57 protein-coding genes, 2 tRNA genes and 2 rRNA genes (1 of these 61 cut by a window edge) are annotated in these 54,508 nt (G+C 59.9%); 43 read left to right on the forward strand and 18 right to left on the reverse strand.

Translation table 11 applies throughout. The features are described 5' to 3' along the window. From ACJ8IP_RS09650 to dkgB, 4 genes are all read left to right on the forward strand, one after another. Positions 1-92: ribosomal RNA gene (locus tag ACJ8IP_RS09650) — 23S ribosomal RNA — on the forward strand; the annotation flags it as partial. Between the two features lie 175 nt (positions 93-267). Continuing rightward, positions 268-383, forward strand: a 5S ribosomal RNA gene (gene rrf / locus ACJ8IP_RS09655). Between the two features lie 94 nt (positions 384-477). Beyond that, a tRNA-Asp gene (locus ACJ8IP_RS09660) sits at positions 478-554 on the forward strand. A 213-nt stretch (positions 555-767) separates the two neighbouring features. Next, positions 768-1,571, forward strand: a complete 804-nt coding sequence (gene dkgB / locus ACJ8IP_RS09665; RefSeq protein WP_147880970.1) for a 2,5-didehydrogluconate reductase DkgB — start codon at positions 768-770, stop codon at positions 1,569-1,571. A 47-nt stretch (positions 1,572-1,618) separates the two neighbouring features. Here dkgB and yafC read toward each other — a convergent pair whose 3' ends face one another. Beyond that, positions 1,619-2,506: a DNA-binding transcriptional regulator YafC gene (yafC, locus tag ACJ8IP_RS09670; protein WP_147880969.1), complete on the reverse strand. Its 888-nt coding sequence runs from the start codon at positions 2,504-2,506 to the stop codon at positions 1,619-1,621. Positions 2,507-2,611: 105 nt separating this feature from the next. Between yafC and ACJ8IP_RS09675 the strand changes: the two genes are divergently transcribed. Both ACJ8IP_RS09675 and ACJ8IP_RS09680 read left to right on the forward strand, forming a co-directional pair. Next, on the forward strand, positions 2,612-3,787 hold the full coding sequence (locus ACJ8IP_RS09675; RefSeq protein WP_164107239.1) for an MFS transporter: 1,176 nt from the start codon (positions 2,612-2,614) through the stop codon (positions 3,785-3,787). Positions 3,788-4,028: 241 nt separating this feature from the next. Continuing rightward, complete coding sequence (locus ACJ8IP_RS09680; RefSeq protein WP_025160092.1) at positions 4,029-4,823, forward strand: endonuclease/exonuclease/phosphatase family protein; 795 nt, start codon at positions 4,029-4,031, stop codon at positions 4,821-4,823. Positions 4,824-4,875: 52 nt separating this feature from the next. On the opposite strand, the gene mltD is transcribed toward ACJ8IP_RS09680, so the two are convergent. Beyond that, entirely contained in the window at positions 4,876-6,258 is a 1,383-nt protein-coding gene (mltD, locus tag ACJ8IP_RS09685; protein ID WP_442524386.1) for a murein transglycosylase D, read from the reverse strand. 71 nt (positions 6,259-6,329) lie between these two features. Further along, a complete protein-coding gene (gene gloB / locus ACJ8IP_RS09690) occupies positions 6,330-7,085 on the reverse strand; it encodes a hydroxyacylglutathione hydrolase (RefSeq protein WP_164107238.1) in 756 nt (251 codons plus the stop codon). Positions 7,086-7,129: 44 nt separating this feature from the next. Between gloB and ACJ8IP_RS09695 the strand changes: the two genes are divergently transcribed. Continuing rightward, positions 7,130-7,849, forward strand: a complete 720-nt coding sequence (locus ACJ8IP_RS09695) for a class I SAM-dependent methyltransferase (protein ID WP_033641943.1) — start codon at positions 7,130-7,132, stop codon at positions 7,847-7,849. On the opposite strand, the gene rnhA is transcribed toward ACJ8IP_RS09695, so the two are convergent. Further along, positions 7,846-8,313: a ribonuclease HI gene (rnhA, locus tag ACJ8IP_RS09700; protein WP_033641944.1), complete on the reverse strand. Its 468-nt coding sequence runs from the start codon at positions 8,311-8,313 to the stop codon at positions 7,846-7,848. The two genes, ACJ8IP_RS09695 and rnhA, sit on opposite strands and share 4 nt — an antisense overlap. Positions 8,314-8,385: 72 nt before the next feature. Between rnhA and dnaQ the strand changes: the two genes are divergently transcribed. Next, positions 8,386-9,129, forward strand: coding sequence for a DNA polymerase III subunit epsilon (dnaQ, locus tag ACJ8IP_RS09705; RefSeq protein WP_033641945.1), 744 nt, complete (start codon positions 8,386-8,388; stop codon positions 9,127-9,129). A gap of 144 nt (positions 9,130-9,273) precedes the next feature. After that, positions 9,274-9,350, forward strand: a tRNA-Asp gene (locus tag ACJ8IP_RS09710). A 105-nt stretch (positions 9,351-9,455) separates the two neighbouring features. Here ACJ8IP_RS09710 and ACJ8IP_RS09715 read toward each other — a convergent pair. Then, positions 9,456-11,696 (reverse strand): TonB-dependent siderophore receptor, encoded by a 2,241-nt coding sequence (locus tag ACJ8IP_RS09715; RefSeq protein ID WP_164107237.1) that lies wholly within the window; start codon positions 11,694-11,696, stop codon positions 9,456-9,458. A 229-nt stretch (positions 11,697-11,925) separates the two neighbouring features. On the opposite strand from ACJ8IP_RS09715, the gene ACJ8IP_RS09720 reads away from it, so the two are divergent. Further along, a complete protein-coding gene (locus ACJ8IP_RS09720; protein WP_042783720.1) occupies positions 11,926-12,804 on the forward strand; it encodes a siderophore-interacting protein in 879 nt (292 codons plus the stop codon). A 51-nt stretch (positions 12,805-12,855) separates the two neighbouring features. Here ACJ8IP_RS09720 and hpxZ read toward each other — a convergent pair whose 3' ends face one another. The 4 genes from hpxZ to ACJ8IP_RS09740 are packed head-to-tail and all read right to left on the reverse strand — an operon-like array spanning position 12,856 to position 16,442. Continuing rightward, on the reverse strand, positions 12,856-13,245 hold the full coding sequence (gene hpxZ, locus ACJ8IP_RS09725) for an oxalurate catabolism protein HpxZ (protein WP_164107236.1): 390 nt from the start codon (positions 13,243-13,245) through the stop codon (positions 12,856-12,858). Between the two features lie 3 nt (positions 13,246-13,248). Continuing rightward, the gene (locus tag ACJ8IP_RS09730; protein WP_164107235.1) at positions 13,249-14,643 is read right to left on the reverse strand and encodes an AtzE family amidohydrolase; all 1,395 of its coding nucleotides are present in this window, start codon (positions 14,641-14,643) and stop codon (positions 13,249-13,251) included. After that, complete coding sequence (gene hpxX / locus ACJ8IP_RS09735; RefSeq protein WP_033651000.1) at positions 14,640-14,831, reverse strand: oxalurate catabolism protein HpxX; 192 nt, start codon at positions 14,829-14,831, stop codon at positions 14,640-14,642. The genes ACJ8IP_RS09730 and hpxX overlap by 4 nt, the downstream gene beginning before the upstream one ends. A 24-nt stretch (positions 14,832-14,855) precedes the next feature. Beyond that, the gene (locus ACJ8IP_RS09740) at positions 14,856-16,442 is read right to left on the reverse strand and encodes a gamma-glutamyltransferase family protein (RefSeq protein WP_089191206.1); all 1,587 of its coding nucleotides are present in this window, start codon (positions 16,440-16,442) and stop codon (positions 14,856-14,858) included. A 142-nt stretch (positions 16,443-16,584) separates the two neighbouring features. On the opposite strand from ACJ8IP_RS09740, the gene ACJ8IP_RS09745 reads away from it, so the two are divergent. The 7 genes from ACJ8IP_RS09745 (at position 16,585) to hpxK (ending at position 23,022) form a co-directional block, all read left to right on the forward strand. After that, complete coding sequence (locus ACJ8IP_RS09745) at positions 16,585-17,424, forward strand: MurR/RpiR family transcriptional regulator (RefSeq protein WP_089197666.1); 840 nt, start codon at positions 16,585-16,587, stop codon at positions 17,422-17,424. Between the two features lie 216 nt (positions 17,425-17,640). Beyond that, positions 17,641-18,432: a transporter substrate-binding domain-containing protein gene (locus ACJ8IP_RS09750; RefSeq protein ID WP_164107234.1), complete on the forward strand. Its 792-nt coding sequence runs from the start codon at positions 17,641-17,643 to the stop codon at positions 18,430-18,432. A gap of 12 nt (positions 18,433-18,444) precedes the next feature. Then, the gene (locus tag ACJ8IP_RS09755; RefSeq protein ID WP_033634112.1) at positions 18,445-19,110 is read left to right on the forward strand and encodes an amino acid ABC transporter permease; all 666 of its coding nucleotides are present in this window, start codon (positions 18,445-18,447) and stop codon (positions 19,108-19,110) included. Next, positions 19,110-19,766, forward strand: a complete 657-nt coding sequence (locus ACJ8IP_RS09760) for an amino acid ABC transporter permease (protein ID WP_164107233.1) — start codon at positions 19,110-19,112, stop codon at positions 19,764-19,766. Before ACJ8IP_RS09755 ends, ACJ8IP_RS09760 begins: the two co-directional genes overlap by 1 nt. After that, complete coding sequence (locus ACJ8IP_RS09765; RefSeq protein ID WP_164107232.1) at positions 19,747-20,490, forward strand: amino acid ABC transporter ATP-binding protein; 744 nt, start codon at positions 19,747-19,749, stop codon at positions 20,488-20,490. Before ACJ8IP_RS09760 ends, ACJ8IP_RS09765 begins: the two co-directional genes overlap by 20 nt. Positions 20,491-20,536: 46 nt before the next feature. After that, a complete protein-coding gene (locus ACJ8IP_RS09770) occupies positions 20,537-21,781 on the forward strand; it encodes a pyridoxal-phosphate-dependent aminotransferase family protein (RefSeq protein WP_033641955.1) in 1,245 nt (414 codons plus the stop codon). After that, positions 21,778-23,022 carry an allantoate amidohydrolase gene (gene hpxK / locus ACJ8IP_RS09775; protein WP_442524387.1) on the forward strand — a complete coding sequence of 415 codons (1,245 nt, stop codon included), beginning with the start codon at positions 21,778-21,780 and terminating at the stop codon, positions 23,020-23,022. The genes ACJ8IP_RS09770 and hpxK overlap by 4 nt, the downstream gene beginning before the upstream one ends. Positions 23,023-23,036: 14 nt before the next feature. On the opposite strand, the gene ACJ8IP_RS09780 is transcribed toward hpxK, so the two are convergent. From ACJ8IP_RS09780 to ACJ8IP_RS09790, 3 genes are read right to left on the reverse strand one after another with little or no spacing between them, the layout of a single operon-like run. Beyond that, a complete protein-coding gene (locus ACJ8IP_RS09780) occupies positions 23,037-23,672 on the reverse strand; it encodes a LysE family translocator (RefSeq protein WP_033651005.1) in 636 nt (211 codons plus the stop codon). 39 nt (positions 23,673-23,711) lie between these two features. After that, entirely contained in the window at positions 23,712-24,485 is a 774-nt protein-coding gene (locus ACJ8IP_RS09785) for an amidohydrolase (RefSeq protein ID WP_033641957.1), read from the reverse strand. Next, the gene (locus ACJ8IP_RS09790) at positions 24,473-25,633 is read right to left on the reverse strand and encodes a pyridoxal phosphate-dependent aminotransferase (RefSeq protein ID WP_033641958.1); all 1,161 of its coding nucleotides are present in this window, start codon (positions 25,631-25,633) and stop codon (positions 24,473-24,475) included. The genes ACJ8IP_RS09785 and ACJ8IP_RS09790 overlap by 13 nt, the downstream gene beginning before the upstream one ends. Positions 25,634-25,797: 164 nt before the next feature. Between ACJ8IP_RS09790 and ACJ8IP_RS09795 the strand changes: the two genes are divergently transcribed. The 3 genes from ACJ8IP_RS09795 to ACJ8IP_RS09805 are packed head-to-tail and all read left to right on the forward strand — an operon-like array spanning position 25,798 to position 27,637. Then, a complete protein-coding gene (locus ACJ8IP_RS09795) occupies positions 25,798-26,412 on the forward strand; it encodes a methylthioribulose 1-phosphate dehydratase (protein WP_033651006.1) in 615 nt (204 codons plus the stop codon). Then, positions 26,409-27,098: an acireductone synthase gene (gene mtnC / locus ACJ8IP_RS09800; protein WP_033651007.1), complete on the forward strand. Its 690-nt coding sequence runs from the start codon at positions 26,409-26,411 to the stop codon at positions 27,096-27,098. Before ACJ8IP_RS09795 ends, mtnC begins: the two co-directional genes overlap by 4 nt. Beyond that, on the forward strand, positions 27,095-27,637 hold the full coding sequence (locus tag ACJ8IP_RS09805; protein WP_033641961.1) for a 1,2-dihydroxy-3-keto-5-methylthiopentene dioxygenase: 543 nt from the start codon (positions 27,095-27,097) through the stop codon (positions 27,635-27,637). Before mtnC ends, ACJ8IP_RS09805 begins: the two co-directional genes overlap by 4 nt. Positions 27,638-27,654: 17 nt before the next feature. On the opposite strand, the gene mtnA is transcribed toward ACJ8IP_RS09805, so the two are convergent. Continuing rightward, a complete protein-coding gene (gene mtnA / locus ACJ8IP_RS09810; protein WP_033651008.1) occupies positions 27,655-28,683 on the reverse strand; it encodes an S-methyl-5-thioribose-1-phosphate isomerase in 1,029 nt (342 codons plus the stop codon). Between the two features lie 146 nt (positions 28,684-28,829). On the opposite strand from mtnA, the gene mtnK reads away from it, so the two are divergent. From mtnK to ACJ8IP_RS09860, 10 genes are all read left to right on the forward strand, one after another. Next, the gene (mtnK, locus tag ACJ8IP_RS09815; RefSeq protein ID WP_033651009.1) at positions 28,830-30,029 is read left to right on the forward strand and encodes an S-methyl-5-thioribose kinase; all 1,200 of its coding nucleotides are present in this window, start codon (positions 28,830-28,832) and stop codon (positions 30,027-30,029) included. Between the two features lie 511 nt (positions 30,030-30,540). Beyond that, positions 30,541-30,843, forward strand: coding sequence for an urease subunit gamma (locus ACJ8IP_RS09820; RefSeq protein WP_025160087.1), 303 nt, complete (start codon positions 30,541-30,543; stop codon positions 30,841-30,843). Positions 30,844-30,898: 55 nt separating this feature from the next. Continuing rightward, positions 30,899-31,345: an urease subunit beta gene (locus ACJ8IP_RS09825; RefSeq protein WP_033641965.1), complete on the forward strand. Its 447-nt coding sequence runs from the start codon at positions 30,899-30,901 to the stop codon at positions 31,343-31,345. A 3-nt stretch (positions 31,346-31,348) separates the two neighbouring features. Further along, positions 31,349-33,064 (forward strand): urease subunit alpha, encoded by a 1,716-nt coding sequence (locus ACJ8IP_RS09830; protein WP_164107230.1) that lies wholly within the window; start codon positions 31,349-31,351, stop codon positions 33,062-33,064. A 12-nt stretch (positions 33,065-33,076) separates the two neighbouring features. Continuing rightward, positions 33,077-33,673: an urease accessory protein UreE gene (ureE, locus tag ACJ8IP_RS09835; protein ID WP_164107229.1), complete on the forward strand. Its 597-nt coding sequence runs from the start codon at positions 33,077-33,079 to the stop codon at positions 33,671-33,673. Beyond that, on the forward strand, positions 33,670-34,356 hold the full coding sequence (locus ACJ8IP_RS09840) for an urease accessory protein UreF (protein ID WP_042783734.1): 687 nt from the start codon (positions 33,670-33,672) through the stop codon (positions 34,354-34,356). The genes ureE and ACJ8IP_RS09840 overlap by 4 nt, the downstream gene beginning before the upstream one ends. A gap of 19 nt (positions 34,357-34,375) precedes the next feature. After that, positions 34,376-35,011, forward strand: a complete 636-nt coding sequence (gene ureG / locus ACJ8IP_RS09845; RefSeq protein ID WP_033641969.1) for an urease accessory protein UreG — start codon at positions 34,376-34,378, stop codon at positions 35,009-35,011. Further along, the gene (locus ACJ8IP_RS09850) at positions 35,008-35,955 is read left to right on the forward strand and encodes an urease accessory protein UreD (protein ID WP_164107228.1); all 948 of its coding nucleotides are present in this window, start codon (positions 35,008-35,010) and stop codon (positions 35,953-35,955) included. Before ureG ends, ACJ8IP_RS09850 begins: the two co-directional genes overlap by 4 nt. Positions 35,956-35,974: 19 nt before the next feature. Further along, positions 35,975-36,952: an urea transporter gene (gene yut, locus ACJ8IP_RS09855; RefSeq protein ID WP_033651015.1), complete on the forward strand. Its 978-nt coding sequence runs from the start codon at positions 35,975-35,977 to the stop codon at positions 36,950-36,952. A gap of 40 nt (positions 36,953-36,992) precedes the next feature. Beyond that, positions 36,993-38,036, forward strand: a complete 1,044-nt coding sequence (locus ACJ8IP_RS09860; protein ID WP_147839030.1) for a HoxN/HupN/NixA family nickel/cobalt transporter — start codon at positions 36,993-36,995, stop codon at positions 38,034-38,036. Positions 38,037-38,109: 73 nt separating this feature from the next. Here the strand turns inward: ACJ8IP_RS09860 and ACJ8IP_RS09865 are convergent, their stop codons facing one another. Continuing rightward, positions 38,110-38,262: a Hok/Gef family protein gene (locus ACJ8IP_RS09865; protein ID WP_004930217.1), complete on the reverse strand. Its 153-nt coding sequence runs from the start codon at positions 38,260-38,262 to the stop codon at positions 38,110-38,112. A gap of 289 nt (positions 38,263-38,551) precedes the next feature. Next, entirely contained in the window at positions 38,552-41,008 is a 2,457-nt protein-coding gene (fadE, locus tag ACJ8IP_RS09870; RefSeq protein ID WP_060659917.1) for an acyl-CoA dehydrogenase FadE, read from the reverse strand. 246 nt (positions 41,009-41,254) lie between these two features. Here fadE and lpcA point away from each other — a divergent pair, with 246 nt between their 5' ends. Both lpcA and ACJ8IP_RS09880 read left to right on the forward strand, forming a co-directional pair. Further along, a complete protein-coding gene (gene lpcA, locus ACJ8IP_RS09875; RefSeq protein WP_004930220.1) occupies positions 41,255-41,836 on the forward strand; it encodes a D-sedoheptulose 7-phosphate isomerase in 582 nt (193 codons plus the stop codon). Between the two features lie 102 nt (positions 41,837-41,938). Continuing rightward, positions 41,939-42,742 carry a class II glutamine amidotransferase gene (locus ACJ8IP_RS09880; protein ID WP_019454310.1) on the forward strand — a complete coding sequence of 268 codons (804 nt, stop codon included), beginning with the start codon at positions 41,939-41,941 and terminating at the stop codon, positions 42,740-42,742. Here ACJ8IP_RS09880 and dpaA read toward each other — a convergent pair. After that, positions 42,677-43,444 carry a peptidoglycan meso-diaminopimelic acid protein amidase gene (gene dpaA / locus ACJ8IP_RS09885; RefSeq protein WP_033641973.1) on the reverse strand — a complete coding sequence of 256 codons (768 nt, stop codon included), beginning with the start codon at positions 43,442-43,444 and terminating at the stop codon, positions 42,677-42,679. The two genes, ACJ8IP_RS09880 and dpaA, sit on opposite strands and share 66 nt — an antisense overlap. Before the next feature lie 552 nt (positions 43,445-43,996). On the opposite strand from dpaA, the gene ACJ8IP_RS09890 reads away from it, so the two are divergent. The 8 genes from ACJ8IP_RS09890 to nqrM are packed head-to-tail and all read left to right on the forward strand — an operon-like array spanning position 43,997 to position 51,106. Further along, positions 43,997-45,346 (forward strand): Na(+)-translocating NADH-quinone reductase subunit A, encoded by a 1,350-nt coding sequence (locus tag ACJ8IP_RS09890; protein WP_147839028.1) that lies wholly within the window; start codon positions 43,997-43,999, stop codon positions 45,344-45,346. 3 nt (positions 45,347-45,349) lie between these two features. Further along, positions 45,350-46,591, forward strand: coding sequence for an NADH:ubiquinone reductase (Na(+)-transporting) subunit B (locus tag ACJ8IP_RS09895; RefSeq protein ID WP_016928991.1), 1,242 nt, complete (start codon positions 45,350-45,352; stop codon positions 46,589-46,591). Further along, positions 46,581-47,375 carry a Na(+)-translocating NADH-quinone reductase subunit C gene (locus ACJ8IP_RS09900; RefSeq protein ID WP_147839027.1) on the forward strand — a complete coding sequence of 265 codons (795 nt, stop codon included), beginning with the start codon at positions 46,581-46,583 and terminating at the stop codon, positions 47,373-47,375. Before ACJ8IP_RS09895 ends, ACJ8IP_RS09900 begins: the two co-directional genes overlap by 11 nt. Next, entirely contained in the window at positions 47,368-47,997 is a 630-nt protein-coding gene (locus ACJ8IP_RS09905) for an NADH:ubiquinone reductase (Na(+)-transporting) subunit D (protein WP_004930232.1), read from the forward strand. The genes ACJ8IP_RS09900 and ACJ8IP_RS09905 overlap by 8 nt, the downstream gene beginning before the upstream one ends. A gap of 6 nt (positions 47,998-48,003) precedes the next feature. Beyond that, positions 48,004-48,600 (forward strand): NADH:ubiquinone reductase (Na(+)-transporting) subunit E, encoded by a 597-nt coding sequence (gene nqrE / locus ACJ8IP_RS09910; RefSeq protein ID WP_004930235.1) that lies wholly within the window; start codon positions 48,004-48,006, stop codon positions 48,598-48,600. 15 nt (positions 48,601-48,615) lie between these two features. Continuing rightward, positions 48,616-49,839 carry an NADH:ubiquinone reductase (Na(+)-transporting) subunit F gene (gene nqrF / locus ACJ8IP_RS09915; RefSeq protein WP_033634097.1) on the forward strand — a complete coding sequence of 408 codons (1,224 nt, stop codon included), beginning with the start codon at positions 48,616-48,618 and terminating at the stop codon, positions 49,837-49,839. Beyond that, positions 49,840-50,871: an FAD:protein FMN transferase gene (locus ACJ8IP_RS09920; RefSeq protein ID WP_033651019.1), complete on the forward strand. Its 1,032-nt coding sequence runs from the start codon at positions 49,840-49,842 to the stop codon at positions 50,869-50,871. It abuts the gene before it with no gap. A 7-nt stretch (positions 50,872-50,878) separates the two neighbouring features. Further along, positions 50,879-51,106, forward strand: coding sequence for a (Na+)-NQR maturation NqrM (gene nqrM / locus ACJ8IP_RS09925; RefSeq protein ID WP_016928987.1), 228 nt, complete (start codon positions 50,879-50,881; stop codon positions 51,104-51,106). Between the two features lie 32 nt (positions 51,107-51,138). Here the strand turns inward: nqrM and ACJ8IP_RS09930 are convergent, their stop codons facing one another. Then, positions 51,139-51,360, reverse strand: a complete 222-nt coding sequence (locus ACJ8IP_RS09930) for a hypothetical protein (RefSeq protein ID WP_046688287.1) — start codon at positions 51,358-51,360, stop codon at positions 51,139-51,141. A gap of 221 nt (positions 51,361-51,581) precedes the next feature. Between ACJ8IP_RS09930 and ACJ8IP_RS09935 the strand changes: the two genes are divergently transcribed. Both ACJ8IP_RS09935 and ACJ8IP_RS09940 read left to right on the forward strand, forming a co-directional pair. Next, positions 51,582-52,115: a type IV secretion protein Rhs gene (locus tag ACJ8IP_RS09935; RefSeq protein ID WP_164107227.1), complete on the forward strand. Its 534-nt coding sequence runs from the start codon at positions 51,582-51,584 to the stop codon at positions 52,113-52,115. A gap of 4 nt (positions 52,116-52,119) precedes the next feature. Continuing rightward, complete coding sequence (locus tag ACJ8IP_RS09940; RefSeq protein WP_164107226.1) at positions 52,120-52,539, forward strand: putative T6SS immunity periplasmic lipoprotein; 420 nt, start codon at positions 52,120-52,122, stop codon at positions 52,537-52,539. Positions 52,540-52,604: 65 nt separating this feature from the next. Here the strand turns inward: ACJ8IP_RS09940 and ACJ8IP_RS09945 are convergent, their stop codons facing one another. Then, positions 52,605-53,501: a glycerophosphodiester phosphodiesterase family protein gene (locus ACJ8IP_RS09945; RefSeq protein WP_164107225.1), complete on the reverse strand. Its 897-nt coding sequence runs from the start codon at positions 53,499-53,501 to the stop codon at positions 52,605-52,607. A gap of 183 nt (positions 53,502-53,684) precedes the next feature. On the opposite strand from ACJ8IP_RS09945, the gene dinB reads away from it, so the two are divergent. Further along, positions 53,685-54,508: the 5' portion of a DNA polymerase IV gene (gene dinB / locus ACJ8IP_RS09950; protein WP_033641978.1), read on the forward strand. 238 nt of this gene lie beyond the right edge of the window; 824 of the gene's 1,062 nt are visible here — the first part of the coding sequence; its start codon is at positions 53,685-53,687; the stop codon falls past the right edge of the window.

A 54,508-nucleotide genomic window follows, 5' to 3' on the forward strand; every position in this document is an offset into this window, starting at 1 on the left:
AACGTTTAAGACTAAGACGTTGATAGGCTGGGTGTGTAAGTGCAGCGATGCATTGAGCTAACCAGTACTAATGATCCGTGAGGCTTAACCTTACAACACCGAAGGTGTTTTTAGAGAGACAAAATCGTCAGGAACGATTTTGAACAACGCGGAGCGTTGGCCCCGAAGGGGTGAGTATCAGGATGATACGAATAATTTTCAGCGACGTTCCAAGATTGGTTCTGATGGCTTCATGGAAGTGAAGCGGTTGGAATGAAACAGAATTTGCCTGGCGGCAATAGCGCGGTGGTCCCACCTGACCCCATGCCGAACTCAGAAGTGAAACGCCGTAGCGCCGATGGTAGTGTGGGGTCTCCCCATGCGAGAGTAGGACACTGCCAGGCATCAAATAAACGTTATCAGTGTGACGACTGGTAATGCGCAAGTCGCAAAGCGCGATATTGCCGGTATCGAAAGATACAACGTAAAAGAATCGGTGGAGCGGTAGTTCAGTTGGTTAGAATACCTGCCTGTCACGCAGGGGGTCGCGGGTTCGAGCCCCGTCCGTTCCGCCACTTAATTGATAAGCCCTGAGTCTCTGACTCAGGGCTTTTTCATATCTATATTTTGCGCTTTCAAGGCCGGAATTGTCCTTCTTTACAGCCTTATCTCCCGATATTGTTGCCTTTAGATCAAAAGTCTTATGCCGAACCAGGCGTTTTTGATCAATAAAAAAGTTGCCATAATCTTCCTCATACCACATTTACCCGTTAATGAGAGAAAACATTATGAGCATCCCTGCATTTGGTTTAGGTACTTTCCGCCTTCAGGATCAGGTTGTTATCGATTCTGTCAGCACCGCACTTGAGCTGGGCTACCGTACTATCGATACCGCACAGATCTATGAAAACGAAGCGGCTGTTGGCCAGGCTATCGCTGCCAGCGGCGTGAAACGTGAAGATCTGTTCATCACCACCAAGATTTGGATCGCGAACCTGGCGAAAGGCGCGCTGATCCCAAGCCTGCAAGAAAGCCTGAAAAAACTGCAAACGTCCTACGTTGATCTGACGCTGATCCACTGGCCGTCACCCCACGACGAAGTGCCGGTTGCCGAATTTATGGCTGAGCTGCTGGAAGCGAAAAAGCTGGGGCTGACCCGTCAAATTGGCGTATCTAACTTCACCATCGATTTGATGCAGCAAGCGATTGGCGCGATTGGCGCCGATGAAATCGCCACCAACCAAATCGAGCTGTCACCGTTCTTGCAGAACCGCAAGGTGGTCGAATTTGCACAGCAGCACGGCATCGCCATCACCTCTTACATGACGTTGGCCTACGGCAAAGCGCTGCAGGATGAAACGATCAAAAGCATCGCTGCTCGTCACAATGCGACCCCAGCACAGGTGGTTCTGGCTTGGGCATTGAAGCTGGGTTATGCGGTGATCCCTTCCTCGACCAAGCGTGAAAATCTGGCGAGCAACCTATTGGCGCAGCAACTGACGCTGACCGACGAAGATATGGCGCAGATCGCCGCACTGGAGTGCAACGGCCGTCTGGTTAGTCCGGAAGGCCTGGCGCCAAACTGGGATTAATCATTCCTCGCCGTAGTCAGCATAAGGCGTCCATCGGGGCGCCTTTTTTATCGTTTCAGGTATTCACTCACAAAATCAATAAAGCTGCGCAGACGGTTGCTGACGGCGCTGTCGCTGTAGTAAACCGCGTTGATCGGCATGGCGACCGGCAGTGTCGCTTCCACCAGAATCGGGACCAAATCTCCACGTTTGATATCTTCGTCGCTCATAAAGTCCGACAGGCAGGCGATACCGTTGCCATGCAGACAGAGATGGCGCTGGGTTTCTCCACTATTGGTGGTCAAACCGGGGGTGATTTCCAACTGGCGGCCATCTGAACAAGCCAGTGGCCAGCGGTTCAAGCTGGGCAGGTCGTTAAAACCGATACAGCAGTGATGTGCAAGATCTTCTACCGTTAGCGGCGTGCCGTGCTGAGCCAGATAAGCGGGGGAGGCGAGCACATGTCGGTAACTGGTCATCAGTTTGCGTGCTTTCAGCGTAGAATCGGTCAGCTCGCCTACGCGGATCGCGATATCCACTTTTCGCTCGATCAGATTGATAAAGTTTTCCGAAGACACCAGCGATAACGACATTTCTGGATAACGTTCGCGGAACTCGGCCACTAAAGGCGTCAGCATATGCAGCACCACCGGCGTTGCCGCGTCGACGCGCAGCAGGCCTTGCGGGCGCTGGCGGCTTTCCATCAGCGCATTTTCCGCCGCGGCCATGTCGTTCAGTACCTTCTGCACCTGGCGAAAGTAATTCTCTCCTTCCTGGGTCAGGCTGATTTGGCGCGTGGTGCGGTTGAGCAACGTTACGCCCAGTTTGCTTTCCAGTTTTTTCACCGTTCGGCTGACTACGGAGTTCGCTTGTTCCAGGCGTTCGGCCGCCCGGCTGAAGCTGCCGCTTTCTACGACGGTGACAAAGGTGATCAGCTCGTCAGAGTTTGCTTTCATTTTTGCTCCGATAGCAAAGTTAATTTGAAATTTTGAGCATTTTTATCATTTAAGCATAGGCCGATAATAGCCGTCATCAACTTGAATGCTATTTCGGAGTAAAAAATGCCACTCGCATTACTTGCCTTAACCATCAGCGCTTTTGCTATCGGCACGACCGAGTTCGTGATTGTCGGGTTGATCCCGACTATCGCGGAGCAGCTTGGGGTGACCGTACCGTCCGCTGGATTGCTGGTGACTATCTATGCCCTCGGCGTGGCCATTGGCGCGCCGGTGCTGACGGCCCTGACCAGTCGCATACCGCGCAAACTGCTGCTGGTTGGCCTGATGGTGCTGTTCACTCTCGGCAACCTGCTGGCCTGGCAGTCACCCAGCTATGAATCGCTGGTAGTGGCTCGGTTGTTGACCGGCCTGGCGCACGGCGTGTTCTTCTCTATCGGCTCCACTATCGCCACTAGCCTGGTGGCGAAAGAGAAGGCGGCCTCCGCCATCGCCATCATGTTTGGTGGCCTGACGGTGGCGTTGGTGACCGGCGTACCGCTGGGGACGTTCATCGGCCAGCAGTTTGGCTGGCGTGAGACCTTCCTGGCCGTTTCTCTGATTGGCGCTGTCGCCACGCTGGCCAGCGTTATTCTGGTACCAAGCAATATCAAGAACCAGGGCAGCGCCGGCGTGCGGGAACAGCTGAAAGTGCTGACTCATCCTCGTCTGCTGCTGATTTACGCGATTACCGCATTGGGGTACGGCGGGGTCTTCACGACCTTTACCTTCCTTGCGCCGATGATGCAGGAACTGGCCGGCTTCTCTGCTCCGACCGTGAGCTGGATACTGTTGGCTTATGGCATCGCGGTGGCGGTGGGTAACATCTGGGGAGGCAAGCTGGCCGACCGTCATGGGGCCGTGCGTGCGCTGAGCTTTATCTTTGCCGCGCTGGCCGTTTTGTTGCTGGTGTTCCAGCTTACCGCCAGCCACAGTATTGCCGCTTTGCTGACGGTGATTGTGATGGGCGTGTTCGCTTTCGGCAACGTGCCGGGGCTACAGGTGTATGTGGTGCAGAAAGCCGCGCAATACACGCCAAATGCGGTGGATGTGGCGTCCGGTCTCAACATCGCGGCGTTCAACATCGGCATTGCGCTCGGCTCGGTGATTGGCGGCCAGACCGTTGCCTCACTGGGGCTGGCGCAGACCCCCTGGATTGGCGCGTTGATCGTGGTGGTTGCATTGTTGCTGGTTAGCTTCAGTGGTCGCCTGGATAAAAAGTCTCAGCTGCAAACGGCTTAATACGTAAAACCCTTGCTGCCTGGCCCGCATTTTGCGGGCCTTTTCGCATTTTTCACCTATTACCCCTCACCTTTACACAGCTATACCGTCAGAAGATTGAAATCGCTGCAGGCGGCCCCTATAACTGAAAAGGTGATGCCCGCAAAAGCCATGCCCTCTATGCAGGGTAGGCGTATAATCAATTCATCGTTGGCGAGTGTTCATCGCCAGTTTTCATGTTAATGGGTAATAGGCGAATCGCGTGCCGAAACGAACTTATGCAATGAGGTATGTTGCAGGTCAGCCAGTTGAGCGAATCTTTCCTGGTGCCGTTAACCAGCCGTTGCCGCCAGGGGCGGCGCTGCCGACGACCGGCGCCCTGCGCGTCATGGTATGGAATATTTTCAAACAGCAGCGAGCCGACTGGCTTTCGGTGCTGAAAAACCATGGTAAAGACGCGCAGCTGGTATTATTGCAAGAGGCGCAAACCACGCCAGAGTTGGTGAGCTACGCTACCGCCAACTATCTGGCGGCCGATCAGGTGCCGGCCTTTGTGCTGCCGCAGCACCCTTCCGGCGTGATGACGCTGGCTGCCGCTCATCCTGTTTACTGTTGCCCGCTGCGCGAGCGGGAGCCGCTGCTGCGGCTTTCCAAGTCGGCCCTGATCACCGTTTATCCGCTATACAACGGCGAGCTGTTGATGGTGGTGAACATCCATGCGGTGAACTTTAGCCTGGGCGTCGACGTCTACAGCAAGCAGTTGGGGCCGATAGGCGAACAGATCGCCAGTCACCGGGGGCCGGTGATTATGGCGGGGGATTTCAACGCCTGGAGCCGCAAGCGCATCAATGCGCTGTATGACTTTGCCGGAGAGATGGCGCTGCGCGAGGTGAGTTTCACCGACGACCATCGCCGCAAGGCCTTCGGGCGTCCACTGGATTTCGTATTTTACCGCAATCTGGGAGTGGTGGAGGCGTCGGTGCTGGTGACCAGCGCGTCGGATCACAACCCGCTGTTGGTGGAGTTTCATCCGGAGAAAGACTCGCCGGTATGGTGAATCGCAGCTAATAAAAAAGCACCCCGAAGGGTGCTTTTTTTGTGCCGAACATTTAAGTATCCGGCGTCATCTTGTTGCCGACAAACAGGGTTAGCTTCAGACCTGGCTGCAGGTTGCCTTTGGCGAGCGTTGAATTCCAACGCATCACGTCGTTAATATCGACGCCGTGACGACGTGCGATACTGGCGAGCGAATCACCTTTACGAACCTGGTAGGTGATACTGCTGTTACTGCCAGTATTGTTGGCCACTTGCAGGGTTTGCCCAACTTTTAAGGCGCTCTTGGCGCGTAAGTTGTTCCAACTCTGCAAATCGCTGGTCTTAACGTTCAGCCGCTTGGCTATGGCCGATAAGGTGTCGCCGGAGCGCACTTTATACGAACTGCCACCGGACAAACCGCTGTTCTTCGCCAACTGCGTCGTTGGCTGAGTCACGGCGATCTGGCCATCGGCCAGCGAGTCTTTCAGCTGATCGGCATGCCCTTTGGGAACCATGATGTAATGGGGCCCGTTGGGTGCCGTAACGCCTTTTTTGTAGCCTGGGTTATACGCTTTCATCTTGGTGACTGAAAGCCCAGCCATCTCAGCCGCCTGAGTCAGCTGGATCTGCTGCCCGACATCGATACGAGCCAGCGCACGGGTTTCATCCGTTTTCGGGAGTTTCACGCCGTACTTCTTGCTGTTCTTGATGATGTCGCTCAGCGCCAGCATTTTCGGGACATAGATTGACGTTTCACGCGGAAGCGACAATGCCCAGAAATTGGTTGGCTTACCCTGGCGTTTGTTTGCCTTCACCGCTTGCATCACGCGGCCTTCACCACTGTTATAGGCGGCTACGGTCAGTAACCAGTCGCCGTTAAACATGCGGTTCAAGCGCTGCATCATGTTAAGCGCAGCGGTTGTCGAGGCGACGACATCGCGTCGACCGTCATACCACTGATTGTTTTTCAAACCATAATTGCGACCCGTTTGCGGCACGATTTGCCATAGCCCTGCGGCGTTGGCACTTGACGTGGCGTGTGGGTCAAAAGCGCTCTCCACTATGGGTAGCAGTACCAGTTCCATCGGCATATTACGTTTCTTAATCTGCCCGACTATCCAGTACATGTACGGCTCTGCCCGTAATGTTACATCGTGGAGATAGCTCTTACTTTTTAAGTACTTTCTTTTCTGATCACGGATCCGGGAATTTTCCGGAACCTCCATCTTCAGCTCGTCGCTAATGAAGTTCCACAGGTCCTGTTGCGCGGCGGGACTGTTGTTATCCAACCACCGCGCCGAGCTCGCTCGGCCATTACCTGTGTACTCTCCTGCTTCACCATCTTGACCAGCCGAAGACAAACTCTGTGCATGCTGTTCTGGCGCCGGTGCGTCCTGCCTGGACGACTGGCAACCCACTAGCAAGACCGAGGCGAGAAATATCGCTTTAGCCTTCATGTGTGTGTCAATGTAGTTGCTTAAAAGACGAGCAATAATACTTTGCTTCGCCAAATAACACAACTAAAAGCTTAGAAGTTATCTTTCCGCAGGCGTAATTCGGAAAAAACTGAATGAAGGCTTTCCGGTGGTGAATTAAAGCCTAATTTCTTTTGTAAATCAGCGTCATGGCAACGTAAAAACAGGTTAATTTTGCGCTCTAATTGCAACGTGGTCGGCACGCTAGCTTGGCCTTTTGCCCTTAACGCTTCAACATGTTGTTGATATGTTTCAATCTCTCGATCTTCCGGCAAAATAGCCCGCGCAAACTTAAGATTTGAAAGAGTATATTCATGCGCGCAGCAAATTAAGGTGTTATCGGGAAGTTGCGCGAGTTGTTGAAATGAGTCGTACATTTGTTTTGCGGTGCCTTCAAACAGCCTGCCGCAGCCGGCGGAGAAAATGGTGTCGCCGCAGAACAGATAAGGGGCACTATAGAATGCCACATGGCCCAGCGTATGGCCGGGAACGGCGATAGTCCTGTACTGGCGGCCATCGATATCAAAGGTATCGCCGTCATGGACGATGTGGTTGGCGCCTTTGCCAGCGGTTTCCTGCGGCCCGTAGACCGCCAGGCCCGGGTATTGCGCGACAATCTGCGCCACGCCACCGACGTGATCGTGGTGGTGGTGGGTCAGCAGGATCGCCGACGGCGCCAGCTGCAGGCGCTGCAGCGCCTCGATCACCGGCCGCGCTTCACCCGGATCGACGATAATGCAGCGCCCCTGCCGGTCATCCAATAACCAAATGTAATTGTCCTGGAAGGCGGGAATGCTGATAAGATTCATGGTGTACCTCTCGTTGGCAACGGCTTGAAAGAAGATAATAAATCATGAAACCAGCCCATACTCTACAAAAGCTCACCGGCCCGCAGTCCTGGGCTGAGCTGCCGTGGGGGGAGTACTATCGTGAAGCGCTCGAGCGGCAGTTGCAACCCTGGTGGCCCAAGCTGTTCGGCTTCCATCTGCTGAAGATGGGCATGCTCAGCGCCGAGTTGGCCACGGATAAATGCGCAATCTCCCACCAGGTCAACGTAGGGCTGGAGGGGGAAGGGCTGCAGGTGATCGCCGACGCCTATCAACTGCCGTTCGCCGCCAAATCGGTGGATGCCTGCCTGTTGGCGCATACGCTGTCCTACGCGGACGATCCGCATCGCATGCTGCGTGAGGTGGATAGGGTGTTGATCGACGACGGCTGGCTGGTTGTCAGCAGCTTCAATCCGTTCAGCCTGCTGGGATTGGGCAAGCTGGTGCCCGGATTGCGTCATCGTCAGCCCTATGTCAGCCGCATGTTTACCCAGATGCGGTTGTTGGATTGGCTCAGCCTGCTGAATTACGAGGTGTTGCACCAGGCGCGTTTTCACGTGCTGCCGTGGCACCGCAAGGGCGGCAAGTTTTTATGCACCCATTTGCCGGCGCTGGGCTGCATGAGCGTGATTGTGGCGCGCAAGCGCACCTTGCCGCTGACGCCCACGCCGATGAAACTAGGGGCGAGAAAGCCGTCTCTCAGCCGCGCGGTGGGCGCGACCAAGAGTTATCGCAAGCTGCCTTAGGCTTCCGGTTGGTAGCCGACGTCATCCTGCGTCGGTTTACCCGCCGCCTCGCGCGCCAGCTCGTCGCAGCGTTCGTTCTCCGGGTGGCCGGCGTGGCCCTTGACCCACTCCCATTTTACGGTGTGGCGCTGAATGGCCTGATCCAGCCGCTGCCACAGATCGACATTCTTGACCGGTTTTTTGTCGGCGGTTTTCCAACCGCGTTTCTTCCAGTTATGGATCCAGCTGGTAATGCCCTGGCGCACGTACTGGCTGTCGGTGCTGAGCGTCACGGCGCAAGGCACCGTCAGCGCTTCCAGCGCCACGATCGCCGCCATCATTTCCATGCGGTTATTGGTGGTCAGACGAAATCCTTCGCTGAAGGTTTTTTCCGTCTGCTTATAGCGCAGTATCGCGCCGTAGCCACCGGGGCCAGGGTTGCCAAGGCAGGAGCCGTCGGTGAAAATTTCTACCTGTTTGAGCATCTCTGGTAGACTCTTCCTATCAGTTTTATAAAAGCCAAGTCTGACATAAACGAGCGCTGTGAGCACTGCAATATGATCTCTACAACCACCAGACAGATTGTCCTCGATACCGAAACCACCGGTATGAACAAGCTTGGGGTGCACTACGAAGGGCACCGCATCATCGAAATCGGTGCGGTGGAAGTGATTAACCGCCGCCTGACCGGGCGCAACTTCCACGTATACATCAAGCCGGATCGGCTGGTGGATCCGGAAGCGTACGGCGTACACGGCATCAGCGACGACTTCCTGGCCGACAAACCGACCTTCGATCAGGTTGCCGACGAATTCCTCGACTTTATCCGCGGCGGCGAGCTGGTGATCCATAACGCGGCGTTCGATATCGGCTTTATGGATCACGAATTCCGCATGCTGCAGCAGGGGATCCCGAAGACCGAGACCTTCTGCACCATCACCGACAGCCTGATGATGGCGCGTCGCCTGTTCCCGGGCAAGCGCAACAACCTCGATGCCTTGTGCAGCCGCTATGAGATAGACAACAGCAAGCGTACGCTGCACGGCGCATTGCTCGATGCCGAGATCCTGGCGGAAGTCTATCTGGCGATGACCGGCGGTCAGACTTCGATAGCGTTCCAAATGGAAGGCGACACCCAGCAAAACGATGCCGCGCAAGAAATACAGCGTATCGTCCGCCCGGCTACGGCGATGAAAGTGGTCTACGCCAGCGACGAAGAAATAAAGGCGCACGAGGCGCGTCTGGATCTGGTGGCGAAGAAGGGCGGCAGCTGCCTGTGGCGTGGGGCGCCGGCGGAATAACGGCGTTTTTGCACGAAAAAAACGCACCGGGCGACCCTTCGTTGAAAAACTGTGCAAACGGTTCATTTGCGGAGAAAAAGGCGTTGACGGAACCGAGAGGCGTCCGTAATATGCGCCTCGTTCCCCCGCAAGAGGGAATGGCGCGGAGCGGTAGTTCAGTTGGTTAGAATACCTGCCTGTCACGCAGGGGGTCGCGGGTTCGAGCCCCGTCCGTTCCGCCACTATTCAGAAGCCCTGAGTTAGCGATAACTCAGGGCTTCGTCGTTTCCGCTCTCGGCAAAACGGTGCGGCCCAGGGAACGGGGCCGGCAGACCGGCCCCTTATCCTCAGAACAACACCGAGTAATTCAAACCGAAGGTGCGTCCGCGGCCTTTATAGCTGTACAGCTCAGGCGAGCCGTAGGTCGGGCTGTACAGGATCGGCGCGCGTTGGCCCCAAACGGTGGTGTACTCCTTGTCCAACAGGTTTTCCACGCTGAAGCTGACTTTCCCCACCGGCAGGGCATAGCTGCCGAGGAAGTCGAGGGTGTTGTAGCCATCTATTTTGCGGCCTTGGGTGGAGTTGGCCTTGGTGTAATCGCCGTCGTCCGACACGTCGAAGGTTTGCTGCGACTGCAAGCGCAGATTCCAGTCGCCCGGCGCCCAGCCGACGTAAGCGGTGACTTTCGATGGGCTGGCGGTATCGACCACCAGCTTCTTCCATTCGCCGTTGACCTTGGTTTCAGAACGGATGAAGTTGAAGTTGGTGCCGGCGCTCCAGTCGCTGTCTTCGAAGAAGTAGTCCACCGCACCTTCCAGCCCATAGATGCGCCGCTTGTCCGCATTGACGTTAATGGTCATGTCGGTTTTGTTGATGGCGATGCTCTTGTCGGACAACGAGTAGTAGGCGGCGATTTGCGTGCGCAGGTTATCGCCGGTATAGCGCCAGCCCAGCTCGTAGGCGTTGACCTTGATGCCTTCCAGCTTGGAATCGCCGACGTTGACGCTCTTCAGCAACTGGTAATGACCGCCGTTCAACGCGTAGGTGCCGTTGCCGTAATACTTGCCCGGATCCGGGATCTCGAAGCCCTGAGAGAAGTTGAACCAGGTTTGCTGACGCTCGGTCAAGTGCGCCAACAGACCGGCGTTGAACAGCGCATTGTTGTAGTCGGTTTTCCCTCCCGGGATGGCGTCGGCGGAGGCGGCGGCGCCGGTGGCGATCGCCTGCTGCTGGTTATAGCCGACGAAGTCGTCGATCTTGTTTTCGGTGTACTGGTAACGCACGCCGCCGCTCAGGGTGAAGATGGGATTGATGTCGTAACTGGCCTGCAGGAACGACGCCAGGTTGCTGGTGGTATAGCTCGGGTAGCGGCCGGTGCCGTAAGCGTTCTCCAGCGTCATGCCGCCGGACTGTTGGGCCTTCGCCAGGTTGAAGAACTGCTGGTTGGCGTTGAAGCTTTCATGCTCGGCGTCGATGCCGTAAGTCAGCGTCAGCGCGTCGACAGGTTTGCTGTTTAACGTCAGTTTGCCGCCGTAAAAATCGGTTTTTTGCTGCGAAGCGCCAATGCTGCTGACGTAATAGTTCGGCGCTTTGCCCGCCAGCGTTGGGAAGGGGTAGAAGGTCAACGTTTCGTCGCGATAGTAGACCTGCGCCACCAGATCCTGGCCGAGGAAATCGGTGTTGGAATATTGCAGGTTGATCAGGTGGCGCTCGGTGCCGGGGATGCGATCGGAGTTTAAGTTACCGCTGTTGTACGCCTTGGCGTTGCCGGTCACCGCCGCGAAGTTTTCCCCCAGAAACAGGCCGTGATCGCCGTCGGACTGGCTTTTGTAGTATTGGGTGGTCAGCTGCAGCTGTTGATGATCGTCGATGTTGAGGGTGCCGGAGCCCATCACATCGAGGCGATTGGAATACTGCAGGCCGGTTTGAGTATTGTCGATCAGCACCTCGTTGCCTTTGCCGTCGTACCAGCCGCCGTAACGCTGGTAAGAAACGGACAGCCGCCCCGAGGCGTTGTCGTTGCCGCCGCTGACCGCCGCCGCTACGTTCTCGTCGTGATCGTTATGGCCGCCGAAACCGGTTTTGCCGCCGACCTGCAATTCGACCTGCTGCTCTTTCTGTCCTTTCTTGGTCACGATATTGATCAGGCCGCCGGTGCTGCCGCCGCCGTACAGTGCGGTCGCGCCGGAAATCACCTCAATATGGTCGATATTGAACGGGTCGATCGAATCCAACTGGCGGCTGTCGCTGCGCGACGAGTTCAGGCGTACGCCGTCGATCATCACCATCATCGAACGGCCGCGCATATTCATGCCATAGTTGGTGCGGCCCTGGCCGCTGACGTCCATGCCGGGGATCAGCTGCGCCAACATGTCCTTGATCTCTTTGCCGCCCTGGACCTGCTGTTCGATCTCCTGACTTTCGATCACCCATGTCGTCTGCGCCATTTCCGCCGCGCTGCGGTGCGAACGGCTGGCGGAGACGACCACCTGCTCTTCGCTGCCGTTTTTCTGATCTTCTGCCCAGGCCGCCGGCGCAAGCAACGCCAGCAGACATGGGTTTAATACCCAAAGAGGTTTGCGTTTCATCGTTATTTCCCAGGTGATATTGTCGTTACGTTGTTTTTTGAGAATGCTTCTTTTATCAATAACGTTTCTTGTTATCAATAAAATCATGATATGATTTTTTGCGATGCATTAACGTAATTAATTAGTTTTATTAACATTTATCCGCTGCGCGATCGCGCGGCCACGCCGCCAACACGGCAGCCGCTCGGTCATACGTAAAAGCGACAGCCGTTGCCGGAGAGTCGAGAACATGTCCGCCAGCTACAGAATTTTTGATATCACCCTGAAAAGCAAAACGCTGATTTCGCCCTCGCTGCTGCGCTGCGTGTTTGAAGGTGCGGATGTTCATCGCATGAAGCTGGAAGCGCCTGACCAGCGCATCAAACTGCTGTTCCCGGCGGCGGACGGCAAGATCACGCCGTTGGCCAACGGCCCGGACTGGTACGGCGATTACATGGCGCTCCCCAAAGAACAGCGTCCGGTAATGCGCACCTATACGCTGCGTGCGCTGCGCCGCGAGCAGAATCAGATGGACGTCGAGTTCGTGCTGCATGGCGTGAACGGCCCGGCTTCAGCCTGGGCGACCCATGCCGAACCCGGAGACACGATTCAAACGGTCGCCCCCAACGGTGACTTCGACGGCGACAGCGGCGGTTACGAATGGGCGCCGCCGGCGCAGTTGCAACAGGCGTTGCTGATCGCCGATGAGACGGCGGTGCCGGCGGCGATGGCGATTCTGGAACAGCTGGCGCAGCAGGCCAATCCGCCGCGGGTGCAGGCGTTTTTCGAGGTGCCGGTGGCGGCGGATTGCCTGGATTTGGCGCATTTCCCGTTCGCTGACGTTTATTGGCTGCCGCGCGACGTCGGCCGCCAGCTGGCGCACGGCACGCTGCTGGTGGAAGCGGTGCGCCAGCGGGTGGATATCCCCGCATCGGCCTGTGCGCAAGCGCAGTCCCTGGCGGAAAGCAGCCTGAGCGATGAGGTGTTGTGGGAGCGGGCGGCCGGCAGCAACGCTTTCTATGCCTGGGTGGCGGCCGAGTCTTCCGCGGTGAAAACGCTGCGGCGTTACCTGATTGGCGAACGCGATCTGGATCGCTCCACCGTCAACTTCATGGCCTATTGGTGCTGAGTCGGCCGCTGTCGCCGCGCGCCTTCATCATGGGCTCTACCGCCTGGAGGCCTAAGGCGCGTCGAGCAGGCTGACGTGCGCCGCTACGATGCGCCAGCCACAGGGCAGCTTGACCCAGGTTTGCATTTGCCGCCCCTTGCGGTTGCTGCCCGGCCGATGAAATTCCGTGCTTGCCACCGCCATATCCTCACCAAAAGTCGTGATTTGGGTGTTTTCCAACAGCCGCTCCAGTCCGTTGGCCGGGCGCCGTTGACGAAAATCGCGGATCTCGTCGATACCGTAGAGGCTTTCGGTGGCGCCATAGCGCACCGTGCGCGCGTCGTGCCAGAACAACTCGTCCAGCACATCGATGTCATTGCTGATTAACGCCTGCTCATAGCGGTAAAAGGCGGCGTTGACCTCCGCCAGCACCGCCGGCCGATCGATATGTTCACTGTTCATTGATTACTCCTGTTTGCAGACGCAAGTGGCGATGCCGGCGCATTCCAGCGCATAGGCGGCGCGCAGCGCCAAATCTTCGCGCCACGGCGGGGCGATCAGTTGCAGGCCGATCGGCAGACCGGATGCGCTTTTCAAAGGAACCGTCACGACCGGCAGGCCAAGGAAGGAAATCGGCTGCGTCAGCATGCCCATACTGGCGCGGATCGGCAGATCGACGCCGTTGATGCGCATCGTTTCCTGGCCGATCGGCGTGGCGCTGCACGGCGTCGCCGGGGCGATCAAAATGTCCCAGTGCTTGAACAGCGGCGCGGCTTGCCGGCGAAACGCGTGACGAAAGCGCTGTGCCTGCAAATACCAGGTGGCGGGGAGCATGGCGCCGGCCAGCAGTCGTTCTCGCGACAGTGGCTCGAAGCGTTCGGGTTGGCTGCGCAACTGCGGCAGATAGCGATGGCCGCCCTCTGAGGCGCTGAGGATAAAGGCCGCCGATCGGGCCAGCTCGGCCTGCGGCAGCTCGACTTCGGCGCTGGCTGCCAGCGCTTGCGCCACCTGGTTGACTGCGGCTTTGGCGTCATCATTGCACCATTGCAGGAAATAGCCGCCTAACACGGCGCAGCGCAGGTTCTGGCTGCCCTGTGCCAGCAACGCTTCAGTGCGGGAAATCGGCCGATCGCTCTGGAACGGATCCTCGGCGTCGATGCCCTGCATCGCGTCATACACCGTCGCGAGATCGTGCACCCGGCGGGCGAACGGGCCAATGTGATCCAGGCTGTCGACAAACGGCTGGCTGCCGCTGCGCGAAAGACGGCCGAAGGTCGGTTTCAGACCATAAATGCCGCACAGTGAGGCGGGCACGCGTATTGAGCCATTGGTGTCGCTGCCGAGCGAAAAGGTCACCAGGCCGGCCGCCACCGCTGCGGCCGAGCCGCCCGAAGAGCCGCCGGCGATGCGCCCGAGGTCATGCGGGTTTCGGGTGGCGCCGTAATGGCTGTTCTCGGTGGTGAAACCGTAGGCGTAGGCGTCCATGTTTAACATGCCGCAAAGCAACGCGCCTTGTTCCGCCAGCCGGGAGACGCCCCAGGCGTCGCGGCCGGCCGGTGGCCGATCGCTGAACAGGCGGGCGCCGGCCAGCGTGTTTTCACCGGCGACGTCGAACAGATTTTTTACCGCATAGGGAATGCCGGCCAAAGCGGGCAGCGTTTGCCCAAGCGCGCGCGAACGGTCGAGGCGATCGGCTTCTTTTTGCATGCGTTCCCGGGTGAGGTGCGTAAAGGCGTTCAGCGCGGGATTCTGACGGTCGATGTGATCGAGCGTATGCCGGACGATCTCGCGCGCCGAGAGCGCGCCGCGTTCAAGGGCCGTACGGATCTCGGCGAGCGACAGGGCGCTTAAGGGATTCATGGGCGATATACCCCCGCGATTTCCTGGCGCGGATCCAGCGGGAAGGCCATCAGCGGTTCGGCCAGCGCGGCGATGCGTTCGATCTGTTTCAACAGTTCCCGGCGGCGGACATCGTCCAGTTCCACGGCCAGCACGGTTTCCATCTGGTGGATATAGGCCGCCCAATCGGCGGCGTGTTGATTGTTCATAAACGATCCCGATAAATAAGAGAGTCAGAAGCCGGCGGCGCTGCCGTTGCTTCGCGGATCGAAAGCGCCTTCGAACATGCCGTTGGTGTGGCGTACGACGGCGCCGGCATGGCCGACCGTTTCGCTGAACGCCGGCAGCAGTTCAACGGCGTGGCCGCGCTGTCGCAGATAGTCGAGGGTCGCCGCGTTAAAGCGCCCCTCAAGCTTCAACGAGTCCGAACTTTCGCCCCAGGTTCTCCCCAGCAGCCAGCGCGGCGCGCTGATCGCCTGCTGCAGCGGCAGCCCTTGCACCACGTGCCGCACGAACAACGCCGCTTGAGTCTGCGGCTGGCCGTCACCGCCCATCGAGCCGTAGATCAGCGTGCGTCCGTCATACAGCCGGGCGGCGGCCGGGTTCAGCGTATGGAACGGCTGCTTGCCCGGCGCCAGCGCCAGCAGATGATCGGCGTCCAGGCTGAAAGAGGCGCCGCGGTTTTGCCACAGGACGCCGCTGTTCGGCAGTACCACGCCGCTGCCGAATTCGTGGTAGATGCTCTGAATGAAGGAGACCGCCAGCCCGCTGCTGTCCATCACCCCCATCCAGACCGTATCGCCGGGTCCTTTGCCCTGGCCCCAGTCGGCCGCTTTTTGGCCGTCGATGCGCCCGGCCAGCCTATCCAAATGGTCGGCCGCCAGCAGCGCCTGCGGATCCTGCGTCATGTGGCGCGGATCGGTGATGAAACGGTCGCGCAGATCGAACGCCAGCTTGGTGGCCTCGACCACGGCGTGCACCACGGCGCCTTCGCTCTGTCCGACCAGCGGCAGACGGTCGGTTAGCCCGAGGATGGCAAGCGACACCAGCCCTTGGGTCGGAGGAGCCAGATTGAATATTTCACCTTTTTGGTGTTCCAGGCGCAACGGAGGACGGCGGCATGGCCGATAACTCGCCAGATCCTGAGCGGTAAGCGGCATGCCCAACATCGCCATGTCCGCCGCCATGCTTTCAGCCAGCGGGCCGCGATAAAAACTGTCGAGCCCGTCCTCACTCAGTGCGATCAGCGTATCGGCCAGCTGCGGTTGGCAGAATCGTTGGCCGGCAAGCGGGATCTTTCCCTGCGGCAGGTAAATGCGGGCGAAGGGGGCGAACTCCTCCAGCTCGTGGCGTTTGCTGCGCGTCGCCGCCTCTTGGGAGGCGGTGACCGGAATGCCGTCGGCGGCGTAGCGTATGGCGTCGGCGAGCAACCGCGACAGCGGCAGCGGCGTTTCGCCAAGTTCGGCCGAATAGGCCAACGCCTCTTGCCAGCCGCCGACGGTGCCGGCCACGGTCAACGCCGCTTTTGGGCCGCGCTGCGGGATGCGGCTTTCTCCGGCGTACAGCGCCGGCGTCGCCAGCGAGCCGGCGGCGCCGCTGGCGTCGATGGTCAGCGGCTCGCCCTGCGGCGGCACGATCAGCCAGAAACCGTCCCCGCCGATGCCGTTCATGTGCGGATAGACCACGGCGATGGTCGCGGCGGCGGCCACCATCGCCTCAATGGCGTTGCCGCCTTCGCGCAGCACCGCCAGCGCGCTTTCGCTGGCGAGATGGTGTGGCGTGACCGCCATGCCCTGTGGCGCGGTATTGCTGTTAATCATGTTTCTGCCCTTGTCTGAGGTGAGCGTTCGGGTAACAGAAGCAAGAGGCGTTCCACTTTTAATCAGGACGATTAATTGCTTGTCAGAGAGGGGCCGGGGCGTGCTATGTTCCGGTGAAACAAAAGTTACAGCGAGAGTGATGATGCAGCCCTTCGATGAACGCCTGCGCAACGAATATCCGCAATTGGCGCCGCAGGAACAGCGCGTCGCCGACTTTATCCTCGATCATTTCGATGACCTGATCAGTTACAACAGCGCCGAGTTGGCGCGCTTGAGCGGGGTTTCTAAAGCCACGGTCAGCAGGCTGTTCAAGCGGTTGGGGTATCGCAGCTACAAGGACATGCGCGCTGAGCTGCGCACCCTGCGCCAGAGCGGCATGCCGGTGACCGACGAGAGGCATGCGGTGCAGGGCAATACGCTGCTGGCGCGGCATTACAAGCAGGAAATGGCTAACCTCTCGCACTGGGTGAGCCATCTCGATGTGGAGCAATTCGGCGCGGTGATCGCCGCGCTGGCGCGGGCGCGGCGGGTCGCGCTGCTGGGGTTTCGCAACAGCTATCCGATAGCCATGCATCTGCGTCAGCAGCTGATGCAGGTGCGGGAGCGGGTGCTGCTGATGCCGCAGCCCGGCCAGACGCTGGCGGAGGAGTTGGTCGATCTCGCGCCGCAGGATATGGCGGTGGTGGTCGCGTTTCGGCGCCGGCCGCGTCAGCTCAAGGCGATACTGACGCAGCTGCAAACTCGCCGGGTGCCGACGCTGTTGATCTGCGAACCGCAGGCGCAGTCGCTGATCCCGCTGGCGGACTGGCATTTGGCCGCCTCGCTGGACAGCGTCTCCGCCTTCGACAGCTATTCAGCCGCCATGAGCTTATGTAACCTGCTCAGTAACGCCCTGCTGCATGAGATGTTGGAGCAGGGGCGATCGCGTATTCATCACATTGCCGGTCTGTATCGGGATTTGGACGAACTGGAACCGCGCTAACCGGCGCTTTTTTGGTGCTGATGCACATTTTTGGTGCATATTTGGCCTGCCTGCTTTCCCTTTCTCCGTCGCCGGCCCGCTGAGGCTGGTAGGTTTTTTCTCGTTAATCAGCGCCAGGTAAGGCATGGGTTCGACGTATTTTCGATTGGCACATTAGTTGCAGAGCCTGTGGTGTAAGAATCTTTTGTTTCATCTTTTCACCATCGGGGATACGCTATGAACATCAAAAAAACGCTGTGGACGGTTTTCACTGGGATCGCCTTGCTGGCGCAGGCCGCGCCGACCATGGCGGATCAATTGCAAGAGATCCGGCAGCGCGGCGTCCTGCGCGTGGCGGTGCCGCAGGATTTCCCGCCATTCGGCTCGGTGGGCACCGATCTGCAGCCCCAGGGTTATGACATCGATATGGCGCGTTATCTGGCCGATAAGATGAAACTTAAGTTGCAGTTGGTGCCGGTCACCAGCGCCAACCGGGTGCCTTATCTGCAGACCAATAAAGTGGATCTGGTGATCTCCAGCCTGGGCAAAAATCCGGAGCGTGAAAAGACCATCGCTTTCAGCCGCGCCTATGCGCCGTTCTTCCTGGGGGTCTTTGGTCCTAAAGACGGCGCGTTGGCGGACATGGCGCAGCTCGATGGCAAGACCGTCGGCGTCACGCGCGGCGCGGTGGAGGATATGGTTCTGAGCGACGGCGCGCCTCAAGGGGCGCAGATCAAGCGTTATGAGGATAACAACACGACGCTGTCGGCCTATCTCTCCGGGCAGGTGCAGTACATCGCCACCGGTAACATGGTGGTGAGCGCCCTGGCGCGCCAGAATCCGGGCAAGGCGCCGGCCGCCAAGTTCATGTTGAAAGATTCGCCGTGCTTCGTGGGGTTGCGCCAGGGAGAACCGGCCTTGAAAGCGGCGGTGGATGCGCTGATTGGACAGGCGCTGGCGGACAAGACGCTGAATGGCCTGTCGGAGAAATGGTTGAAGGCGCCGCTGCCCGATGGTTTTGGCGCATAACGGGAGCGGCGGATGACCTATCAGCTGAATTTCTCCGCGCTCTGGCCCTACATGCCTGAGCTGTTGGCGGGGTTACTGACGACGATGGCGCTGACGGCGCTGGCGACGTTGATGGGGGTTGCGCTGGGCATTTGCGGCGCGGCGATCCGCAGCGGCCGGGCCGGCGCGCTGAGCCGCCTTTGGGGCGTTTACGTCGAAGTGGTGCGCAACACGCCGTTCGTCGTGCAGTTGTTCTTCATTGTGTTCGGCCTGCCGAGCCTGGGCTGGAAACTGACGGCCGGGCAGGCGGCGCTGCTGGCGATGGTGATCAACCTTGGCGCCTACAGCACCGAAATTATTCGCGCCGGCATTCAGGTCACGCCGAAGGGGCAGTGGGAAGCGGGACGCGTGTTGGGGCTCAGCCGCAGCCAGACCTTTTTACGCATCGTACTGCCGCCGTCGCTGCAGCGTATTTATCCGGCGTTGGTGAGCCAGTGCATCATCGTGATGCTGGGATCCTCGGTGGTGTCGCAGGTCTCGTTCGAAGAGCTGACCTTCGCCGCCAACCTGATCCAGTCGCGCACCTTCCTCAGCTTTGAAGTCTATCTGGTGACGGCGCTGCTTTATCTGTTGTTGTCGCTGTTGATGCGTCAACTGTTGCTGGCCGCCGGGCGGCGTTTTTTAGGGAGCCGGAACTGATGCTGACGTTTACCGATTGGGACATCGTGCGCAATCTGCTGTTGGCGGCTCGCTGGACGCTGCTGCTGTCGTTGACGGCATTTTTCGGCGGCACGCTGGTGGCGCTGCCGCTGGTGTTGATGCGCCTGAGCAAGCGCCGCTGGGCAATGCGTTTTGTCCGCGTTTACGCTGAACTGTTTCAGGGCACGCCGCTGCTGATGCAGCTGTTTTTGGCGTTTTTCGGTCTGGCGCTGTTCGGCGTCGACGTCAGCCCATGGACCGCGGCCGCGCTGGCGCTGACGCTATTCACCAGCGCTTTTCTGGTGGATATCTGGTCCGGCAGCATCGCCGCCTTGCCGAAAGGTCAGTGGGAGGCAGCCCGTTGTCTCGGGCTGAGTTTCACGCAGACACTGATGCGCGTCATCACGCCGCAGGCGGTGCGTATCGCCATTGCGCCGACCGTCGGTTTCTCGGTTCAGGTGATCAAGGGCACCTCCTTGGCGTCGATCATTGGCTTCGTCGAGCTGACCAAGGCCGGCACCATGCTGAACAATGTGACTTATCAGCCCTTCAAGGTGTTTGGTCTGGTCGCATTGGGCTATTTCCTGATGTGCTATCCCTTGTCGCGTTACAGCCATTATCTGGAGAAGAAATGCCATGCCGATCATCACCATTAATCAGGTTCAAAAATATTACGGTCAGAATCATGTGTTGAAGGGCGTGGATCTGGATATCGACATGGGGCAGGTGGTGTCGATCATCGGCCGCAGCGGGTCTGGTAAAAGCACGCTATTGCGCTGCATCAACGGGCTGGAAGGGTATCAGGAAGGGAGCATCAAACTGGGCGGCATGACCATCACCGATCGCGATTCGCAGGCGCGTGAAATCAGCCGCTCGATTGGCATGGTGTTTCAGAACTTCAACCTGTTCCCGCATATGACGGCGCTGGAAAACGTGATGCTGGCGCCGCGCCGGGTGCTGAAAAAAAGCGCTGCCGAGTGCCGCGAGTTGGCCGAACAGATGCTGAACAAGGTGGGGTTGGGTGAGCGCATGCATTACGCGCCGGCCAACCTTTCCGGCGGGCAACAGCAGCGGGTGGCGATCGCCCGGGCGCTGGCGATGAAACCGAAGGTGTTGCTGTGCGATGAGATCACCTCGGCGCTGGATCCCGAGCTGGTGGGTGAAGTCCTGAAGGTGCTGGAACAGTTGGCGCGAGAGGGCATGACGCTGATTCTGGTCACTCATGAAATGAGCTTCGCCCGCGAGGTGGGCGACCAGGTGGTATTCATGCACCAGGGCAAGGTGTGGGAACAGGGAAATAGCCGCACGCTGTTCGCCAATCCGCAAACCCAGGAATTGAAACAGTTTATCGCTTCTGTGCGCGGGTTGTCAGAAGCCTGATTTCGGCAAATAAAATGACAAGTTATTAAGCTGGTAAGGAAATAACATGCTAACTACTCCGCAGTTCGAACAGATTAACCCGCCGGCGCGCCTGTTGATGGGGCCGGGGCCGATCAACGCCGATCCGCGCGTGCTGCGCGCCATGTCGAGCCAACTGATCGGCCAGTACGATCCGGCAATGACCGGTTACATGAATCAGGTCATGGCGCTGTATCGCGCGCTGTTCCGCACCGAAAACCGCTGGACGATGCTGGTGGACGGCACCTCGCGCGCCGGCATCGAGGCGCTGCTGGTTTCTGCCATTCGTCCGGGCGATAAGGTGCTGGTGCCGGTATTCGGCCGCTTCGGACATCTGCTGTGCGAAATTGCCCGCCGTTGTCGCGCCGAGGTACACACGATCGACGCGCCGTGGGGCGAGGTGTTCAGCGCCGATCGCATCGAAGACGCGATTAAGCGGGTGCGCCCGCGCCTGCTGCTGACGGTGCAGGGCGATACGTCCACCACCATGCTGCAGCCGCTGCATGAGCTGGGCGATATCTGCCGCCGCCACGGCGTGCTGTTCTATACCGATGCGACGGCGTCTTTTGGCGGGAACCCGCTGGAGACCGACGCCTGGGGGCTGGATGCGGTCTCCGCCGGGCTGCAGAAGTGCCTGGGCGGCCCTTCCGGCAGTTCGCCGGTCACCCTCAGCCCGCAGTTTGAAGAGATCGTGCGCCGTCGCAAATGCGTGGAGGAGGGGATCCGCACCGCCGAACATGCCGACGGCGACGACGAGATGATCTACTCCAACTATTTCGACCTCGGCATGATCATGGATTATTGGGGGCCGGAACGCCTGAATCACCATACCGAAGCCACCAGCATGTTGTTCGCGGCGCGAGAATGCGCGCGGGTGATCCTCGAGGAAGGGCTGGATCAGGCCATTGCCCGCCACCGGCTGCACGGCGCGGCGATGCTGGCGGGCATCCAAGGCATGGGGCTGGCGGTGTTCGGCGATCTCGAGCACCGCATGAATAACGTGCTCGGCGTGATGATCCCGCCGCAGGTGCACGGCGAGCAGGTGCGGCAGATGATGCTGAACGATTTCGCTATCGAAATCGGCACCTCGTTCGGCCCGCTGCAGGGCAAGATCTGGCGCATCGGCACCATGGGCTACAACGCGCGCAAAGATTGCGTGCTGCAAACGCTGGCGGCGCTGGAGGCGGTGTTGAACCGGTTGGGCTTCGCCACGCAACAGGGGGAGGCCCTCCAGGCGGCCTGGAACCTGTACGATGCAGGACGGCCAGAATGACGCCGCAGGAGGCGCAGCAGGCCGCCGCGCGGGTGATGGCGCGCTGTGACGAGCTGGCGGCGATCAGCGCGGAGCCCGGTAAACTGACGCGTCTTTATCTGTCTGTGGAACATCGGCGCGCCAACGTTCTGGTGGGCGAATGGATGCGCGAGAGCGGCATGCGGGTGTGGCAAGACAGCGTCGGCAATATCTGTGGCCGTTATGAAGGGCTAACGCCCGGCGCCCCCGCGCTGCTGCTCGGTTCGCATCTGGACACGGTGCGCAACGCCGGGCGTTATGACGGCATGCTCGGCGTGCTCACGGCGCTGGAAACGGTGGCGCAATACCATCGCCAGGGGCGCCGTTTGCCGCTGGCGCTGGAGGTGATCGGCTTTGCCGACGAAGAGGGCGCTCGCTTCGGCGTGACGTTGCTGGGCAGCCGCGGCTTGACCGGCCAATGGCCGCAGGAATGGCTGGCGCAGACTGACGCGGACGGGGTGAGCATCGCGCAGGCCATGCGCGACTTTGGGCTGGAGCCGACGGCGATCGCGCAGGCGCGCCGCGCGCCGCAGGAAATCCGCGCTTATCTGGAATTGCATATCGAACAAGGCCCATGTCTGGAGGCGGCCGACCTGGCGCTGGGGGTGGTGACGGCGATCAACGGCGCGCGTCGGCTTAACTGCGTCTTTAGCGGGGAGGCGGGCCATGCCGGTACGGTGCCGATGGGGCAGCGCAAAGACGCGCTGGCGGCCGCGGCGGAATGGATAACGGCGGTTGAAACGTTGACCCGCGCCGCCGATCCGCATCTGGTGGCCACCGTCGGCTGCATCGAGAGCCTGCCGGGCGCGGCCAACGTGATCCCGGGCGAAGTGCGATTGACGCTCGACGTGCGCGGCCCGCAGGATGCGCCACTGGCGGCGCTGTTGGCGACGTTGCTGGCGCAGGCGCAGACGATCTGCGCACGCCGTGGAGCGCGCTTCGCCAGCGAGGAGTTTTACCGCATTGACGCCACCGCCTGCGATAGCGATCTGCAGCGCCGCTGGAAGGCAGCCGTCGAGCAGGTACAGGGGCAGAGTCTGGCGCTGCCGAGCGGCGCCGGTCATGACGCCATCGCCGTGGCGGCGCAATGGCCGGTCGGCATGCTGTTCGTGCGTTGCGCCGGCGGCGTCAGCCATCATCCGGCTGAAGCGGTGCGGCAGGCTGACGTAGCGCTGGCGATCCAGGCCTATTGCCTGACGATCGCCGGCTGGGAGCTAAGATGAGGGTATGAGACTTCCTAAGATGACGCGTTACGACGATAGAAGCTCAGGGCGATGGCCAATCCGGCCAGCAGTCCGGCGCAGGTGCGGTTTAGCCAGCGCAGAGCGCGGCCGGAAAATATACGCATAGCATGGTGGCCGCCAAGCGCGTAGAGACTCATCAGAGCGATATCGATCAGGGCGGTCACCAAAGCGAGAATCACGTATTGCAGCGCTACGTCGCCCGCTGGCTGGATGAACTGCGGCAGAAAGGCGGAAAAGAACAGCAGTCCTTTGGGATTGGAGAGTGCGACCAGCAGCGAGCGCATAAACGCGGCGCGGCCGTTGCGGGCGCCGGGCATCGCGTTCTGTGCTGCCTGCGGGGTGCCAAGCGGCGCGCGCCACAGTTGGCAGGCTAGATAGAACAAATAAGCGGCGCCGGCCCATTTGACCAGCGTGAAAAGCAGTTCGGAAGCTTGCAATATTGCCCCTAAGCCGCAGCCGACGGCACCGATCAACAGCAGGTCGGACAGCGCCGCACCGGCAATGCCGCAGGCGGCGACGCGTTTGCCTTTGGTGGCGCCGTTATTGAGCGCCAACAGCATGGTTGGGCCCGGCGTAATGGTGACCGCCGCGACGGCCACGATATAGAGCAAGAGTGTCGTCATATCCATATCACTTCTCCTTGCGTTATCGGCTAAGGTGCCGGGAATTCAGTCAAGACGCAGAAAGCTGTCGGCATCGCGCCAGGCCGGGAAGGCGCTGCGGTAACTCTGCAGGGTTTCCAGCGACAGCTCGGCGTCCAGCCGCGCGGCTGCGCCGGGCTCGGCATCCGCCAGGATCTCGCCCTGCGGGCTGATGATCAGGCTGTCTCCGCTGTAGTTCAGGCCGTTCGGATCGTCGCCCACCCGGTTGCAGCCCGCCACATACACCTGATTTTCAATCGCCCGCGCCGCCAGCAGCGTTTGCCAATGGCGGCTGCGCGGCGCCGGCCAGTTGGCGACGTACAGCGCAAGATCGTAATCCTGCTGATAGCGCGCCCAGACCGGGAAACGCAGGTCGTAGCAGATCTGCGGCAGGATGCGCCAGCCGCGCCACTCGACGATTTCGCGCCGGTTGCCGGCCTGATAGTGCAGGTGTTCGCCGGCCATGCGGAACAGATGGCGTTTATCATAGGCATGCACCTGGCCGCCCGGCTCCACCAGCAGGAAGCGATTGACCGCGCCTTCGGCGGTTTTCAGCGCCACGCTGCCGCCGATCAACGCGTGGCTTTTCACCGCCCAACCGTGCAGCCAGTCGATCACCTGCTGTTCGGGCAGGGCGCTCTCGCCGGCATCCATGGCAAAACCGGTGGTGAACATTTCCGGCAAGACGATGAGATCGCGCCCGACGATCGGCGCCAGCAACGCGTCGAAGGCGGCCAGGTTAGCGAGGCCGTCGCGCCAGACCAGAGGTTGCTGCAACAGGGTAATTTTTAAAGTCGACATAACCGCTCCGCAGCTGCATCCAGCGTGGCGTCCTGTTTAGCGAAGCACAGCCGGATCAATTTATGGGGGAAAGGATCGGCACAGAAGACCGACAGCGGAATGGCCGCCACGCCCACGTGCTCGGTTAACCAATGGCAGAACGCCACATCGTCCAGATCGGAGATGGCGCTGTAGTCCGCCAGCAAGAAGTATGTACCGGCGCAGGGTAAAATTTCCAGTCGGCTGCTCGCCAGCGCTTGCACGAAGCGGTCGCGCTTGGCGCGGTAGAATGCCGGCAGCTGTCGCCAGTGCTCCGGCTCGGCGCGCAGGCTATCCGCCAGCGCCAGCTGCGCCGGGGTGTTGACCGAGAAGGTCAGGTATTGATGCACCTTGCGCACCTCGGCGCTCAGCGCGGCGGGCGCCACGCAGTAACCCACTTTCCAGCCGGTCATGTGGAAGGTTTTACCGAAGGAGGACACCGCGATCGCCCGTTGGCGCAACTGCGGGTGGGCCAATACGCTGGCGTGCCCGCCTTTGGCGAAGCAGATGTGTTCGTAGACCTCGTCGCTGAGCACGTAGATCTCGCGTTCGGCGATGGCGTGCCACAGCTGCTGCATGTCTTCCGCCTGCCAGGCGGTGGCGGACGGGTTGTGCGGCGTATTGACGATCACCAGACGGGTGCGCGGAGACAGCGCGGCGGCGAACCGTTGCCAATCCACGGCAAATGCGGGCGGCTGCAGGGCGAGGCGTTTGAGTACGCCGCCGGCCAGCGTCACCGCCGGCGCGTAGCTGTCGTAGCTCGGATCGAAACAGACCACCTCATCGCCGGGGCGCACCAGCGCGGTGATGGCGGCGAACAGCGCTTCGGTGGCACCGGCGGTGACGGTCACTTCGCTGCCGGCATCCGGCTGCCAGCCATACAGCTCGGCGGTTTTGTCGGCGATGGCTTCGCGCAGCGCCGCCACGCCGGTCATTGGCGCATATTGGTTGGCGCCCTGGGCGACGTGCCAGGCCAGGCGTGCTTTCAGGTAGTCCGGCCCGTCAAAATCAGGGAAGCCCTGCGACAGGTTGATCGCCTGATGCTGCTGCGCCAGCGCGCTCATTTGGGTGAAGATGGTGGTGCCCAGGGCAGGCAGTTTACTGTCGGGAATCAATGCGGAAGTGCTCATAGCAGGTGAATACTCCAGGCGCTTATATTGCCGTCAATATAACACGATGCTAGTATTTGGCAATCAAGACGCTTAGATGGCTAAATGCGAAAAAGTGCTTAGCCTGTCGCGCAGCCGGCTAAGCCTCACCTGCTGACCGCTATACCGAACGGGAAACGATAACAATGACGGAGAATCCGCAACTTAACGCATTACTGGCGGCCTGCCACTGGATTGGTGACAAAGGCTGGTGTCCGGCGACCGGCGGCAACATGTCGCTGCGCCTCGACGAACGCCAGTGCCTGGTCACCGAGTCCGGCAAAGACAAAGGGAGTCTGAGCGCCGCCGATTTTCTGCGGGTGGATATCGCTGACAATCACGTGCCGAGCGGCCGTACGCCGTCGGCGGAAACCGGGCTGCATACGCTGCTCTATCGTTTGTACCCGCATCTTGGCGCGGTGTTGCATACCCATTCCGTCAACGCCACCGTGTTGTCGCGGGTGGAACGCGGCGATGCGTTGGTGCTGCAGGGGTACGAAATGCAAAAGTCGCTCGCCGGTCAGCGCAGCCACCTGGACAGCGTGGCGATCCCTATTTTCGATAACGATCAGGACATTCCCCGGCTGGCGTCGCGCGTCGCGGCCTATGCCGAGGTCACGCCGCTGCAGTACGGTTTTCTGGTGCGCGGCCACGGTCTCTATTGCTGGGGAAGTCAGGTGGCGGAAGCCCGCCGCCATCTCGAAGGGCTGGAATTCCTGTTCCAGTGTGAACTGCAACGTCGCTTGCTGGAGGCGAAATGATCCGCGCTATCGTGACCGATATTGAAGGCACCACCAGCGATATTCGTTTCGTGCATCAGGTGCTGTTTCCCTATGCCCGCGAGCGGCTGGCGGATTTTGTACGCCGTCACGCCACGGAGAGCGAAGTCGCCGCGCCGTTGGCGGCGCTGCGCGCTGAAATTGACCAGCCGCAGGCGGATCTCGATGCGCTGATCGCCGCGCTGTATCGCTTTATGGATGAAGATCGCAAATCCACCGCGCTCAAGGCGCTGCAGGGCATCATCTGGCGCAGCGGCTATCGTGAGGGCGACTTCTGCGGACATCTTTATCCGGAGGTCGCCGGGCAGTTGGCCGCCTGGCAGCGCCAGGGGCTGAAGCTTTACGTTTATTCCTCCGGTTCGGTGGAGGCGCAAAAGCTGCTGTTCGGCCACAGCGACGCCGGCGATCTGCAGCCGCTGTTCAGCGGCTATTTCGACACCCGCGTCGGCGCCAAGCGTGAAACCGCGTCGTACCGCAACATCGCGCAGGCTATCGGCATCGCGCCCGACGAACTGCTGTTCCTGTCCGATATTCACCAGGAGCTGGACGCCGCGCAGGCCGCCGGCTGGCATACCTGCCAGCTGATCCGCGATGAGGCGGACGCACAGAGCCGGCATCCGCAGGTCAGCCGTTTTGATCACATCGATTTAGGGGAGTTTGTCTCATGAGTGGATTGACCATTTTCAGTGATACAGCACCGCAGCAGCCGCTGTGGCAGAGCCGCGACGCGCAGGAAATCCAGCGCCAGCTGGCGCAGATCGGCGTGCGCTTTGAGCGTTGGCAGGCGGATCGCGAGTTGGGCGACAACCCGCAGCCGGAGGCGGTGATCGCCGCCTACCAGCATGAGATCGACCGGCTGGTGGCGGAAAAGGGCTACCAGAGTTGGGACGTGATCAGCATGCGGCCGGACCACGAGCAGCGTCAGGCGCTGCGCGAAAAATTCCTGTCCGAACACACGCACGGTGAGGATGAAGTGCGCTTTTTCGTTGAAGGGGCGGGGCTGTTTTGCCTGCATCTGGACGGCAAGATCTTCCAGATCCTGTGCGAAAAGAACGATCTGATCTCGGTGCCGGCCAACACTCGCCACTGGTTCGATATGGGCTCGGCGCCGCACTTTACCGCGATCCGGGTATTTGACAACCCGGAAGGCTGGGTGGCGCATTTCACCGGCGACACGATCGCCGATGCCTATCCGCGCCTGGACTGATCGTCAACCGGCGGGCGTTAACCCAGCGCCCGCTGGAAAATCCCCGCTTCAACCTGCTGCGGCGTGATCACGCCGCTGTCGAACACCCATCCGCTGATAAGCTTGGCCGGCGTGACGTCGAACGCCGGATTGCAGACCGGCGCATCGGCTGGCGCCCACTGGCAGGCGCCGAAGCTGCCTGAAACGCCGGTGACTTCGGCCGCCGCGCGTTGCTCGATCGGGATGGCGGCGCCGTCCGGACAGTGCGGATCGTGGGTGGTATGCGGGGCAGCCACATAGAATGGAATGCCATGGTAGTGCGCCAGCACCGCCAGGCTGTAGGTGCCAATCTTGTTGGCGACGTCGCCGTTGGCGGCGATGCGATCCGCGCCGACCCACACCGCATCGACCTGGCCCTGCGCCATCAGGCTGGCGGCCATCGAATCGCAGATCAGGCGATAGGGAATGCCCAGCTCGCCCAGTTCCCAGGCGGTCAGACGGCCGCCCTGCAGCAGCGGCCGGGTTTCATCAACCCATACCTGTTGCACTTTGCCCTGCTGGTGGGCACGCAGCAGCACGCCGATGGCGGTGCCGACGCCGGCGGTGGCCAACCCGCCGGTATTGCAGTGGGTCAGCAGGCGGCTGCCGGGCTTGACCAGCCCAGCGCCGTGATCGGCGATGCGATCGCACAGCCGGCGATCTTCCTCCACCAGCCGCAGCGCTTCGTTCACCATCGCCGGCGCCCAGTCCGGCTCCGCCAGCGCCAGCTTCATGCGATCCAGATTGTTCATCAGGTTAACCGCCGTCGGGCGGGCGGCGCGTAGCGTGTGCAGCGCCTGTTCCAGCTCGGCGCGTGGCACACCGCGTTCCGCCAGCAGCGCCAACAGCAGGCTGGCGGACAGCCCGATCAGCGGCGCGCCGCGCACCCGCAGGCTGTGAATGTGCCCGACCAACTCCTCCACGCTGTCGCAGGCGCGCCACCGCTTTTCCTGCGGCAGGGCTTGCTGATCGAGGATCCAAAGGCGGTTGTCCCGCAGGGACAAACTGGTGGTGTTAAGCGCTTGCATCGTCGGTTAATTCCTTGTTGCGAGGTTATTGCATCTGAAACGCTATTCTGCCAACATGACTTCCAGATGTATAGACGTCCAAATGCTTTTACGTCTAAATAAACAGAATCGCTGGGGGCAGCGAGAGAGAACAGAGGGGTTGGGGAATGTCGCTTTATCGTACGTTTACGGCTGCCGATGCCGTTGAATACGCCCGCCAATACGGGCAGGTGGCCGATCCGCAGGCGCTGGTCAGCGCCGACGAGATCGGCGACGGCAACCTGAACCTGGTGTTCAAGATCCGCGATCGCGAAGGCGTGAGCCGGGTGATCGTCAAACAGGCGTTGCCGTACGTGCGCTGCGTGGGCGAATCCTGGCCGCTGACGCTGGATCGGGCGCGCATCGAAGCGGAAACGCTGTTGATCCACGGCGGTTTCTGCCCGCGACATACGGTAAAAGTCCTGCACCACGATCCCGAGTTGGCGGTGATGGTGCAAGAAGATCTCTCCGATCATCGCATTTGGCGCAGCGAACTGGTGCAGGGGAACTATCATCCGCTGGCGGCCGGTCAGCTGGCGGAATACCTGGCGCAGACGCTGTTCCACACCTCCGATTTTTATCAGTCGGCGCAGCAGAAAAAAGCGGAAGTCAGCCGCTTCACCAACCCTGAGCTGTGCCAGATCACCGAAGATCTGTTCTTTACCGATCCCTATATCGACCATGAGCGCAATCAGTTCGAGGCGGCGCTGTTGCCGCAGGTGCAGGCGCTGCGTGAGGATGCGCCGCTGAAGCTGGCGGTCGCCGGCCTGAAACACCGCTTTCTCAGCAAGGCGGAGGCGTTGTTGCACGGGGATATCCACAGCGGTTCAATTTTCGTGGCGGAAGGGCGATTGAAAGCGATCGACGCTGAATTCGGTTTCTACGGCCCGATCGGTTTCGATGTCGGCACTGCGTTAGGCAATCTGCTGCTCAACTATTGCGGCCAGCCTGGGCTGTTCGGGCCGCGCGACGCCGCCGCCGGGCGCGAGCAGCGTCTGCAGGATGTGCGGGAGCTGTGGCTGATCTTTGCCGATCGTTTCCTGGCGCTGTGCCATCAGCAAAGCCGCGATGTGGCGCTGGCGACGCCGGGTTACGCCGAGCAGTTCCTGCAGCAGGTCTGGACTGATGCGGTAGGGTACTGCGGCACCGAGCTGATTCGGCGCACTATCGGCCTGGCGCACGTCGCCGATCTGGACAGCATCGCCGACGCCGACATGCGCCTCGACTGTCAGCGTCATGCGCTGGGTTTGGGGCGCACGCTGATCGTCAATGCGCCGCAGATCGAGCATATCGACGCGCTGTTGGCGCGCATTCGTCAGCAAGGCTGAAGAGCCCGACAGTAATGAGGCAAACCCGGCTGCGGCCGGTTTTTTTTTTAATAACTTATTGGCATCAGTAACAGAATAGATAAATTGTTTTTAACTAAAAAGGTATTTTTACTCGCGTCTTATTTGTAAATTTAATTATATTTTCTGACCGTTGGTTACATGTCTTTAATATTAATGCCATCCATAAGGACAGTGCTTATTTATCTGACTTTCATGACGGTAATTAAAATAAAAAAAAGCCATCCGTTCTTTTTTTGATCGTTTTATTGTGGGAGTGGGAAGATGAAAAAAGACTTTTTATCGATAAAAACTATCACGTCGCCGTTACTTTTTTAGGAAATGGGATAGCTCATGCTCGGGTTTGAATAAAGCAGCGGGTTGATTATCTCAATATTACCCCCTAGATTATTCGAGTGTCGGACAACCGTAAATAAATAACGCAAGGTTATTAACTATAAGTAACCTTTGGCCTCACTTTGTCTGATTATTTCTATCGAGATCGGAGTGCTCCATGCAATTAACGCCAAGAGAAATCGAAAAGCTGATGGTCTATACCCTGGCTGACGTCGCATTAAAACGAAAATCCAGAGGGATAAAGCTTAATTATCCCGAGGCGGTGGCCATTATTACCACCGCGGCGCTGGAGGGCGCCCGCGAGGGAAAAACGCTGGAAGAAGTCATGAACGACACGCGGCAGGTTTTGAGCCGCGATGACGTCATGGACGGCGTGGCGGACTTGATCCCGCATGTGCAGGTCGAGGCGATATTCAGCGACGGCAGCCGCCTGGTGACGGTGCACGATCCTATTCAATAAGCTTCGATGGCCTTCCTGAATCCCATGGACGAATCTTATCAGCACAGGTATTCCGATGAAAAAGCATGACAAAGAAAAGCACGTGCCGCCAGGCGGCTATATCCTGTCCGAAAGTCCCATCACCTTCAATGAAGATCGCGAGACGGTTATTTTAACGGTGCGCAATACCGGCGACAGGCCTATTCAGGTCGGCTCACACTTTCATTTCTTCGAAGCCAACAAAGCGCTGCAGTTCGATCGCGCCGCCGCCTTTGGCAAACGGTTAAATATCACCGCCACGACGGCGATCCGTTTTGAACCCGGCGATGAAATCGAGGTGGCGCTTATTGCCATCGGCGGCAAGCAAACGGTTTATGGTTTTAATAATCTGGTGGACGGTTGGGCGGGCGACAGCCCGGTAGCCGCCGGTGAAAGAGTAAAGAAAACTATAGATGTAAAGCGAGCTATTGAGCTGGGTTATAAAAACCGCGATCAGGCGCCCATCAAGACGGACGAGGAATAAAGTATGCCAACGATCTCCAGGCAGGAATATGCCGGGCTGTTCGGCCCGACCACTGGCGATAAAATTCGCTTGGGCGATACGCAACTGTTTATTGAAATAGAAAAAGATCTGCGCGGTTACGGTGAGGAATCGGTCTACGGCGGCGGTAAGTCGCTGCGCGACGGTATGGGCGCCGATAACCGATTAACCAGCGACAATGTGTTGGATCTGGTCATTACCAATGTGACCATTCTGGACGCCCGGCAAGGGGTGATCAAGGCGGACGTCGGCATTAAAAACGGCCTGATCGCCGGCATTGGCAAAAGCGGCAACCCGGCGATGATGAACGGCGTCACGCCCGGCATGGTGGTGGGGGTCAGCACCGACGCCATCTCGGGCGAACACCTGATCCTGACCGCCGCCGGCATCGATACGCACATTCATTTCATTTCGCCGCAGCAGGCCGCACATGCGCTCTCCAACGGCGTGACGACCTTCTTCGGCGGCGGCGTCGGGCCGACCGACGGTTCCAACGGCACCACGGTGACCGCCGGGCCCTGGCATATCCACCGCATGCTGCGCGCCTTTGAGAGCATGCCGGTCAACGTGGGGATGCTCGGCAAGGGGCACGCTTCGCACGATGCGCCGCTGGTCGAACAGATCGCCGCCGGCGTGGCCGGGTTGAAGGTGCATGAGGACTGGGGCGCCACCAACTCCGCGCTGCGCCACGCGCTGAGGGTGGCCGACGACATGGATATTCAGGTGGCGGTGCATACCGACAGCCTGAACGAGGGCGGCTACGTCGAGGACACTATCGACGCCTTCGAAGGGCGCACTATCCACACCTTCCACACCGAAGGCGCCGGCGGCGGGCACTCGCCGGATATCATCAAGGTTGCCTCGCAGATGAACGTCTTGCCGAGCTCCACCAACCCCACGCTGCCGTTCGGCATCAACAGTCAGGCCGAACTGTTCGACATGATCATGGTGTGCCACAACCTCAACCCCAATGTGCCGGCCGACGTGGCGTTTTCCGAAAGCCGGGTGCGGCCGGAAACCATCGCCGCGGAAAACGTGCTGCACGACATGGGCGTGCTGTCGATGTTTTCCAGCGACTCCCAGGCGATGGGGCGGGTTGGCGAAAACTGGCTGCGGGTGATGCAGACGGCGCACGCGATGAAAGCCGCGCGCGGCAAGCTGCCGGAAGATGCGGCGGAACACGATAACTTCCGCGTGCTGCGCTACGTGGCGAAGATCACCATCAACCCGGCGATCGCGCAGGGCATCAGCCACGTGCTGGGTTCGGTCGAGGTCGGCAAGATGGCCGATCTGGTGTTGTGGGAGCCGCGCTTCTTCGGCGCCAAGCCGAAGCTGGTGATCAAGGGCGGGATGATTAACTGGGCGGTGATGGGCGATCCCAACGCGTCGTTGCCGACGCCGCAGCCCACGTTCTACCGACCGATGTTCGGCGCCATGGGCAAATCGCTGCAGGAAACCTGCGTCACCTTCGTCTCCGGCGCGGCATTGCACGACGGCATCAAAGAGAAACTGGGGCTGGAGCGGCAGGTGATGGCAGTGCATAACTGCCGCGCGATCTCCAAGCAGGACATGGTGCGCAATGCGGAAACGCCGCACATCGAGGTGGACCCCGAAACCTTCGCCGTCAAGGTCAACGGCGAACACGCCACGGTGAAGCCGATCGCCACCGCCGTGCTTAATCAACGCTACTTCTTCAGCTAGGAACTGCCGCTCATGATCGTGATTGAAAAGATACTCGGCAATATCAAACGGGATGCCGACTGGCGTGAGCGCTTGCAACATGCCTCGCTGGACGTGCTGGCGCTCTCGCAGTGGGAGGCGCAGAAAAGCCGCTGTCGCAAAACCACCCGCGACGGCCAGGACCTCGGTATTTCCCTCGAGCGTCACCAGGTGCTGGCCGACGGCGACGTGTTGCTCTGGGACGAAGCGAACCGCAGCGCGGTGGTGGTGCAGATGAACCTGCGCGATGTGATGGTAATCCATCTTGAGTCGCTGCTGGCGACCGATATGGCGACGGTGCTGAAGACCGCGTTCGAACTGGGGCATGCGCTGGGCAATCAGCACTGGAAATCGGTCATCAAAGGGAATCGCATCTTTATTCCGCTGACGGTGGCGACCAAGGTGATGGATTCGGTGATGAAAACCCACGGCTTTCATGCGCTGCCTTATTCGTTCGTGAAGGGCGAAAGCATTTTGCCGCATCTGACCCAGCCCGAAGCGCGCCTGCTGTTCGGCGGCGCGGAGGATTCCGCGACCCATGTGCATGTTGACAGCCCATTCCTCGGTCAGCATGCGATCAAATTGAAATGAACGCTGTTCAGCTGATTCGTATCCTGCAGTTTGCCGACTCGGTGCTGCCGGTGGGGGCGTTTGCCTTTTCCAATGGCGTCGAGTCGGCGATCCAGGCCGGCATCGTGCGCGATGTCGACACGCTGAAATCGTTCACCCGCACCGCTTTGCAACAGGCGGCGGGCGGCGACGGCCGGGCGGTCGCGGCGGCCTGCCGGGCGCTGCAGGGGGGCGATCGCGAGGCGGTTATCGGGCACGACTGGGCGCTGTTCAACCGCAAGCTAAATGAAGAAGGCCGCAGCATGGTGGTGAGGATGGGAAAGAAGCTGGCGGAAATGACGGCGGCCATCTGTGATGAGCCCCAGGTGGTCTGGTGGCTTGAGCAGATCAAAACCGGCCGCGCCGCCGGCACCTATCCGGTGACGCAGGCGGTAGTGATGACGGCGCTGGGCGCGGGGCCGCGCGAGGTGGCGGTGATGCATCAGTACGGCGTGGCGATGACCATTCTCAGCGCCGCCATGCGCCTGATGCGCGTCACCCATATCGACACCCAACGCATCCTGTTTCAACTCAACCGGGACATCGACGTTTTTTGTGACGAAGCCGAACGCGGCGGCGTTGAACAAATGGCCTCTTACGCGCCGGTGACCGACGTCCTGGCCGCGCTGCACGTCGGCGCATTTACCCGACTGTTCAGCAACTAATGACAAAGGAACGAGCAGAGTGAAGAAAATTACCCGCATTGGCATCGGCGGCCCGGTAGGCTCGGGCAAGACCGCGATTATCGAAGTCATTACGCCGCGCCTGATCGAACGGGGCATCAGCCCGTTAATCATCACCAACGACATCGTCACGACCGAAGACGCCAAACAGGTCAAGCGCACGCTCAAGGGGATCCTCGACGAGGAGAAAATTCTGGGCGTGGAAACCGGCGCCTGCCCGCATACCGCGGTGCGCGAGGATCCGAGCATGAATATCGCCGCGGTGGAGGAGATGGAGGCCCGTTTCCCGGACAGCGACGTGGTGATGATCGAGAGCGGCGGCGATAACCTGACGTTGACCTTCAGCCCGGCGCTGGCGGACTTTTACATCTACGTTATCGACGTCGCCGAAGGGGAAAAGATCCCGCGCAAAAACGGCCCGGGCCTGGTGCAGGCCGACATCCTGGTGATCAACAAAATCGATTTGGCGCCGTACGTCGGCGCCAGCCTGGCGGTGATGGAGCACGATACGCGCGTGGTGCGCGGCGAGCGGCCTTATATCCTCACCAACTGCAAAACCGGCGAAGGCATCGACGAACTGGTGGATATGATCATGCGTGATTTCCTGTTCACCCACGCGCCGTCGGCGGCGGTATGACGGCCGTCAGCGAAGCGGCGAGGCGCGTGGCGCAACTCGGCGCCGACGCGCCGGAGTTGGCCGCCTACCAGGACGAACCGCCGCAGATGGCCAGCGGCGGCGTGGGCAAAACCGGCTATCTGCGGCTGGGGTTCGCGCTGAACGGGCATCGCAGCGTGCTGCGGCAAATGGAGCGGCGCGTGCCGTTTCTGGTGCAGCGGGCGCTGTATTGGGACGAGGCGCTGCCGCAGATGCCGTGCGTATTCGTCATCTCCACCTCGGGCTGCATCTTGCAGGGCGATCGCCTGACGCTCGAGGTGCAGGTCGCTCCCCGGGCCTGCGGGCATGTCACCACTCAATCGGCGACCAAGATCCACGCCATGGAAAATAATTACGCGGCGCAGATGCAGACGCTGACGCTCGAAGAGGGCAGCTATCTGGAGATGATGCCCGATCCGGTGATCCCTCACTGCGGCTCGCGCTTCATTACCGATACCCGCATTACGCTGCACCCCACGGCGACGCTGCTCTATGGCGAAATCCTGATGTCGGGGCGCAAACACCATCAGGCGGATCGCGGTTTCAGATTCGACGTTTACTCTTCGCGCATCAGCGCCTGTCGCCCCGAGGGCAACATGCTGTTTGTCGAGCGCTATGTGCTGGAACCGCATAAACACCCGCTGAACGGGGTCGGCGTGATGGGGCCGTTCGATGTGTTCGGCAATGTGATCCTGCTGACGCCGCCCGAGCATCATCAGCGGATCCTCGATCGCATCGCGCCCCGCTATGACGAGGCTGAGGGCATCGCCAGCGGCGTCAGCCGGTTGCCCAATGAGTGCGGGCTGATCTTTAAGGCTTTGGGCAAAGAGGCGCGCCAGGTGAAGGCGGCGATTCACGCTTTCTGGCGCGTCGCCCGGGAGGAAATCTTGGGCGTGACGCTGCCCGAGCCTTTTATCTGGCGCTAGTCTGCAGCGGGAAGCGGTCATGACGACAAAGTGGAGTTGGGCGGCGTTGTGCGCCCGCAGCCGAATAGCGGCGGTGACGGATGCGGTGCTGCGCGGCTGTTCGCAGGTGATGTTTCAAAATAACCCTTTGACCGGATTATTGTTTTTCATCGCCATTTTCGTGGGCGCCTGGGAAGAGGGGCTGCCGCAGGTGGCCTTCGGCTGCCTGCTGGGTACGGCGGCGGCGACGCTCAGCGCGGCGTGGTTGGTGGACGATCGCGCAGCGTTGCGCACCGGTCTCTATGGCTACAACGGCTGCCTGGTCGGCGCCGCGCTGCCGACCTTTTTGCTGCCCTCTGTCTGGCTGTGGATCGGCGTGATCTTCAGCAGCGCGATCTCGGTGATCGTCACCGTCGGCCTCAATCGGCTGCTGCGTACCTGGAAGATCGCGGCGCTGACCGCGCCTTTCGTGCTGACCACCTGGACGGTGCTGCTGGCCAGCTACCCGTTCAGCCATCTGCGGCATGTGCGGTTGCCGCCGGCGGCCATCCCGGCCGACGGCGCGGTGTTCAACCCGCATCCCGACCTGGCGGAGGTGTTGAGCGGTGCGTTGCACGGCGTCTCCCAGGTCTTTTTGTGCAGCAGCGTGAGCGGCGGCGTGCTGCTGTTGCTCGGGCTGGCGGTTTCGTCGCCGCGCGCGATGGCGCTGGGTTTTTTCGGCGCCTTGCTGGCGGTGATCACCGCGCTGGCAATCGGCGCCGATCCGCAGGCGGTCTTCGCCGGGCTATATGCTTTCAGCGCGGTGCTGACGGCGGTGGCGCTGGGTTCCGTCTTCAACCCGCCCGGCCGGCGGGTGCTTATCTATACGCTGCTCGGCGTGATTTTCACGGTGCTGGTGCAGGGGGCTTTCAATACCTTGCTGGCTCCGCTGGGGATGCCGTCGTTGACCATGCCGTTCGTGATCGCGTCCTGGCTGTTTTTGAGCGCCAATCCGGCGGTGATCGCGGCGCGGCGCTAATCCATTGATTTCAACATAACGAGAAAACGGGAGTGTGGGTATGGCGGTAATTTCCGAAGGATTGCATGGCGCGGCCCGGCAGCGGGCTGTATCCCTGCTGCTGGGGCTGGTGGCGGTCAACGTCGTTGTCTGGCTGCTGGCGCTGGCGGTGTTCAAAGACAATGCGGCGCTGATGGGCACCGCCTTGCTGGCCTACAGTTTTGGTCTGCGCCATGCGGTGGATGCCGATCACATCGCCGCGATCGACAACGTGACCCGCAAGCTGATGCAACAAGGCAAAACGCCGGTGGCGGTCGGCACCTTCTTCTCGCTCGGCCACTCGACCATCGTGGTGCTGGCCTCGGCCGCCATTGCCGCCACGGCGATGATGTTCAGCCGACAGATGGGCTGGTTTCACGAAACCGGCGGTTTGATCGGCACGCTGGTGTCCGCGCTGTTTCTGCTGACGGTGGCCTTTATCAACCTGCTGGTGCTGCTCTCCGTGTGGCGCGCTTTCCGGCAGGTGAAGGCGGGCGAGCTGCCTGCGCATCAATCGCTGGATCTGTTGATGAGCGGCGGCGGTGCGCTGGCGCGCTGCTTCCGCCCGCTGTTCAGGCTGGTGAATCAGAGCTGGCACATGTACCTGGTGGGCTTCTTGTTTGGCCTGGGCTTCGACACCGCCACCGAGGTCGGGTTGTTGGGGATTTCGGCTGCCGGCGCCGGCCACGGCATGAACCTGTGGAGCATCATGCTGTTCCCAGCGCTGTTCGCCGCCGGCATGGCGCTGATCGACTCCATCGACAACTTCGTGATGATTGGCGCTTACGGCTGGGCGTTCTCCAAACCGATCCGCAAACTGTACTACAACATGACCATCACGGCGGCGTCGGTGATCATCGCGGTGTTTATCGGCGGCATCGAAGCGCTCGGACTTATCGCCGACAAGCTGGCGCTGTCCGGCCCGCTGTGGGACGCCGTCGCGCGGCTCAACGATCATCTGGGGGAGATGGGCTATTGGGTGATCGCCGTGTTCATTTTCTGCTGGCTGGTGTCGGTGGTGAATTACCGCCTGCGCGGTTATGACAAGCTGACGGTCAGCGGCTGAAAAGGCGGGTGCTCGTGGATCCTGCCTGACACCATCAGCCAACGGGCGGGGCGAACCCCGCCGTTGGGTTGCCTTACCGTTCGGATTCGTAAGCCAAAGTGGCCGCAACCTCCGAGTCTCCCAACCTGATGCGCAGTTCGCACAGCGAACCGCGGGTTAGCCAGATGAACGCGATCAGCGTCATACAGACGATCACCAGCTTAAGCACGACCCGTTTTTGCTGCATTTTTGACCTCCCTATCCTTGCCTTGCGGCGGGTAAGAGGCTAACCTGATGTTGCTAGGCATCAGAGTGGCCTCGGGTTGATAATATCGACTCGGGGCCTTTCTCTTTCTCTCCTTTGCCAAGGCTCCGGACAGAAAGATCCAGAGCACCCGCTGCGCAGTCTACCCGAACTTCCTTCCCGTGAAATCCGCCGTTGCGCCAACCTGCGGCGCGGTGCGCAGTTCGTGATGCAAGAAAAGAAAAAGGGGCGATGATGATCGCCCCTTGGATGCGTGGAGTAGGAATTGGCGTTAAGCCGCTTCGGTCTGCTGTTGGCGCTTAGACTGCGCCGCCGGCTTTTCCTGCTTGGCGGCCGCCAGCGCATCCGGCGCAAAGTCGTCCACGTTGATGGAGCGCAGACGGCTCTCTTCGGCTTTCACCAGGATCTTCGCTTCGTCGGCGCTGATCTTGCCTTCTTCCAGCGCGCGTTCCGCCAAACGATCCAGACGGGTGAACGGCAGGTTTTTGCCGGCGGCCTTGCATAGACGTTCGTGAATCGGCTCGGCGGCCATCACGTCGGCCAGCGCCGCTTCCAGCAGGCCGATTGGGTTATGCTCGCTCGGCGTCAGGTACTGGCCGCGCCCCAGACGGCTGCGGGTGGCGGAAGGCACCTGCAGGATCTTGGCCAGCTGATGATCCAGGCGATCGGACGGTGCGGTATGCACGCGGCCGAACGGGAAGACCACGAAGCGCAGCGCGCCGGCGATAAAGCGGTTCGGGAAGTTGCGCAGCAGATCATCCAGCGCCTGTTCGGCTTTATGCAGGCTGTCTTGCACGCCCCAATGCACCAGCGGCAGATCTTCTTTCTGACGGCCTTCGTCGTCAAAGCGTTTCAGCACGGCGGAAGCCAGGTACATCTGGCTGAGGATATCCCCCAGGCGAGCGGAGATGCGCTCGCGGCGCTTCAGGCTGCCGCCCAGCACGCCCATGGAAACGTCCGACAGCAACGCTAGGTTGGCGCTCAGGCGGTTCAACTGCTGATAGTAACGACGGGTCGCGTCCTTGGTCGGCGTGGCGCTGGTGCGGCCGTTGGTCAGGCCCAGCCAGAAGCTGCGTACCTTGTTGCTGCCGACGTGGCCCAGGTGGCCGAACAGCGATTTATCGAAGGCGTTCAGATCGTTGTTCTGCGCCGCCGCCATTTCATCCAGCACATAAGGATGGCAGCGGATCGCGCCCTGGCCGAAGATCATCATGGTGCGGGTCAGGATGTTCGCGCCTTCCACCGTGATGGCGATCGGTGCGCCCTGATAAGCGCGAGCCAGGAAGTTGGATTCGCCCAGCATAATGCCTTTACCGCCGGCGATGTCCATGGCGTCAACGATCGACTGCTGGCCGCGGTGCGTACAGTGGTATTTGACGATGGCCGACAGCACGGCCGGTTTCTCGCCCTGCACCAGCGCGTAGGTGATCAGCGAAGCGGCGGCGTCCATCACATAGGTGTTGCCGGCGATGCGCGCCAACGGCTCTTCGATCCCTTCCATCTTGCCGATGGAGATCTTGAACTGACGGCGAATGTGCGCGTAGGCGCCGGTCGCCAGGGCGATGGATTTCAGGCTGCCGGTGGAGTTGGACGGCAGGGTGATGCCGCGACCGACCGACAGGCATTCAACCAGCATACGCCAGCCCTGGCCGGCCATTTTCGGGCCGCCGATGATGTAATCGATCGGCACGAACACGTCGGTGCCGCGGGTCGGGCCGTTCTGGAACGGCACGTTCAGCGGGAAGTGGCGGTTGCCGATTTCCACGCCCGGCGTGCTGGTCGGGATCAGCGCACAGGTGATGCCCGGGGATTCGTTGTCGCTCAGCAGGCGGTTCGGGTCATGCAGTTTGAATGCCAAACCCAGTACGGTGGCGACCGGCGCCAGCGTGATGTAGCGCTTGTTCCAGGTCAGGCGCATGCCCAGCACCTGCTTGCCTTGCCATTCGCCCATGCACACGGTGCCCACGTCTGGAATGGCACCGGCATCGGAGCCCGCTTCCGGGCTGGTCAGCGCGAAGCAAGGGATCTCGTCGCCGCGCGCCAGGCCCGGCAGATAGTGGTTTTTCTGTTCTTCGGTACCGTAATGCTGCAGCAGTTCGCCTGGGCCGAGGGAGTTCGGCACGCCGACGGTGATCGCCAGGATGCCGGAAACGCCGGCCAGTTTTTGCAGCACCATCGCCTGAGCGTAAGGGGAGAATTCCAGACCGCCGTACTCTTTCTTGATGATCATCGCGAAGAAACGGTGTTCTTTCAGGTACGCCCAGAGTTCAGGCGGCAGATCGGCCAGTTCGTGAGTGATCTGGAAGTCGTTGGCCATGCGGCAGGCTTCTTCCACTGGGCCGTCGATAAACGCCTGCTCTTCTTCCGTCAGGCGCGGTTTCGGGTAGCTGTGCAGCTTGTTCCAGTCCGGCGCGCCGCGGAACAGATCGCCTTCCCACCAGGTGGTGCCCGCGTCGATCGCTTCCTTCTCGGTGGTGGACATCGGCGGCATCACCTTGCGGAAGGCGCGCAGCGCCGGCGCGGAGAGCAGAGAGCGACGCACAGAGGAAAGGTTCAGCGGCAGCAGCACGATCGCCAGCGGCAGCAACAGCCAGAAGCTCCACAGGCCGATCGCGCCCATGGCGGCGGTGTACGCCACCAGGATCAGGCTGCTGAGGGTAAGGTTCACTCGGTGGTAGAACACCACGCCGAGGAGAGCCAGTAAAACGACAATACTAAGAACCATCATAAGAAGCTCCGAAGTAGTAAGAGGTCTGACCTGTTGTGTGTATGTAATAGGTTTTAGTACAAGGCAGAATTTTTATCAATGCGTTTACAGTTTAATTACAACTCAGGTCACAAACTGACAGCACCAATCATCAAAAACCTCTCCGCTTCCTTAACCGGCGCGCTGTTTGGCTGAGAATGCTTCTCGCTGTTTCCGCGATCCGGTACACTGCGGAGCGGAAGATTTGACGATAACAAGAGGTTCCTCATGTACCACGACCTTATTCGCAGTGAACTGAACGAAGCGGCTGATACCTTGGCGAAATTTATCAATGACGACGCCAACATCGACGCCATCCAACGCGCGGCGGTGCTGCTGGCGGACTCCTTCAAAGCCGGCGGTAAAGTGATCTCCTGCGGCAACGGCGGTTCCCATTGCGACGCGATGCATTTCGCCGAAGAGCTGACCGGCCGCTACCGTGAAAACCGCCCGGGCTACCCGGCGATTGCCATCTCGGACGTGAGCCATCTGTCCTGCGTCAGCAACGACTTCGGCTATGAGTATGTGTTCTCCCGCTATGTGGAAGCGGTGGGCCGCGAAGGCGACGTGCTGCTGGGCATTTCCACCTCCGGCAACTCCGGCAACATCATCAAGGCCATCGACGCGGCGCGTGCCAAGGGGATGAAAGTGATCACCCTGACCGGCAAGGACGGCGGCAAAATGGCGGGTTCCGCCGATGTGGAAATCCGTGTGCCGCACTTCGGCTACGCCGATCGCATTCAGGAAATCCACATCAAAGCGATTCACATCTTGATTCAGCTGATCGAAAAAGAGATGGTTAAGGCTTGATAGCCTTCGGGGGGCTGCGGCTCCCCCAGGAATAAGACAGCGGGCGCCGCATGCATGCCGCGCCCGCACAGCGTATGTCAGTGTGGTTAAGGAGTGCTGGCGATGTGTGAACTGCTCGGGATGAGCGCAAACGTACCGACCGATATCTGCTTCAGCTTTACCGGCCTGGTACAGCGCGGCGGCCGCACCGGGCCGCATAAGGATGGCTGGGGCATTACCTTCTATGAAGGGAACGGCTGCCGCACATTCAAGGATCCGCAGCCGAGCTTCAACTCGCCGATCGCCCGCCTGGTGCAGGACTATCCGATCAAGTCTTGCGCGGTGGTGTCCCATATTCGCCAGGCCAACCGCGGCGAAGTGGCGCTGGAAAACACCCATCCGTTTACCCGCGAACTGTGGGGCCGCAACTGGACCTACGCGCACAACGGCCAATTGAAAGGCTATCGCCAGCTGGATACCGGAACGTTTCGCCCGGTCGGCCAGACCGACAGCGAATACGCGTTTTGCTGGCTGCTGCATCAGCTGGCGCTGAAATACCCGCGCACCCCGAGCCAGTGGCCGGCGGTGTTCCGCTATATCGGCCTGTTGGCGAGCCAGCTGCGCAAGAAAGGGGTATTTAACATGCTGTTGTCAGATGGGCGCTTCGTGATGGCCTATTGCTCCACCAACCTGTATTGGATCACGCGCCGCGCGCCGTTCGGCAAGGCGACGCTACTGGATCAGGACGTGGAGATCGATTTTCAGCAGCAGACCACACCGAACGATGTGGTCACAGTGATCGCCACCCAACCGCTGACCGCCAACGAAACCTGGCACAAGATTGAGCCAGGCGAGTTCGCGTTATTTCACTTCGGTGAGCGGCTTGTTCTGAGCGAAGGGATTGGTGTTGGGCGTCGGGCTGGTTGACGCGTACTGCGTCATCTGGCCGCTGCTCATTAACGGTTGACCCAGCACATACTGGCCGTTGTCCACGGTCATCATCGGCGGCTGGTGGTTCTTCGCGAAGTAATCATAGCCCGGCTTCAGCTGGCGCCAGAAGGCGATATAGCTGGATGACGCATGGCGCTTCAGGTTCTGTTCGGTCATGCGGAACGGGTAGATGCTGATGTCGACGCGGCTTTGGCCATAGGCGAAGGCGGCTTCGACGTAGCGATAGATCTCATCCATATAGGTGTTGGTCATCGCGTAACAGCCGATCGATTTACATTCGCCGTGGATCATCAGATAAGCGCCGGAATAGCCCTGCGACTTATCGTAATCATTAGGGAAACCGATATTGATCGCCCGATAATACTTGCTGTCGGGTTTCAGATGGCGCGCGTCAACGCTATAAAAGCCTTCCGGACTTTTAAAGTCGCCTTCACGACGTTTAGGACCCAGCCCGCCGGAGAAATTACAGATCGGGAACGTATTGACCAAGCGGAATTCATTGCCCATTTTGGCATACAATTCCAGCTTGCGTTCCTCTTTGAAGATCTGAATATAGACCGGCGACCCCAATAATTGCTGTTTAACTACCGGCGCTTCGGGTACCTGCTCGCTGGCGCTGCAGGCCGTGATCATCGGCATAGAAACAAGCATCGCAAACAACAGCGCGATTTTGCTCATTATTATTCCTGCTTATATTTATCTGCCGGCGCAATGAGATTGGCCAGCGTGCCACTGATTATTGTTTTTACTGCTGCAAAACACCGCCAGATTACCAGCGCGTTTATTTTTAGCAATACGTGATATGTATAAAAAAACGACAAAGCTCGATAAAAGTGAAATGACCGGCAGATTTTAACGATAAGTAGTGAAAAACAGGCGAAATTTAATTGCGTTTGCTTGACACAAGTCACGACGGAACGCAGAACAATGTTGCGAACAATGTTAATATTCTCTCTTCAATTTAACGCGCTGTGGCGATTGAAGCGGCAAGAGTTATTGCATATAACCCGGCCGTTTTGATGGTTATTTGGCTACATGCCGTTAACACATCGACTGTCGCGCAAACAACGGAAGGGGGATTCAAGGGAATGCGCGTTACCCCAGTTTTTCACTGCGAGAAAGTTCATGTTGGGCGTGCCGTTGTGCGCACTGCCCGGCAATCCTGGCATCGTCAGCACCCGCCTCTGGGGCCGGTCAGACGTGTAAACCAAACTACATCGTATAAATCCTATGATTAAGATCAGAAAAGGGTTAGATCTGCCGATAGCCGGAGCCCCGGTTCAGGCGATCCAAGATGGCCCGAACATTCAGCATGTCGCCCTGCTTGGGGAAGAGTATGTCGGAATGCGTCCCTCCATGCTGGTGCAGGAAGGCGATACCGTTAAGAAAGGCCAGGCGTTGTTCGAAGATAAGAAAAACCCCGGGGTTTTCTTCACGGCTCCCGCCAGCGGCCGCATCGTCGCGATTAACCGCGGCGAGCGGCGCGTCTTGCAATCGGTGGTGATTGCGCTGGAAAACGGCGGCGACGATCAGCTCGAGTTTGCGCATTATCCGTTGGGTGAACTCAGCCAACTGCCGCGCGAACAGGTCGAAAGCGAACTGATCGCCAGCGGCCTGTGGACCGCGCTGCGCACCCGCCCGTTCAGCAAAACGCCAAGCCCCGGCAGCGAACCGCGCGCCATTTTCGTCACCGCGATGGATACCCAACCGTTGGCCGCCGATCCGCAGGTGATCATCGCCGAACAGCAGGCGGCGTTTAACGCCGGGCTGGTGGTCTTGGCGCGTCTGACGGCGGGTAAGGTACACGTATGCCACGCCGCCGGCGCCTCGGTTGGCCAGCAGAGCGGCCCGCAGATCGCCTACAGCGAATTTGCCGGCCCGCATCCCGCCGGGCTGGTGGGCACCCACATTCACTTCCTTGAACCGGTCAGCCTGAAGAAAACCGTTTGGCACGTCGGTTACCAGGACGCGATCGCCATCGGCACCCTGTTCACCACCGGTAAGCTCGATACCCGCCGGGTCGTGGCGCTGGCCGGGCCGCAGGTGGCGCAGCCGACGCTGCTGCGCACCCGCCTGGGAGCCAGCCTCGATGAGCTGACCGCCGGCCGCCTGAAAGAGGGCGAGAACCGGGTGATCTCCGGTTCGGTGCTGAACGGTATGCAGGCCGCCGGGCCGAACGCCTGGCTGGGCCGTTTCCACTCGCAGGTGTCGGTGCTGGAAGAAGGGCGCGACAAAGAGCTGTTCGGCTGGATCGTGCCGTCGCCGAACAAGTTCTCCATTACCCGCACCACGCTGGGCCACTTCCTGAAAAACAAACTGTTCGCCTTCTCGACCACCACTAACGGCGGCGAACGCGCCATGGTGCCGATCGGCAACTACGAGCGGGTGATGCCGCTGGATATTTTGCCGACGCTGCTGCTGCGCGATTTGCTGGCGGGCGACAGCGACAGTGCGCAGGCGCTGGGCTGCCTGGAGCTGGACGAGGAAGATCTGGCGTTGTGCACCTTCGTTTGCCCCGGCAAGTATGAGTACGCGCCGGTGCTGCGCGAGGTGCTGACCAAGATTGAGCAGGAAGGATAACTGATGGGCCTGAAGAATTATTTTGAGAAGATAGAGCATCACTTCACGCCGGGCGGCAAACTGGAAAAGTGGTACCCGCTGTATGAAGCGACCACCACGGTGTTTTATACCCCCGGCACGGTGACGCGCGGCGCTTCGCACGTGCGCGACGCCATCGATTTGAAACGCATGATGATCCTGGTGTGGCTGGCGGTGTTCCCGGCGATGTTCTGGGGCATGTACAACGTTGGCCAGCAGGCGATCCCGGCGCTGCACCATCTGTACAGCGGCGACGCGCTGCAACAGGTGCTGGCGGGCGACTGGCATTATCGCCTGGCGCAGTGGCTCGGCGCCTCGCTGGCGGCCGACGCCGGCTGGGTCAGCAAGATGGTGCTGGGCGCCTGTTACTTCCTGCCGATCTACGCCGTGGTGTTCGTCGTCGGCGGCTTCTGGGAAGTGCTGTTCGCCATTATCCGCAAGCATGAGGTCAACGAAGGCTTCTTCGTCACTTCTATCCTGTTCGCGCTGATCGTGCCGCCGACCCTGCCGCTGTGGCAGGCCGCGCTGGGCATCACCTTCGGCGTGGTGGTGGCCAAAGAGATCTTCGGCGGCACCGGGCGCAACTTCCTCAACCCGGCGCTGGCCGGCCGCGCCTTCCTGTTCTTCGCCTATCCGGCGCAGATCTCCGGCGACTTGGTGTGGACCTCCGCGGACGGTTTCTCCGGCGCGACGCCGCTGGCGCAGTGGAGCGCAGGCGGGGCGCACAGCCTGAGCAACGTGGCCACCGGCCAGTCCATCAGTTGGCTGGACGCCTTCCTCGGTAACATTCCCGGCTCCATCGGTGAAGTCTCCACGCTGATGATCCTGATAGGCGGGGCGATTATCCTGTTCGGCCGCGTGGCCTCCTGGCGCATCGTCGCCGGCGTGATGCTCGGCATGGTGGCTTCCGCCCTGCTGTTCAACGCCATCGGTTCGGACACCAACCCGATGTTCGCCATGCCGTGGTACTGGCATCTGGTGCTGGGCGGCTTCGCCTTCGGCATGATCTTTATGGCGACCGACCCGGTTTCCGCCTCCTTCACCAACAAGGGGAAATGGTGGTACGGCATTCTGATCGGCGTGATGTGCGTGCTGATCCGGGTGGTCAACCCCGCCTATCCGGAAGGCATGATGCTGGCGATCCTGTTCGCCAACCTGTTCGCGCCGCTGTTCGATTACCTGGTGGTGCAGGCCAACATCAAGCGGAGAAAAGCCCGTGGCGAATGAAGCGAAAAACGACGGCATCGGTAAAACGCTGCTGGTAGTGCTGCTGCTGTGTCTGGTGTGTTCAGTGGTGGTGGCGGGCTCCGCCGTCGGCCTGAAGTCCAAACAGCAGGAGCAAAAGCTGCTCGACAAGCAGCGCAATATTCTCGACGTAGCCGGCCTGTTGCAGCCGAAAATGGAGAGCGAGCAGGTCAAGCGCCTGTATAGCGAGCGCATCGAACCGCGCCTGGTGGATCTGAACAGCGGCGAATTTGTCGCCGGCAAGGCGGCGGCGTTCGATCTGGGCGCCGCGCTGCGCGACGACGCCAAAAGCGTGGCGTTGCCCGCGGGCGACGATCCGGCCGGCATCAAGCGCCGCAGCAACCAGGCGGAAATCTACCTGGTGCGCGATGAAAGCGGCCAGGTGAACAAGATTGTGTTGCCGCTATACGGCACCGGTCTGTGGTCGATGATGTACGCCTTCGTGGCATTGGATAACGACGGCAACACGGTCAAGGGCATCACCTACTACGACCAGGGGGAAACGCCGGGGCTGGGCGGTGAGGTCGAGAACCCGTCCTGGCGCCAGCAGTGGGTCGGCAAGCAGCTGTTCGACGACAACGGCCAGCCGGCGATCCGCGTGGTGAAAGGCGGCGCGCGTCAGGGGGACGTACACGGGGTGGATGGCCTGTCCGGCGCCACGCTGACCTCCAACGGCGTGCAGCATACGTTTGATTTCTGGTTGGGCGAGCACGGCTTCGGCCCGTTCCTGAAAAAAGTTCGTGAAGGAGCGTTGAAAAATGGCTGATTCCAAAGAGATAAAGCGGGTCCTGCTGGGGCCGCTGTTCGACAATAACCCGATCGCCCTGCAGGTGCTGGGCGTCTGTTCGGCGCTGGCGGTGACCACCAAGCTGGAAACGGCGGTGGTGATGACCATTGCGGTGACGCTGGTGACCGCGTTCTCCAGCTTCTTCATCTCGCTGATCCGTCATCATATTCCCAACAGCGTGCGCATCATCGTGCAGATGGCGATCATCGCCTCGCTGGTGATCGTGGTCGATCAGCTGTTGCGCGCCTATGCGTTCGAGATCTCCAAGCAGCTGTCGGTGTTCGTCGGCCTTATCATCACCAACTGCATCGTGATGGGGCGCGCCGAGGCCTACGCCATGAAGTCGCCGCCGATCGAGAGCTTTATGGACGGCATCGGCAACGGGCTGGGTTACGGGGTGATCCTGGTGCTGGTCGGTTTCCTGCGCGAGCTGATCGGCTCCGGCAAGCTGTTCGGCGTTCCGGTGCTGGAAACGGTGCAGAACGGCGGCTGGTATCAACCGAACGGCCTGTTCCTGCTGGCGCCGAGCGCGTTCTTCATCATCGGCCTGCTGATCTGGGTGCTGCGCACCCTGAAGCCGGCGCAGATCGAAAAGGAGTAAAGGCCGATGGAACACTATATCAGCCTGTTTGTGCGCGCGGTGTTCGTCGAGAACATGGCGCTGGCGTTCTTCCTCGGGATGTGTACCTTCCTGGCGGTGTCGAAGAAGGTCTCGACCGCCTTTGGCCTGGGCATCGCGGTGACCATCGTGCTCGGCATTTCGGTGCCGGTGAATAACCTGGTCTACAACCTGATCCTGCGCGACGGCGCGCTGGTGGAGGGCGTCGATCTGAGCTTCCTCAACTTCATCACCTTCATCGGCGTGATTGCGGCGCTGGTGCAGATTTTGGAGATGATCCTCGATCGCTTCTTCCCATCGCTGTATAACGCGCTCGGCATCTTCCTGCCGCTCATTACCGTGAACTGCGCCATCTTCGGCGGCGTGTCCTTCATGGTGCAGCGCGACTACAACTTTGCCGAATCGGTGGTGTACGGCTTTGGTTCCGGCACCGGCTGGATGCTGGCGATCGTCGCCATGGCGGGGATCCGCGAAAAACTCAAGTATGCCAACGTGCCGGCAGGGCTGCGCGGTCTGGGCATTACCTTTATCACCACCGGACTGATGGCGCTGGGCTTCATGTCCTTCTCCGGTGTTCAGTTGTAAAGGCGGGAAGAATTTATGGAAATTATTTTAGGCGTAGCGATGTTCACCGCCATCGTGATGGTGCTGGTGTTGCTGATCCTGTTCGCCAAATCGAAGCTGGTGAACACCGGCGACATCGCGGTGGAAATCAATGGCGATCTGGATAAAAGCTTCCATGCGCCTGCGGGCGACAAGCTGCTCAACGTGCTCTCCAGCCAGGGGATCTTCGTCTCCTCGGCCTGCGGCGGCGGCGGCTCCTGCGGCCAGTGCCGGGTGGTGATCAAAGAGGGCGGCGGCGATATCCTGCCGACCGAGCTCTCGCACATCAACAAGCGCGAAGCGAAAGAAGGGTGCCGCCTGGCGTGCCAGGTGAACGTGAAGCAGAACCTGAAGATCGAGCTGCCGGAAGAGATCTTCGGCGTGAAGAAATGGGAGTGCGAGGTTATCTCCAACGATAACAAAGCCACCTTTATCAAAGAGCTGAAGCTGAAGATCCCCGATGGCGAAGACGTGCCGTTCCGCGCGGGCGGTTTCATCCAGATCGAAGCGCCGGCGCACGACATCAGTTACGCCGACTTCGACGTGCCGCAGGAGTATCGCGGCGACTGGGACAAGTTCAACCTGTTCCGCTACCGTTCGACGGTGAACGACACCACGGTGCGCGCCTACTCGATGGCCAACTACCCGGAAGAGAAGGGCATCATCATGCTCAACGTGCGTATCGCCACGCCGCCGCCCAACAATCCGGACGTGCCGCCGGGCATTATGTCTTCCTATATCTGGTCGCTGAAGCCGGGCGACAAGGTGACCATCTCCGGGCCGTTCGGCGAGTTCTTCGCCAAGGACACCGACGCCGAAATGATCTTTATCGGCGGCGGCGCGGGCATGGCGCCGATGCGTTCGCACATCTTCGATCAGCTCAAGCGTTTGAACTCGAAACGCAAGATCACCTTCTGGTACGGCGCGCGTTCGCTGCGCGAGATGTTCTATGAAGACGACTTCAACCAGCTGCAGGCGGAGAACGAAAACTTCACCTGGCACGTGGCGCTGTCGGATCCGCAGCCGGAAGATAACTGGACCGGCTACACCGGCTTTATCCATAATGTTCTGCTGGAGAACTACCTGAAGAACCACCCGGCGCCGGAGGACTGCGAGTTTTACATGTGCGGGCCGCCGATGATGAACGCCGCGGTGATCAAGATGCTCAAAGATCTGGGCGTCGAAGACGAAAACATCATGCTGGATGACTTTGGTGGCTAAATGCGCGCATTGGCGATGAAGAACTGGCTGACGGGCGTGGCGCTGAGCGCCACCCTGCTGCTGACCGGCTGCGGGCCGGAACAGGTGGACCTGACGGGTAAAACCATGGGCACCTCGTATTCGATCCGTTACGTGACCGGCGAAGATACGCCGTCGGCGCGCGAGATGCAGGCGGAGATCGACAAACGGCTGGAGCAGGTGAACGATCAGATGTCCACCTACCGGCCGGATTCCGAGCTGAGCCGCTTCAACGCCAGCCGCGACATTGACCGGCCGTTCCCGGTTTCGCCGGCCACCGCCGAAGTGGTGCGCGAAGCGCTGCGCATCAACCGCGTCACCGATGGCGCGCTGGACGTGACCGTCGGGCCGCTGGTCAACCTGTGGGGCTTCGGCCCGGAAGGGCGGCCGGACAAAGTGCCGAGCGAGGCGGAGCTGGAGCATCGCCGCGCCTGGACCGGCGCCGACAAACTGTCGGTGCAGGGCAGCGCGCTGGTGAAAAGCATCCCTGAGCTGTACGTCGATCTGTCGTCGATCGCCAAAGGGTATGGCGTGGACGTGGTGGCGGAATATCTGCAGTCCCGGCATGTGAAGAACTACATGGTGGATATCGGCGGCGAGGTGCGCACGCGCGGGCATAACGGCGAACAAAAGCCGTGGCGCATCGCCATCGAGCGCCCGACCGCCGGTACGCAGCAGCAGGCGCAGCTGGTGATCCAACCCGGGGAGATGTCGATCGCCACCTCGGGTGACTATCGCAACTACTTCGAGCAAGACGGGGTGCGCTATTCGCACACCATCGATCCGATCACCGGGCGCCCAATCCATCATCGGTTGGTGTCGATCACCGTGCTGAGCCCGACCTGCATGACCGCCGACGGCCTGTCCACCGGCCTGAACGTGATGGGGCCGGAGCGCGGCATGGCGCTGGCCAACCTGCTCGGCATCCCGGTGTTCATGATCGTGAAAACCGCCGACGGCTTTGAGGAGCGTTATTCAGACGCGTTCAAGCCCTATCTGAAAAAGCGTTCGTGAGGTTGCTATGTTGACGGTATTCGCCGCTACCTTCGTGTTGTTTCTGCTGATCGTCGGCGGCATGTCGCTGGGCTATGTGTTCAAACGCAAAAGCCTGCAGGGCAGCTGCGGCGGCATCACCGCGCTGGGCATGGAGAAAGTCTGCGACTGCCCGGAGCCGTGCGATGCGCGCAAAAAGCGCGAAGCCAAAGCGGCGCAGCGGCGCGAGCAGTTGGAAAAGCACCGCATTCTGTAGCTGTAGCGAAAACCCGGCCTTGACCGGGTTTTTTATTTGGGGGAGTTATTTGATTTTGAATAGGCCAGATTACCGAGTGCACTGCCCATGAAACAGCACAACATCAGGCCAATCGCCAGCAACTTGAAGTTAGCCGACATCTGATCCTCGCCCTCAATGTGGCCAATAATCCAGTCTGAGAGAAAGGGAAAAGCCAGGAGCATGAGGCCAATACCTATTATCGCACCGGCAATAATTGCTGCTATCCGTTTCATATCACCTCACCTGCCAGAACCAGACTTCTTTTGATTTAAAGAAATCGCTAAAACGCCCATCGTAATCTTTAATCTTGCTCAGGATTAAATCGTAAGGTTGATACATCTCTCATTTTAGAATCATTCGGATCTTCCTGATAGTTCTCAGCAGGTTAGTCTGTTGACTCGATTGGTTAAAATATCGTCTCATTAGGTTTATTTTGGATTTAGGGAGTTCCAGGATGGGACAACAACAAGAAGGGATAAAACGGGTGTTAACGGTGGGTGAAATTAATTTGGCCCGTTCCGTGTTTGGCAGGTCAGTTTTCTATGAGAAAGTCTTTGTTCACTGCGATAGCTATCTGCCGTTTGGGCTGCAAGCCAGCAGAACGGCGATGGCACCCAACGGAGAAGTCTGGTTTAGACAAGCCTTATATAAGGCTGATTTTTCCACGGCCGCTGCAGGTTTCCAGCATGTATTTATCCACGAAATGAGCCATGTCTGGCAGCACCAAAAAGGTATGTGGGTGAGAACCCGAGGTTTATTGAGTTGGGCTGCTGAATACAAATATCGACTCGATGGTAAACAGCTGTTGTATAACTACTCCATGGAACAGCAAGCTTCTATCATCGCTGATTATTGGTTCCTGAAGAAGTATGGTTACACTATCTGGCTGGGCGCGATTAACAATGGCGTGAATTTTCAGGGCGTAACGGATAAAACGATCGCCAGAAAATACGAATATACGCTTTCTCAGTTTCTTAAGCAGAGGTAACAGGATGAACCGCATTATTTTGGTTGGAACACTGGCTTTGCTGCTCGCCGGCTGCATGCACATGAACGATCCGAGGCCAAAAAACTACGCGGCCAACGTCACTGTCGTTGATAACCACGTTTGTGTGCGGGTTCAACCTGAAGGGGACGAGCGGTTGGCCGGCGTTATTATCGAAGAAATCGGCAATGCCAACGCTATCTTCGGCAAGCACTTCACGGATAACGAGATGCCTGCGGTCACCGCGGCTACGTGCATTCCCGATGATAATTATAAATTCGAAGACGGGAAGTCTTACGGGGTATCGGTGACGCTGTTGTCGCCGGATAAACGAAATAAAGGCCTTGAGCCTGCCGCCCGGCTATTCGGCGTTGGGTTTAGTGTTCGCAATGAAAATGGCATCATCCAGGTAGTTCCTGCTCGCTAACGGACGTTGAAAGCCATACGGGCATAAGGTGGGATGTCGAACCGCCTTATGCCGTAGCCGGTTATTTATTTCGCCTTGCGGAAGCTTTTCGCCTCGGCCGGGGAGTTAACCATCACGCCGTCGGCGCCCAGCGCCAGCGCCTGCTGATATTCCTGCGGCGAGTTGACCCCGAACAGGATGATGTGCGCCGGGCCCTGCGAGCGGAAACAGTCCATCGACTCTTTATCCCAGGTCAGAAATGCCTTCGAACGCCCTTCGCCGAGAGTATATTTCTCTACCACCTCCACCTCGCGCTTCAGCTCCAGCCCGTACCAGCGCGGCTGCTGGTTGTCCGGTTTGACGTCGCACTGGTGCGCCATGGTGACGTTGGCCAGCAGCGTGCGGGTCTCGTCGCGGCTTTCAAAGCGCGGGATGGCCGGCGGCAGCGCCTGCAGGTATTTGGCGTCGGTAGAGTAGACGCGGGTGCGGTTCAGGCTGTTGGTGCTTTGCAACGTCGCCAGCAGCGCCTGGCCAAACTGCGCCGGATCGGCGTCCGGGGATTTGATGTCCAGATAAAAGGTGACGTGCGGAAACGCCTTCAGCACGTCGTCGAGGCGCGGAATGCCGATGCCCCGGCCGCGGAACGGGTGGGCGTCACCCTTGGCGAAGGCCCAGCCGGCGTCGGTCTCGGCCAGCTGCGCGGCGGTATAGGCAGAGACCGGGCCCTGCCGGTTGGTCAACGCTTTCAGATCCGAGGGGCGATACAGCACGATGACGCCGTCTTTGGATTCTTGCAGGGTGATCCAAATGGCGTCGGCGCCGTTTTTCAACGCCGTTTCGATAGCGATGCGGGTGTTTTCCGGCGCATCGGCGGTGCCGCCGCGGTGGGCGACGATCGCCGGCGCATGACCGGCGGCGGCGCTGGCCGCCAGCGCGCTCAGCGACAGCGCGGAAGCCAGCAGCAAATGAGAAAATCTGATCATGTAGGATACCTTGTCGTTATCGTTGTGGAGAGCCGCACGGGATGGCGGAAATCATACTATTGAAAAATTAAGCTTTTTTAACAACGCGGAAATATCTGGCGGAAACGCCGCTTTCCTCGAGCTCCGCGGCCTTGAGCTTTCGGTATCTGACTGTATACTTATACAGTGTTACTGGAGGGTGCGATGCGTAAAATCATTCATGTCGATATGGACTGCTTCTTCGCGGCGGTGGAAATGCGCGACGATCCCAGCCTGCGCGATATTCCGCTGGCGATTGGCGGCAGCGCCGATCGGCGCGGGGTGATCAGCACCGCCAACTACCCGGCGCGGCGCTATGGCGTACACAGCGCCATGTCCACGGCGATGGCGCTCAAGCTGTGCCCGCATCTCACCCTGCTGCCGGGGCGCATGGCGGCCTATAAAGAGGCTTCGCTGCACATCCGTGAAATCTTCGCCCGCTATACCCCGTTGATCGAGCCGCTGTCGCTTGATGAAGCCTATCTCGACGTGACAGACAGCCCGCAATGCAACGGTTCGGCGACGCTGATCGCCCAGGAAATCCGTCAGGCGATTGCCGACGAGCTGAACCTGACCGCGTCGGCCGGCGTCGCGCCGATCAAGTTTCTCGCCAAAATCGCCTCCGAGATGAACAAGCCGAACGGGCAATACGTGATCACGCCGGCGCAGGTGCCGGCGTTTTTGCAGCAGCTGCCGCTCAGCAAGATCCCCGGCGTCGGCAAGGTGACCGCCAAACGGCTGGAGGAAGTGGGGCTCATCACCTGCGCCGACGTGCAGCAATACGATTTGGCGCAGCTGCTCAAGCGCTTCGGCAAGTTTGGCCGGGTGTTGTGGGAGCGGTGTCAGGGCATCGATCGGCGCGAAATCTCGGCGGAGCGGCTGCGCAAATCGGTGGGGGTGGAGCGCACGCTGGCGGAAGACATTCACGACTGGGAAGACTGCGAAACGCTGATTATCGACAAACTCTATCCCGAGCTGGAGATGCGGCT

Source organism: Serratia sp. CY52157 (genome assembly GCF_052168495.1).
Lineage (GTDB): Bacteria > Pseudomonadota > Gammaproteobacteria > Enterobacterales > Enterobacteriaceae > Serratia > Serratia ureilytica.

Coding starts and splice junctions, on each gene's coding strand:
- dkgB (WP_147880970.1), top strand. CDS start 768: ATGAGCATCCCTGCATTTGGTTTAGGTACTTTCCGCCTTCAGGATCAG.
- yafC (WP_147880969.1), bottom strand. CDS start 2,506: ATGAAAGCAAACTCTGACGAGCTGATCACCTTTGTCACCGTCGTAGAA.
- ACJ8IP_RS09675 (WP_164107239.1), top strand. CDS start 2,612: ATGCCACTCGCATTACTTGCCTTAACCATCAGCGCTTTTGCTATCGGC.
- mltD (WP_442524386.1), bottom strand. CDS start 6,258: ATGAAGGCTAAAGCGATATTTCTCGCCTCGGTCTTGCTAGTGGGTTGC.
- gloB (WP_164107238.1), bottom strand. CDS start 7,085: ATGAATCTTATCAGCATTCCCGCCTTCCAGGACAATTACATTTGGTTA.
- ACJ8IP_RS09695 (WP_033641943.1), top strand. CDS start 7,130: ATGAAACCAGCCCATACTCTACAAAAGCTCACCGGCCCGCAGTCCTGG.
- rnhA (WP_033641944.1), bottom strand. CDS start 8,313: ATGCTCAAACAGGTAGAAATTTTCACCGACGGCTCCTGCCTTGGCAAC.
- dnaQ (WP_033641945.1), top strand. CDS start 8,386: ATGATCTCTACAACCACCAGACAGATTGTCCTCGATACCGAAACCACC.
- ACJ8IP_RS09715 (WP_164107237.1), bottom strand. CDS start 11,696: ATGAAACGCAAACCTCTTTGGGTATTAAACCCATGTCTGCTGGCGTTG.
- ACJ8IP_RS09720 (WP_042783720.1), top strand. CDS start 11,926: ATGTCCGCCAGCTACAGAATTTTTGATATCACCCTGAAAAGCAAAACG.
- hpxZ (WP_164107236.1), bottom strand. CDS start 13,245: ATGAACAGTGAACATATCGATCGGCCGGCGGTGCTGGCGGAGGTCAAC.
- ACJ8IP_RS09730 (WP_164107235.1), bottom strand. CDS start 14,643: ATGAATCCCTTAAGCGCCCTGTCGCTCGCCGAGATCCGTACGGCCCTT.
- hpxX (WP_033651000.1), bottom strand. CDS start 14,831: ATGAACAATCAACACGCCGCCGATTGGGCGGCCTATATCCACCAGATG.
- ACJ8IP_RS09740 (WP_089191206.1), bottom strand. CDS start 16,442: ATGATTAACAGCAATACCGCGCCACAGGGCATGGCGGTCACGCCACAC.
- ACJ8IP_RS09745 (WP_089197666.1), top strand. CDS start 16,585: ATGCAGCCCTTCGATGAACGCCTGCGCAACGAATATCCGCAATTGGCG.
- ACJ8IP_RS09750 (WP_164107234.1), top strand. CDS start 17,641: ATGAACATCAAAAAAACGCTGTGGACGGTTTTCACTGGGATCGCCTTG.
- ACJ8IP_RS09755 (WP_033634112.1), top strand. CDS start 18,445: ATGACCTATCAGCTGAATTTCTCCGCGCTCTGGCCCTACATGCCTGAG.
- ACJ8IP_RS09760 (WP_164107233.1), top strand. CDS start 19,110: ATGCTGACGTTTACCGATTGGGACATCGTGCGCAATCTGCTGTTGGCG.
- ACJ8IP_RS09765 (WP_164107232.1), top strand. CDS start 19,747: ATGCCGATCATCACCATTAATCAGGTTCAAAAATATTACGGTCAGAAT.
- ACJ8IP_RS09770 (WP_033641955.1), top strand. CDS start 20,537: ATGCTAACTACTCCGCAGTTCGAACAGATTAACCCGCCGGCGCGCCTG.
- hpxK (WP_442524387.1), top strand. CDS start 21,778: ATGACGCCGCAGGAGGCGCAGCAGGCCGCCGCGCGGGTGATGGCGCGC.
- ACJ8IP_RS09780 (WP_033651005.1), bottom strand. CDS start 23,672: ATGGATATGACGACACTCTTGCTCTATATCGTGGCCGTCGCGGCGGTC.
- ACJ8IP_RS09785 (WP_033641957.1), bottom strand. CDS start 24,485: ATGTCGACTTTAAAAATTACCCTGTTGCAGCAACCTCTGGTCTGGCGC.
- ACJ8IP_RS09790 (WP_033641958.1), bottom strand. CDS start 25,633: ATGAGCACTTCCGCATTGATTCCCGACAGTAAACTGCCTGCCCTGGGC.
- ACJ8IP_RS09795 (WP_033651006.1), top strand. CDS start 25,798: ATGACGGAGAATCCGCAACTTAACGCATTACTGGCGGCCTGCCACTGG.
- mtnC (WP_033651007.1), top strand. CDS start 26,409: ATGATCCGCGCTATCGTGACCGATATTGAAGGCACCACCAGCGATATT.
- ACJ8IP_RS09805 (WP_033641961.1), top strand. CDS start 27,095: ATGAGTGGATTGACCATTTTCAGTGATACAGCACCGCAGCAGCCGCTG.
- mtnA (WP_033651008.1), bottom strand. CDS start 28,683: ATGCAAGCGCTTAACACCACCAGTTTGTCCCTGCGGGACAACCGCCTT.
- mtnK (WP_033651009.1), top strand. CDS start 28,830: ATGTCGCTTTATCGTACGTTTACGGCTGCCGATGCCGTTGAATACGCC.
- ACJ8IP_RS09820 (WP_025160087.1), top strand. CDS start 30,541: ATGCAATTAACGCCAAGAGAAATCGAAAAGCTGATGGTCTATACCCTG.
- ACJ8IP_RS09825 (WP_033641965.1), top strand. CDS start 30,899: ATGAAAAAGCATGACAAAGAAAAGCACGTGCCGCCAGGCGGCTATATC.
- ACJ8IP_RS09830 (WP_164107230.1), top strand. CDS start 31,349: ATGCCAACGATCTCCAGGCAGGAATATGCCGGGCTGTTCGGCCCGACC.
- ureE (WP_164107229.1), top strand. CDS start 33,077: ATGATCGTGATTGAAAAGATACTCGGCAATATCAAACGGGATGCCGAC.
- ACJ8IP_RS09840 (WP_042783734.1), top strand. CDS start 33,670: ATGAACGCTGTTCAGCTGATTCGTATCCTGCAGTTTGCCGACTCGGTG.
- ACJ8IP_RS09850 (WP_164107228.1), top strand. CDS start 35,008: ATGACGGCCGTCAGCGAAGCGGCGAGGCGCGTGGCGCAACTCGGCGCC.
- yut (WP_033651015.1), top strand. CDS start 35,975: ATGACGACAAAGTGGAGTTGGGCGGCGTTGTGCGCCCGCAGCCGAATA.
- ACJ8IP_RS09860 (WP_147839030.1), top strand. CDS start 36,993: ATGGCGGTAATTTCCGAAGGATTGCATGGCGCGGCCCGGCAGCGGGCT.
- ACJ8IP_RS09865 (WP_004930217.1), bottom strand. CDS start 38,262: ATGCAGCAAAAACGGGTCGTGCTTAAGCTGGTGATCGTCTGTATGACG.
- fadE (WP_060659917.1), bottom strand. CDS start 41,008: ATGATGGTTCTTAGTATTGTCGTTTTACTGGCTCTCCTCGGCGTGGTG.
- lpcA (WP_004930220.1), top strand. CDS start 41,255: ATGTACCACGACCTTATTCGCAGTGAACTGAACGAAGCGGCTGATACC.
- ACJ8IP_RS09880 (WP_019454310.1), top strand. CDS start 41,939: ATGTGTGAACTGCTCGGGATGAGCGCAAACGTACCGACCGATATCTGC.
- dpaA (WP_033641973.1), bottom strand. CDS start 43,444: ATGAGCAAAATCGCGCTGTTGTTTGCGATGCTTGTTTCTATGCCGATG.
- ACJ8IP_RS09890 (WP_147839028.1), top strand. CDS start 43,997: ATGATTAAGATCAGAAAAGGGTTAGATCTGCCGATAGCCGGAGCCCCG.
- ACJ8IP_RS09895 (WP_016928991.1), top strand. CDS start 45,350: ATGGGCCTGAAGAATTATTTTGAGAAGATAGAGCATCACTTCACGCCG.
- ACJ8IP_RS09905 (WP_004930232.1), top strand. CDS start 47,368: ATGGCTGATTCCAAAGAGATAAAGCGGGTCCTGCTGGGGCCGCTGTTC.
- nqrE (WP_004930235.1), top strand. CDS start 48,004: ATGGAACACTATATCAGCCTGTTTGTGCGCGCGGTGTTCGTCGAGAAC.
- nqrF (WP_033634097.1), top strand. CDS start 48,616: ATGGAAATTATTTTAGGCGTAGCGATGTTCACCGCCATCGTGATGGTG.
- ACJ8IP_RS09920 (WP_033651019.1), top strand. CDS start 49,840: ATGCGCGCATTGGCGATGAAGAACTGGCTGACGGGCGTGGCGCTGAGC.
- nqrM (WP_016928987.1), top strand. CDS start 50,879: ATGTTGACGGTATTCGCCGCTACCTTCGTGTTGTTTCTGCTGATCGTC.
- ACJ8IP_RS09930 (WP_046688287.1), bottom strand. CDS start 51,360: ATGAAACGGATAGCAGCAATTATTGCCGGTGCGATAATAGGTATTGGC.
- ACJ8IP_RS09935 (WP_164107227.1), top strand. CDS start 51,582: ATGGGACAACAACAAGAAGGGATAAAACGGGTGTTAACGGTGGGTGAA.
- ACJ8IP_RS09940 (WP_164107226.1), top strand. CDS start 52,120: ATGAACCGCATTATTTTGGTTGGAACACTGGCTTTGCTGCTCGCCGGC.
- ACJ8IP_RS09945 (WP_164107225.1), bottom strand. CDS start 53,501: ATGATCAGATTTTCTCATTTGCTGCTGGCTTCCGCGCTGTCGCTGAGC.